This window comes from Paenibacillus sp. GYB006, assembly GCF_036577645.1.
Lineage (GTDB): Bacteria > Bacillota > Bacilli > Paenibacillales > Paenibacillaceae > Paenibacillus.
Genome location: NZ_JARBDA010000021.1, coordinates 1 through 50,760, shown reverse-complemented (window position 1 = coordinate 50,760; position 50,760 = coordinate 1). Strand labels below are relative to the sequence as shown.

The window sequence follows — 50,760 nt, the reverse complement described above, 5'->3', positions numbered from 1 at the left end:
ATGCATGGAGCTGACCAGTACTAATCGGTCGAGGGCTTATCCTAAAAGCTTTCTGAAGGAAAGCTACTTCGAAAGCATATGCTATAAATTGCAAAGATTGTTTCGTATCTAGTTTTCAGGGAGCAAAACCTTGAATACCGCATTTGCAAAAATGCTCGTTTGGTGGCGATAGCGGAGGGGTTCCACACGTACCCATCCCGAACACGACCGTTAAGTCCTCCAGCGCCGATGGTACTTGGACCGCAGGGTCCTGGGAGAGTAGGACGTTGCCAAGCAAATAGAAAACCGTTGTTGACAATACGTCAGCGACGGTTTTTTTGTGTTTCCATGAAGAAAATAGATGAAGATAAAGTTTATAATAACCAATGCGGAATGACTCGTTTATGTAAGCGATTAAAATAATCATTGACGAAAACCGTTTTCATAACTATCATGAACATGAAAACGATTATTGAGGAGTGGTCATCCAGGTGAAACAATACTTCGAGAAAGCTCAAAAGTTTGGTAAGTCTTTTATGCTCCCTATCGCAGTTCTACCTGCAGCTGGTTTGTTATTAGGTATTGGCGGTGCTTTATCTAATGCAAATACAGTAGCAACTTACCCATTCTTGCAAGTGGAATGGCTCCAGCAGATTTTTACCGTTATGAGCAGTGCAGGAAGCATTGTATTCGATAACCTCGCTCTTATATTTGCAATCGGGGTAGCCGTCGGTCTGGCCCGTGCTGACAAAGGGACTGCCGGACTTGCAGCGGGACTGGCATACTTGGTAATGAATGCTTCGATTAATGCTATGCTGATTAATACAGGTCAGTTAGCAGAAGATCAATTAGCCTCAGTCGGGCAAGGAATGGTCTTAGGAATACAAACGCTTCAGACGGGTGTATTAGGAGGGATCATAGTTGGACTGGTTACTTCCATGTTGCACAATAAGTACAACAAGATTGAACTTCCTGCTTTTCTTGGTTTCTTTGGGGGCTCTCGGTTCATTCCTATTGTTTCTTCTTTTGCTGCCATTTTCATCGGCATTATATTATTCCTGATATGGCCAACTGTTCAGCTGGGGATTTCTCAACTTGGCAGTCTGGTAGATAAAACAGGATATGTTGGTACCTTATTTTACGGATTTTTGTTAAGAATGCTTGGACCACTGGGTCTGCATCATATATTCTATCTTCCTTTCTGGCAGACAGGACTTGGCGGCACGGTAGATGTTGCAGGTACAGTCTACGAAGGTACACAAAATATATTTTTTGCTCAGCTGGGTGACCCAGCAACAGAGAAATTTTTCTCTGGTACATCAAGATTTATGTCCGGACGTTTTATTACGATGATGTTTGGATTACTTGGTGCTGCATTAGCTATTTATCATACGGCACGCCCGGAACGAAAAAAAGTAGTTGGCGGATTGATGTTATCGGCTGCTTTGACATCATTTCTTACAGGAATTACAGAACCTTTAGAGTTCTCGTTCCTTTTTGTAGCACCCGTACTTTATGTGGTTCACGCTATATTTGATGGATTTGCTTTTATGCTTTCACATATCTTTGAGATTACAATCGGACAAACGTTCTCTGGCGGCTTAATTGACTTCATTCTTTTTGGAGTACTGCAAGGTAATGCTAAGACAAACTGGATACTTGTTCCGATTATTGGGGTGGTCTGGTTCTTCCTTTACTACTTCACGTTCCGTGTTTTAATAGTTAAGTTGAAACTGAAGACAATGGGCCGGGAAGACGAGACAGACACTGATAAAGTAGAACCTTCTACAGACGCTAAGCCAAAAAAGGTAAATGCAAAAACCGGACATGAACGTTCTATCGCTATTCTTAATGGACTTGGCGGTAAGGATAATATTAAAGAAGTAGATTGCTGTGCAACAAGACTTCGCGTGTCCGTTCTGGATATGGATAAAGTAGATGAGAAAATGCTAAAAGAGACCGGAGCTACTGCGGTAGTTAAAGTAGGAAATGGTGTTCAAGTCATATACGGACCTCAGGTTACGATTATTAAGAATGAAATTGAAGAATATATGGAAACGGAGTGATGAAAAAATGGAACTAAATACGTTAGGAATTCAAGGTGGACTTATTGTATCATGTCAAGCACTCGAGCATGAGCCTTTACATAGCTCTTTTATCATGGGAAGATTGGCCATCGCGGCAAAACAAGGTGGTGCAATTGGAATACGCGCGAATACAGCTGCTGACGTCAAAGAGATTAAACAGCAGGTAGATTTGCCGGTCATCGGAATTGTAAAAAGAAATTATGGAACGAATCCAGTATTTATTACACCAACGATTCAGGAAGTAGATGAGCTTGCAGCTGTAGGCGCTGAAATCATTGCAGTTGATGCAACTGTAAGAGCCCGCCCAGATGGAAAAACATTAGAGGCATTTGTAAAAGAAATCCGCAGTAAATATCCAGATGTGTTACTTATGGCGGACATTTCTTCAACAGAAGAAGCTATAAATGCTGAAAAACTAGGCTTTGATCTTATCTCTACTACGCTAGTAGGTTACACAGAAGAAACATCCCACATGAAATTATATGATGAGGATTTTGCAGTACTAAAAGAAATTATCGCTAGTGTTCATACACCAGTTGTTGCAGAAGGAAATGTGATGACACCAGAGATGGCAGCCCGTTGTCTAGAAGTAGGAGTATACTGTGTCGTTGTAGGAGGCGCAATTACTCGACCTCAGCAAATTACTGAGCGATTCGCTGCTGCGATCTCTGGAATAAGCAAAGTAGCACCTGCTACGAAGTAACGAATTACGATATAAATGATCAGGCCAAAGCTAAAAAAGCTTTGGCCTGATTTTTATTCCCCATGATACAAAGCTTTAAGTGTATTCTGACGAGCTTCAAATAAAGATTCATCCTCAAGTAAGAGTAGGGAAATCACATCCAGGATATAGATGATGGCGAGCTGGCTATTAATAAAGTGGACATCTCCTGTACGATCGATATCAGGGGTGAAAAGGCATATATCAGATATCTCCGAAAGAGGAGTATGATCAAAATTAGTAATGCCAACCACTTTGGCTCCGCGTTTCTTAGCAGCATCCAGTGCATCACTGACTTCAATCGTTCTTCCAGAATTGGATATCCCGATCACTAGATCATCCTGTCCTAACAGAGAAGCACTCATAATCATCATATGTGAATCGGTTACAGCATCAATGATGATATTCATCCGAGTTAGACGGTATTTAAACTCCAGAGCAGATAATCCGGAGCTTCCTAGACCATAAACATAGATTCGGCGTGATTTCTTTATTAAAGTCACAACTTGTTCAATCTGTTCCGTATCCAGCATTTCAGCCGTAGCATTAATAATGTCATTATAGGCTTGTTGGGTTTTAGGAAAAAAACGAGTTTCCGGATGAGGTTGCTGAACCTCACGATTGAGAAGAATTTTGAAATCAACAAAAGTTGCACAACCTACTTTTCGACAGAATCGTGTGATGGTCGAGGTAGAGGTGTATGTATTTGCAGCCAAATCACGGATATTTATATTCATAATAGATGCCTGATTACGCATGACATAATCGGCAATTTCTTTTTCTTTTGCTGAAAAACGTTGATATTCAATTTGTAGCTTATCGATCATACTAGACGACATCGTATTCGACCTCATTCCGTTCATAATTTAGCTAGGAAAAAGATTATTATATAGTAGTCTACTGCCGAATGATGAAAAGTACAAATAGGAAAGATTCGCATCTTACCTAAGAAATTAATCCATATAAGAGCTTTCAAAAGTAAGAAGAGGAGACAATAGGACAAAACTAATGAAATTCGAGAATTTATATTTACCAGTATAGGCTTCATTTCGTGAGATTCTATAGCTAAGAAAGCAAGCAGTTAACCAGAAGTGTCCGTCAGGGACAAACAGTTGTTTTTCTACAGCGATACACTCTTTCACAGCAAGTTACTTTTCCTTGACAGTGCAAATGGGCCTTTGCTAAGATTGCAATAATATATTTTCAGAAAATGTTCATTAGATCCATAAATGCTTTCATTTAGAGATCTTCAGTCTATATATAATAAAAGGAGGAACATCGTAGTGTGGGGAGATAAGTTTAGTAAAGAAGGTTTAACATTTGATGATGTTTTGTTAGTACCGCGTAAGTCTGAGGTACTTCCCAAGGAAGTTGATGTTTCGGTTCGTTTAAGTGATAACGTGAAGCTTAATATTCCACTGATCAGTGCTGCGATGGATACTGTTACAGAAGCACCTTTGGCGATTGCAATTGCGAGAGAAGGCGGTATCGGTATCATTCATAAAAATATGCCGGTTGAACAGCAAGCCGAAGAAGTAGATCGTGTAAAACGTTCAGAGAGCGGCGTAATTACGAATCCTTTCTCATTGACTAAAGATCATTTAGTATCTGATGCAGAAAAAGTAATGGCGAAATATCGCATCTCCGGTGTGCCTATCGTTGATGAAGCACAGAAATTGGTCGGAATTCTAACCAACCGTGATTTACGTTTTATTAAAAACTATGACATTAAGATCTCCGAAGTAATGACAAGTGAGAATCTGGTGACAGCACCTGTAGGTACTACGCTTGTACAAGCTCAAGAGATTTTGCAAAAACATAAAATTGAGAAGCTTCCGCTTGTTGATGAGTCGAATACTTTAAAAGGTCTTATCACCATTAAAGATATTGAAAAAGCAATCCAATTCCCGAATGCTGCAAAAGACAGTCAAGGAAGATTGGTTGTTGGTGCCGCTGTTGGTGTATCCAGTGACTTGTACGAGCGTACAGAAGCATTGGTAAAAGCAGGTGTGGATCTGATCTCGATCGATTCCGCACACGGTCACAGTAAAAACATTCTTGACTCGGTTCGTAAACTTCGCGAACTATATCCAAGTCTTACAATCATTGCGGGTAATGTCGCTACGGGTGAAGCAACGCGTGATCTGATTGAAGCAGGGGCATCTGTTATTAAAGTAGGTATTGGTCCGGGATCCATCTGTACAACTCGTGTTGTTGCTGGTATTGGTGTACCTCAAGTAACCGCAGTTTATGATTGTGCAAATGTAGCTCGTGAATACAATATCCCTGTCATTGCTGATGGCGGTATCAAGTATTCCGGTGAAATTACAAAAGCACTCGCAGCAGGAGCTCATGCAGTTATGCTGGGAAGTCTGCTCGCTGGTACAGAGGAAAGTCCAGGCGAATTTGAAATTTACCAAGGTCGCCGCTTTAAAGGGTATCGCGGTATGGGATCCATCAGCGCAATGAAAATGGGCAGTAAAGACCGTTACTTCCAAGATGATGATAAGAAACTTGTTCCTGAAGGTATTGAAGGACGCGTTGCTTATAAAGGTCCACTTAGTGCGACTATTCATCAGCTGATCGGCGGACTTCGCTCTGGTATGGGATATTGCGGTACAGCAACGATCGATGAACTTCGTAACGATACTCAGTTCATTCGAATTACGAGTGCAGGGCTTCGCGAAAGCCATCCACATGATGTTCAAATTACAAAAGAAGCACCAAACTATACATTGTAGGACAATCATTTTTGGTCATATAGCAGGCAGGCAAGGTGAAATTCACTTTGCCTGTCTTTTTTTGCGGAATATCGTGTGTTAAAATGAAACAGGACTTGTATAAGTATACAAGCAAACATATGAACCTTATGAAAAACATGAACAAAATGATCTCTATTGGATGTAGTAGGGACATTACATATAAATCAGTTATTCTCTGATTCAATGGGTTCTTCTTTTGGTCCTTGTTAGCCATTTTCGATTATGCTCAACATTTACAAATTAACAGAATGCTATTATTGCCTATAGAGGCATTATGAAAGATTAGAGGAGGATTTATTCCATTGAAAAAGAAGTACAGTCATTCATTGATTCGCTCTGAACAAATCGAGAGATCAAAGTTTAAAAAACGCGTTGCTACATTAATGGTTATGAATATGCTTTGTATGTCGGTGATTCCTGCTGCAGTGTCTGCTGAACAAGTAACTCAGGTAGCAACGGCTGCTACTACAAATGCTACGACAAAAGCATCTGTTTCTAAAGTGCCTTCGCCTGATACTCTAGGACTTGGGGTAAAGTCGGCAGTACTAATGGAAGCATCAACGGGTCAAATTCTATTATCGGTCAACGCAGATCAAGCTTACGCTCCAGCTAGTATGACGAAAATGATGACAGAATATATCGTCTCTGAAAAAGTAAAACAAGGCGAACTATCATGGGATGAACAGGTAACGGTTGAGAAAAATGCTTCCTTAAGTGTGGGTTCCCGTATTTTCCTGGCTGAAGGAGACCAACATTCGGTTAAAGAACTGTATATTGCTATGGCTATTGGCTCTGCGAATGATGCAACAGTTGCTCTTGCAGAACATGTGGCGGGTTCTGAGGAAGAGTTCGTAAAACTGATGAACGCAGAAGCCAAGCGTATGGGAATGAATGACACACATTTTATTAACTCAACCGGTCTCAACCGTAATGATATGCCGGAAGAATTCCGTCCGGAAGATGAACGTGAGACAGTAATGACAGCGAAAGATGTCGCTATTTTGACTAGATACATTGTTCAGGATCATCCTGACTTTGCTGAATTTACATCTCTTCAATCCTATGATTTCCGCGGAAAAGATAAGATTATTAACTGGAACTGGATGCTTGAAGCAAACAAAAACATTACAAACTTTAAAAAGTATGCGTATGAGGGTCTTGATGGCATGAAGACGGGGCATACATCCGATGCCGGTTACTGTTTTGCTGGAACTGCAGAACGTGACGGAATGCGTCTAATCAGTGTAGTAATGGGTGCTGCAACAGAGCCAGGCCGATTCAACGAAACGAAAAAGGTGCTCGACTACGGTTATAATAATTTTGAAGTGAAGCAAGTGGTTGCAGGTAAGACAACGGTAACCGGTGCAGAAACAGCACCTGTATCTAAAGGTAAAGAATCAACGGTACCCGTTGTAACCGAAGAAGCGGTTAACTTTATCGTTCCAAAAGGCACAGAATCTTTTGAACCTGAATTCACAACTAATTTTGAAGGTGAAGCGCTTGAAGCACCAATAGAAGCAGGTACTAAAGCAGGCACGATCACATACACCTACAAGGTAGAAGGTATGGATGAAGTGCAGGAACAAACAGTGAACCTTGTTACTTCTGAGAAAGTTGAAAAGGCTGGATGGTTCCGACTTATGTTCCGAGGAATCGGTGATTTCTTTGGTGACATGTTTGATAGTATTAAAAACCTGTTCTAATTAAAAGCAGTATTTATTTTAGTTCTGTGGGACAACTTTCTAATAACCTGTATTTAGTAAAATAGTTGTATAATCAGGATTCATACGGTAAAATATCAAGTTAGAATTCAAATTGGAAACTTTTGATGGGTACAAGTCTTTTTCTATAGGATATTACCTTTTAAAAGGGCGTTGAATTGGAAAAACTGCAGATATAATACGGGGGGCTTAAACATGGAAACGGGCACATCACGCGTTAAAAGAGGAATGGCAGAAATGCAAAAAGGCGGCGTCATCATGGACGTTATGAATGCAGAACAGGCTAAAATTGCTGAAGCAGCAGGTGCCACAGCAGTTATGGCTCTTGAACGTGTACCATCTGATATTCGTGCAGCTGGCGGCGTAGCTCGTATGGCTGATCCAACGATTGTAGAAGAAGTGATGAAAGTCGTATCAATCCCAGTTATGGCGAAGGCTCGTATTGGTCATTTTGTTGAAGCGAAGGTGCTCGAATCTTTAGGTGTTGACTACCTTGATGAAAGTGAAGTATTAACTCCAGCAGATGAAGTTTTCCATATTGATAAACATGAATTTACTGTACCGTTTGTGTGCGGAGCTAAAGATTTAGGTGAAGCACTTCGCCGGATCGGTGAAGGTGCTTCGATGATTCGTACTAAAGGTGAACCAGGAACAGGTAACATTGTTGAAGCGGTTCGTCACATGCGTTTCATTAACAGCCAAATTCGTAAAGTTCAGAATCTGTCCAAGGACGAGCTGTATGCTGAAGCTAAAAATTTGGGTGTGGCTTATGATCTTTTGCTTGATGTACATGAGAACGGGAAACTTCCTGTTGTAAACTTTGCAGCAGGTGGTGTTGCTACTCCAGCTGATGCTGCTTTGATGATGCATCTTGGTGCAGATGGTGTATTTGTAGGTTCCGGTATCTTTAAATCAGACAACCCTGAGAAATTTGCTCGTGCTATCGTAGAAGCTACGACTCATTACACAGATTATAAGCTGATTGCGGAAGTCTCTAAGAACTTGGGTGCACCGATGAAAGGGATAGAAATCTCTTCATTGTCCCCTGCAGAGCGCATGTCGAATCGTGGTTGGTAAGAGAGAAGGATGTCTAGAGTGAAAATCGGAGTATTAGCACTACAAGGTGCTGTTGCTGAACATATTCGCACTACGGAGCTTGCCGGAGCAGAAGGCATAGCGGTGAAGAGAGTAGAGCAACTTCATGAGCTGGATGGTTTAATCATTCCAGGCGGGGAGAGCACTACAATTGGCAAGCTGATGCGTAAGTATGGTTTTATCGAGGCAATTAGGCAGTTCTCTGAAGAGGGGAAGCCGATCTTTGGTACTTGTGCCGGTCTTATCGTTATGGCAAAGCAAATATCTGGACAAGTTGATGCTCATCTTAGCTTAATGAACATAACCGTTTCTCGTAACGCATTTGGACGCCAGCGTGAGAGCTTTGAAACAGATTTAGAAGTAGTAGGCATTGATGAGCCTGTGCGTGCAGTGTTCATCCGTGCTCCGCTTATCGAGTCTGTTGGTGAGGGTGTCGAAGTTCTTTCCACCTATCATGATGAGATTGTAACCGCTCGTGAAGGTCATCTTTTAGTTTCTTCTTTTCATCCAGAGCTTACGGATGACTACCGGTTGCATCAATATTTTGTGAATATGGTGGAAAGCAGCTTGAAATCCTTGAGATAAGATAACAATATAACGATCTTGACTCTCGTGATATTTGAAGACTTTCCCTTATGCTGGCCTGTAAAGCTTGTATAAGGGTGGAGTCTTTTCTCTGGTCGCAGGTCAAGATTATTTTTTTTAGGAGGGAAATTTGCGTGTTAGATATTAAAATATTGCGTAATGATTTTGGCAGAGTAGAGGAGGCCCTCAAGCGTCGTGGTAAATCCGTTGATTTAATTGCTGATTTTCCAAAGCTTGATGTACGCCGCCGTGAACTTCTTCAAGAAGTAGAAACATTAAAGAATCGGAGAAATACGGTATCTGGTGAAGTTGCCAAACGCAAGAAAAATAAAGAAGATGCGGATGAACTAATCGCTGAAATGCGCCAAGTGTCAGATAATATCAAGCAAATGGATGAGGAAATCCGTGAACTTGAAGCGCAAATTAATGAACTGACGATGGCTATTCCTAATATTCCTCATGAGAGTGTACCCGTAGGGGCATCTGAGGATGATAATGTAGAGATCCGCCGCTGGGCTGAACCACGTGAATTTACGTTTAAACCGAAAGCACACTGGGATATAGCGCAGGATCTGGGTATTCTTGATTTTGAAGCAGCAGCTAAGGTTACAGGATCGAGATTTACATTCTATAAAGGGCTTGGAGCACGTCTTGAACGGGCGTTAATCAGCTTTATGATGGATTTGCATAGTGATCATCATGGGTATGAAGAAATTCTCCCTCCGATGATTGTTAACAAAGACAGCCTTTACGGAACAGGTCAGCTTCCCAAGTTTGAAGAAGATCTCTTCAAAATTAAAGACACAGAGTATTACCTGATTCCTACAGCAGAGGTTCCTGTGACGAACTATCACCGCGAAGAAATTATTGATGCTGAGCAGTTACCACAGAAATTTGTAGCATATAGCTCTTGTTTCCGTTCTGAAGCAGGGTCAGCAGGCCGTGATACCCGTGGTCTGATTCGTCAGCATCAATTTAATAAAGTGGAGATGCTGAAATTTGCGTTGCCGGAACACTCTTATGACGAACTTGAATCGATGACTAAAAATGCAGAACGCGTTCTAGAGCTTCTAGAGCTTCCATATCGAGTTATGGCACTCTGTACTGCAGACATGGGCTTTACATCAGCCAAGACGTATGACCTGGAAGTGTGGCTGCCTGAGAGCGGAATGTACCGTGAAATATCTTCATGCTCAAACTGTGAAGATTTCCAAGCAAGACGTGCCAATATTCGTTTCCGCCGTGAAGCGAAAGCCAAACCTGAATATTTGCATACACTCAATGGTTCAGGACTTGCTGTAGGAAGAACTTTTGCTGCTATTCTTGAGAATTACCAACAAGAAGATGGCAGTGTGAAGATTCCGAAAGTGCTCGTTCCTTACATGGGCGGCGTGGAAGTTATTTCACCAAAATAATTTTCGAATAAAAGTTGCATATATGGACAATCTATGATAAAATAATTTTTGTTGAGCGTTAAGTTGCTAAAACGTTAATAAAATTATTTTATCCTGGAGAGGTACCGAAGCGGTCATAACGGGGCGGTCTTGAAAACCGTTAGGGTGCAAGCCCACATGGGTTCGAATCCCATCCTCTCCGCCATAACACATAAATGACAAGCCATTTTCCTTATTTAAGGAGAATGGCTTTTTTTGGTTATCCAAAAAGATAGGTGTGAGAAGACAAGAATGAACAGTATTGAACAGTGCATAAAAAAGCGGTGAAAATCACACGTTAAAAGGTGTGGAGGTGTTACTAATGAGTGAAATTTTTAATATCGATCAAACCCAGCTTGTTCATGCTTGGAATGAGAGTTTGCCGAATGTGCTGAATAAAGGTGACCAAGCACAGGTAAAACCTGATGAAGCAGATCAACACACCCTTCGCATTCATATCGATACCGCAGGGCACCAGATGTACTCTTTTGATTTCAAATGCGCATATGTAGATAACCGTGAAGTCAAAGTCGATTTGATGGATGTAGAGAAAGACGGACGGCATGTTGATGAACGTACGGATACCATTCAGCAGCTTACGCATGATTATATGCGTCATATCCACGAGTGTGCACAAGCAGTGCAGTATTTAACAAACCCTTAAGGAGAGGATCTAATGAGTAAGCCAAAAGCGATTCCTGTACCGGAAGCACAGCCAGCTGGTGTGAGACATAAAAAGGATCATTCCTCTGGCCCAGAGCCCCTTTCGGGGTCCAAGAAGGTCAAGAACCGTAACCACGTAGATCATAATAATCCACAAGGCTGATTTTTTTATATCTTCATCATTACGAAGGGTTCTCCTCAAAAGAGGGGGACCCTTTTTCTGTATACAACTCATTTTTATAAATCTTATGAACCAAATATCTCCAAAAGTGTTTATCTTATCAGAGAAATGAGATATCATTCTAAAGGTGTTTATGAAAAGGATGAATGACGAGAGGGGAGCAATCATGAACAAGAGTTACACAAGAGTCTTGTTAACAATGATGCTGGCGGCAATCGTCGTACTAGCAGGTTGTGGAGCGAAGCAAGAACCTAAGGAAGCAGTGAGAGATGCTGCAGCTAAAGCAACGGAGATGACTTCGTTTGCACTTACAAGTAAAGTAGTGATTAATAACTTTTCCATGAGTCAGTCTGATGAACTTCCTGAAATGGAAATGGTCCTAGCCATGCTGAAAGATGCAGAGCTAAGTGTAGACGGGGTGTTCCAGAATGAACCAATGCAAAGCGAGTTCACTATTGGTATTCATCTGAAAGGTGATATGGAGTTTGCATACAACATTCCTGTTGTGATGACGGCAGATAAGATGTACATTAAAGTGCCGAATATCCCTATGCTTGGTATTCCAGAAACACTAGTAAATAAATACATTGAGATAGATATGAAGAAACTGGCTGAAGAAGAGGGAGTAGAGTGGAGTCCAGCAACTATGGATCTAACCAAATCTCAGCAGTTCTCTAATGAAGTGACAGACGCGGTATTATCCGAATATGATCAGGACACCTATTTTAAGAGTATTGAAAAAGAAGAGTTCTCTGTTCCTGAGGATGTCGATGCTAAACAGCTTGTTCAGTTCCAAGTCACAAATGAAAATGCCAAAGAAGCGATTACCATTCTATTGAACAAGGTTATGCCTAAAGTAATTGATATTATGAGTAAAGCGGAATATAAAGAAATGCTTCAAATCACGGACGAACAAATAGCTGAAATGAAAGAAGAACTAAACAGTACGGACGAGAGCCAAATAGCTGCCGATCTTGAAGAGTTAAAAAATCACTTAACCATTAATACGTTTACTATGAATACTGCCATCAATAAAGAGGGAATTCCAGCTTACCAAGAAGGAAAAGTTGATGTTATCATTAATGATCCCGACACAAGTGAGACGGTGAATTTAGACATGACCATCACACAACACTATAAAGACATTAATAAAACTCAAGAATTCCAAATTGGCATCCCTGCGGGGGATGATGTTGTAACGATAGAACAATTTCAGGAATTATTAAGCGAAGCGTACAGTTACTAAGTAAAAAGAAAAAGAAAGGTCAAGTGAAGGATCTAGATCCCTCGCTTGACCTTTTTTTGCGGAGAATAACAGCGCAGTTGTCCCGCTTTAAATGATCTATATCCCTTAGGATACGATTCGTTTGCAGTCACTTCATGATCCTTCTTTCGAGCTGTGTTTATGTCTTAGGCGTCTAAAGAAGGAAGTGAGTAAGGAGGCACAGGTTTCCTGCAGTACTCCGCTTGTAACTTCGGTTTGATGATTGAATCTAGATTCTTGCAACAAATTCATAAGCGTTCCAGCACAGCCTGCTTTCGGATCGGTTGTCCCAAATATGACGTGAGGGACTCTAGATTGGACTATAGCACCTGCGCACATGGGGCAAGGTTCGAGTGTAACATATAATTTGCAGCCAAGTAGGCGCCAAGCTTGCAAATGAGCACTTGCTTCTTTGATCGCTAAAATCTCAGCATGAGCAGTTGCATCATAATTAACTTCGCGGAGGTTGTGCCCTCTTCCGATAATTTGATTATCTTTGACGATGATCGCACCGATAGGTACTTCTCCAAGTGCTTCTGCCTTCAATGCTTCTTTAATTGCCTCATTCATCCAATACTCATCTGTATATAAGGAATCATCCTCAGTATGAATTTTTGGTTGGTCCTGTCCCATAAACGTAGTACATCCCTTCTAACGAGCATTTATCCAACGAACAAATATTCGGGTTGTTAACATGTTGTGTATAAGTTTGTGGATAACTGTCTAGTTTTGCACAGACTTGTACACATATTATCCAAAGGCTTGTGGATTTGTTAACAACTTTGTGTATGACTTCTTTATTTTATTCAATACTTGTCGATATATCAATTTCGCTTTACAATTATTCCTTTGTTTCCTAACTACGTATGCAGTCGTTCCTTTTCAAATAACTTGTAAGAAGGTATGATGTTCTTATACATAAATCCCTAGAAAGTCGTACATATAGTCACTTTTCGCCAGGATACGAGCCAAGAGGTGAGCTGGAGATTGTCCATTAAAATTAAATTGTCTTTGGTGATGTCGTTCTCGTTATTGATTTTACTTGGACTCAACATCGCGCTCAGTTATTACACGACCCAGGAAAATTTGCTGCAGGATAGTGAAAAACGAATTGTATCTGCGGCAAAGCAAATTGCACTGGCCATGGAGCAGAATCAAGACAATGCAGATGTCGTTAAGAAGCAGGTGGCTAAAAATTTGTGGCTCTCTGCAAAGTATGCAGCTAAAAGTTTGGACCCGGATATTAATAAGATAACGAATGAGCAGTTAGAAGAACTAAGTGAAGAGATAGGGGTATCTGCTATTTCCCTAATGATTCAGACGGAAGATGATATTATTGTAACGAAATCTTCAGATCCTAATGAACTTGGGTTATCTACAAGAAAAATGACATTTTGGTACAAAGCATTTAAGCAGCTTTTTGAAGAGTATCAAGTGACGATCCCCCAAGGGATAAAATATGATCATTATTGGTCAAATGGATTTGAATATGCTACATCAGACCCCGGGAATGTAAACATATGGGGTTATTATCATGATGGGCAAAGAAACTATATCATCAATCCATTCATGAATTCAGATGAGATTGAGGATTATGTTCTTTTTTTCAACCCGGAAGGGAATATTAAAAAGTTTCAAGATGTGAATCCATCGATTCTTTCCATTGCTGGGATTAATCCTGCTACGTTCGGACATCCGACTATGGAGGAAGATGGAACAGATGAAATCTACCCTAAATTTATTAATAAACCTATTTTCTTTGGGGAATATCGATATGGAGAAGTTGACAGGGATAAAAAAGCAATTAATAAAGCAATTGAAACTGGAAATAATGTGTCATATACCTCTGTAGTGGATGGAAAAAAAGTATTAAAAAATATGATTCCGATTACTAACTCTGTAGGACAGAAATATGTGATTAGTATTGTGACCGATTATCATGAGATTGAAAGTGTAATGACAGAACAGTTAACTAGTCATATCGCGGTATCCCTTGTACTGATGGAAATTGTTATTTTCGGGAGTTATTTGTTTGCTTCTGCTTATACGAAACCAATACAGACTATTCTATCTAAAGTAAATGAAGTAGGAGACGGTCATTTTAATTATGATCTGAAATTAAAGCGCAACGATGAACTAGGACAATTATCGAACGGGATCAATGCAATGATTCGGAATCTCGGACACTATACGAACAGACTGAAGCAAATGTATGAAGAAAATAGAGCGGTAAAAGAACATTTGGAGTCTGTTATCAATCAGACAGCCGATGCTATTCATATTACGGATGAAAAAGGAAATATTATTCAAGTCAATCGTGCTTTTGAACAAATGTATGGCTGGTTAGGTAGAGAAATCATCGGTCAGCCCCTTAGTAATATCCCTGAAGAATTAATCGAAGAAGAACAGGAGCAACGTAAGAAACTACATAGCGGGTTAACCATTCCTTCGAATGAATCGTATCGTTATGCGAAAGACGGCAGCCGAATTGAAGTTAGTGTCAGTACGGCGCCGATCAGAGATGATGAGGGGAAAATTACGGGCTATATTAGTATATCAAGAGATATAACGGGCCGTAAGCGAATGGAAGAGCTCTTGCGTCGCTCTGAGAAGCTTACAACCGTAGGCCAGCTTGCTGCTGGGGTTGCTCATGAAATTAGAAACCCGCTTACGACGTTGAGAGGTTTTATCCAACTTCAACAGCAGACTCAGAAAATGAATCCTCGTCATATTGATTTGATGTTGTCTGAACTGGATCGAATTAATTTAATTGTAGGAGAGTTTCTTATTTTAGCTAAGCCGCAGGCTACTAATTTTACTCCTAAGGATATCCGTTTTATTATGGGTGATGTGATCTCTCTTCTAGACAGCCAAGCACATATGCTTGGTATTGAAATCTTACTGGATGCAGATGTTCCTACCATTGTTCACTGTGGAGAGAATCAGCTGAAACAAGTATTTATTAACCTTCTTAAAAATGCGATGGAAGCGATGGCGGATGGAGGAAAAATAAAAATCCGAATTAGAGTGAATGCCGGACAGAATGCAGAGATTATCATTCAAGATGAGGGCGAGGGGGTTCCTGAGGAGTTACTACCTAAGCTGGGCGAACCTTTCTTCACAAGTAAAGAATCGGGAACGGGTCTTGGTCTAATGGTAAGTCAGCGTATCATTCAAGCGCATAAAGGAACAATGGAAATTGATAGTATTCAAGGCGAAGGAACCACAGTTACAATTCTGATGCCAGCTTTGAATCAATAAAATATATGAAAGTAAGGTGTGTGATCCGATTGCGGATAAATAAATTTATAAGTGAAACCGGATATTGCTCTCGCCGGGAAGCGGATAAGCTTGTAGACAGTGGGAGAGTAACGATTAATGGAGCGGTGGCAGTCTTAGGAAGCCAAGCAGAAGAGGGCGATGAGGTACTGGTTGACGGCAAGCCTTTGAAGGAAGAGAAGAATACAGTCTATATCGCCCTTAACAAGCCGGTTGGAATTACAAGTACTACCGAACAGCATATCGAAGGAAATATCGTCGATTTTGTGGGCCATAAGGAAAGAATATTCCCTATTGGCAGACTAGATAAGGACTCTGAAGGACTAATTCTGCTAACGAATGACGGAGATATAGTAAACAAGATATTACGATCCGAAGGCAGACATGAGAAAGAATACATTGTAACTGTAAATCGGCCGATAACCGAATCATTCATAAGAGGAATGTCTACTGGGGTTAAAATTCTCGGAGAGAAAACTCTTCCTTGTACGGTTACACGTATCTCAGAACGTACTTTCCGAATCATACTGACGGAAGGAAAGAATCGTCAGATTCGGCGGATGTGTAGTGCTTTTGGTTACGAAGTGCAGCATCTACAAAGAATTCGTATCATGAATATTCAGCTGGGTTCTCTAAAAAAAGGTTCTTGGCGCGATTTAACGCCAGACGAAAAGACAGAGCTTGGCCGTATGCTCAACTATCGTCTGCTTTAATCCTATAAATAAAGAAGCTGTGATATTTTCACAGCTTCTTTTTATTTCAAATCTTTATTTATTGTACATTTGTTGTTTTTGTTTCTCCGTTATATTTACGAATGATGGAGATTTCAACTCTTCTGTTTTTTGCGCGACCTTCCGCCGTAGCGTTCGACTCAACCGGATGATACTCGCCATATCCGCTTGGGGTGAATTTGGAAGGATCCAATTTAGAATTTTGAAGTATGATTTTCAAGAAGTTCAATGCACGGTCACTGCTCAAATCCCAGTTATCTGTGTACTTATAATTGTTAATAGGCATATTATCTGTATGGCCGGTAACAATGACATCATAAGAGGGAAATTGTTCAAGCATTCGGGAGATATTTTTGGCAAGCACTTTTGCCTCTGGTTTCACATCTGCAGCTCCTGATGCAAACAGAGCATTATCAGCGATGGTAATCATAAGCTGGGATTGATTGAGTTTCGTATCAAGCTGATTAGTAAGACCGTTTTTGTCAATATAATCATCGAGCTGCTTTTTTAATCTTTCTAGATCTTCTTGCTCCTTTTTAGCAAGTGCAGCATCTGTCGCCGTATTTGGATTACTGGAAGGGCTCTTGTTTTTACCAAGATCCGCACCAGAGCCAGCATCGTAAGAGGAGGAATGTTCTAGAACCCCTGTACCTCCGTTAAGGGCACTGCTAAGTGCCTGAGACATCTCTTCGAACTTCTTAGCATCTACGGAACTCATGGAGAACAAGGTGATGAATAAGGCCAATAAGAGTGTCATGAGATCTGAATAAGGCAAGAGCCAGCTTTCGTCTGCATGTTCTTCGTGTTCTTCGTGGCGTTTATTACTCTTTTTCACCTGTTCCTCCCTCCTTGTTAGCAAGTTCAGCGCGTTCACGCGGTGTCAGAAATACAGATAATTTTTGATTAATTGCAATGGTAGAAACACCTGATTGGATGGAAAGGAGACCCTCCACCATCATTAGTTTGACCTCTGATTCCAGTTTAGACATACGCTTCAGTTTGTTAGCAATGGGATGCCAAAGCACATAACCTGAGAAAATACCGAGCAAGGTAGCGATAAAAGCAGCTGCGATGGCATGAGACAACTTATCCATATCGCTCAGATCAGCCAGAGCTGCTATTAAACCAACTACTGCTCCGAGCACACCGAGAGTTGGAGCATACATGCCTGCTTGTGAGAAAATAAGAGCACCTACTTTATGCCGATCTTCGGTTGCATGAATATCTTCCATAAGTACGTCGCGTACAAATTCCTGATCATTACCATCAATAATCATTCGCATACCGCCGCGAAGGAAATCATCATCAATTTCTTCTACTTTCGACTCCAAAGCAAGTAGACCTTCACGTCTAGTTATGGAAGCCCACTCGACAAACATACTAATCAAAGAAACTTTGTCGATAAGTTTAGGTTTTGTGAAGACAATTTTGAACAGCTTCGGTATTTTTTTGACTTCAGACATGGGAAATGCCATGAATATCGTGGCAATGGTACCGCCAAAAATGATAAGGTAAGCCGCAGGGTTATTTACCAAGTTGATAATTGGTGCTCCCTTTAGGATCATACCAAATACAAGAGCGATGATTCCCAAGATTAATCCGATAATAGTTGAAATTTCCATGATACACCTCGTCCGTGAGATTTAATCTGAATCCTTTCATTGAGACATCCGGCTCATTTATTTTATTTATCGACATGTGATTCGTTTTTATGAAGGTTTATTTTCGGTATAATAGAACTACGATATGGAAATGGAGTGAACATTCAAATGGGTGTAAAACATGGACGCGAGTATAATGATATTTTGCAAGATTTAATACAGGCTCTTGGAAAAATACCGGATCGGTATATCTTTTTCGAGATGGAGGAAGAAGATTGGGCGAGACTGGGGGAAAAAGATCGTTTGGAAGTAGATGAAGCACTTGCAGAGGATCTATTCTACGCATTGGGATCTGAGAAAATGATTAGCGTTGGCAGCGGGGTTGTTATTCATGATCAGGAACTCCATCGCCTAAATATTCTTATCGGGGATGATGAACTCGACTTTGTATCCCTCATTTAAAGGAACAGGTTACAACTGGATTTAACATTCCTTCCGTGATAAGATGGAACACGAATAAAGCCGTTCGGGAAGCGAACGGCTTCCTATTTTCCAGTGATAGGCTTGTGCAGTAGGGCATACTATTTAAGCCACAAGCTAGAGTATCTACAAAGGCACCGGGCATGCTGATATGGATACGTTTTTTGATTAGGGGAGGTTAGATTGAACGATGGTCTTTACGCAAGAGGAAGTAGAAGCTCATCTCGATAAACTCGAAGGTTGGGAGTACGAGGAAGGTCGGTGGATTGTTCGCAAATTTATATTCACCAACTTTATGAAAGGCATAGCTTTTGTGGATGAAGTAGGTTTGATCTCCGAAGCGTTTAATCATCACCCTTTCATTACGATTGACCATAAAGTAGTCACATTAAGACTTACTTCCTGGGACGTTGGTGGCATCACTGCTATTGATATTAAAGAGGCTCAGCAATATAACGAAGCATACAACAGAATGATGCAAGTGTAATGAAAAGACGCCTTATCGTCTCTCTGAAGGGAGAAGATAAGGCGTGTTTTTGTTCGTTCACTTTTTCTCGGATAGCCAAAGAGCAAGGTTGGCAATTTCTTCATCTGAAAGTTGTCCTTCAAAAGCAGGCATTTTGCCTCCGCCTTTACCCTTACTAATCGTTTTATAAAGCTGCTCGGCATTGGATTCAGCACCCACTTTTTGCAAGGAAGGACCTACGCCTCCTTCAAGCTGGTTTCCATGACAAGAGATACAGCTTCCTTTAGCTTTTTCCTCAGCACTTGCAGCGTCCAGAGTTACCTGGGGCATAACGGGTCCGGCTTCTTCTGCCATCTCTTGTTCTCTTCCTTCTACCGTAAACATTAACACGAGGGCAAAAGCGCAAGCGAAGAAAAACAAACCGCTCATGATCCATTTCTTCATTTGTAGTGTCCTCCTACTATGTACATTCCTTATTTCATTATAATGGTTCCGGCTTCAGGTTCATAGTATTTTATGGTAAATATTTAAACAAAAGCGAGAATAAGTAAACAAAGCTAAATATGACATGTTTTTTTGTAAAGCATGCAATGGAACAATTGAGTTCCTTCCGGGGTCAGCCGCTCATACGTGTCATCAATAACAAACCCGGCTTTTTCATATGCTCGGATGGCTCTCGTATTCCAGGTGAGCACCTCCAAGTCAATGACATGGCTTGAATTCCTTTTTCGAGCCTCATGTACAACAGAAGACACAAAGGCTTGGCCGTAACCATTGCCACACAAAGAGGGCCGCATACCTAAACCAAGGCGAGTGACTCCTTCCATAGGAAAAAGTTGAGCAAAACCGCATAGCGCAGGCATCTCTTGATCCCTTACTACAGATACATATTGCTGTGCTCTTAGCACGGGGTCTCCAAACTCAATCTCTAAAGCTTTCATCTGATCCCAAGGCAGCCAGCCGTATATATTATAGGGAGGGTCGTACTTCCAGGTACTAATCTCCGCAGCTTGCTCTTCGGTCATCGGCATGACTCGGAAAATAGGGGTCGCCTGTGTCATAGGATCACTCCTTTATCTGAAATTTATCTTTCCTAACACTCTACAGGGTAAGAGAGAGGCAAGGCAAGCGATGGTGTGTAGTAGGGAAAACAAAAAACTCGAACCTCATTACTTTTTAAAAAAAAGTAGTCAAGGTCGAGTTCTTAGGGTAATGATATTGTAATACTACTCAATAGTAGCTGTTTCAAATTGTTCTGTACTCATAATTCGCTTTGCACCTACATAACGCTTTGCATAATAGTTTTCGTCAAGCTTACTGATGGTCACACCTTTAGAGGAAGAAGCATGTGCAAACTTACCGTCTCCAACAAAAATTCCTACATGGGATACCCCTTTACCGCTGGTGTTAAAGAATACAAGATCGCCCGTTCTAATATCAGAAAGAGAGACTTCTTTACCCATGTTGAATTGTGAACCGGATTGTCTTGGCAATTCGATCCCAAGCTTCTCGAATACATACATCGTGAAACCAGAACAATCAAAACCACTAAGTGTAGTTCCACCGTATTTATAATCTGTTCCCTGAACGCTTTCAATTACCTTGTCCATCTTGGAGTCAGCAAATGCACTCCCTGTTCCAATGGATAATGCGATTGCTAGGCTTAGCGCTGCAGCAGTTAATGTCTTTTTCAAAAAAATAAACTCCTTCCAATGCCTGCGAGGTTAGCTTAAGGATTCGGTAGAAGGTTCCCCTATGACCACTCTGTTGCGAGATCAATTCACCCGTAATATGGTTCCCCCGCTTCCCAGGTACCAGGAATTTGGCGTATCTGATGATATGTACCTGTGAAGACGTATGTATTTCCAATTCATAAAACAATCAAATGATTATGTAATAAAAGCTTGATCAATTTAGTTACAATAGATTACAAAGTTGTCACAACATGTTCTGGGCTTATTGTAACAGAATATGTGTAAATTTGGCAATCGTTTTCAGGGAAAAAATACAAAATAAGCCTGACTCATACGATAATGAGCTAGGCTTATCTTTTTGTAAGAAGTAATTCATGCTAACTTCAGGAGTTATCAGAGCTGGTTTTTGAATTCCAGAGACTGAAGTGAGCGCTGATTTTCCACACATTCATAATGGATCGAATGAGATGATAGGATTGCTGTAGAATCAGAGCTAGAAGTCCCGTCCAAATTAAGGAGACAGCTGTGAATGAACCAAATATGGCTAGCGTAATGAAGCCGAGCAAAAGGGAGACCAAGGTGACGGGAACGGCATACCGGATACAGATCCATATCGATACAGAGCCGCTGCGTTTTCCAATGAGTCCAATCTGACAGTAAAGCAGCAGCTGCTTTATCGCATAGCCGTAGATCATCCACAAGAGAAGGTAAGGAATGATTTTGGTAAGAACAGGCAGATTATAAATAGCTGTAATAAGATTAGGGAGAATAACAGGAACAATCCAGTAAGCAGGGATGAGTAATAGGATGATTTCTATAAAATAAAGAAGAGATGTTTTTTTCCAGTGTTTCTTAATGCCCTGAAAGAAAGCCAGACCTTTTGCTGTATTCCCTTGTTCATGCAGACTGTGAAGTAAACCTGCCCGAATGAGCGGGGTCATTAGCATTCGAATGAGGAACATAAGGAATAGCAGCCAGGCGTACTGATGAACTAGCGGGCTTACCGATAAACTAAGCTGACCTTCCATCCAAAACAGCACCTTACTGAGCTCATGAGGCGGAGGATCCGGATAGCGCATCAACAGAGGAACCACAGCAGAAGAAACAATCTTATAAAGAAACATTCCCCAGACCAGCTGGTATATAAAAAGAAACAATACGACAAAATAATGCTCTCTCATAGATTTGAATCCTTCTGATACATAAACTTTCATCGACTCCACCTCACCATGACAGACTTCCAAGCAGGGTTTCAATCAGTTTCGTAATACTGATATTAAACCGAGTCTGTATTTCTTCTTCTACTTCAGCGCTCATATAGTTATTAATATGCTTGTTCTCAATGGCGATCGAGTAGGAAGGGTCTACCATGACCCATTCTATAGGTTCCTTATACGTAAGATTGTAGATAATATTTGCATCCTTGCCGTCCCATTCCTTGCGAATCATATGACCGTCTTTAAAGGCAAACACTACTGGGATTTCGGCGTAGTCTCCTGCTTTCTTAGTCAATTTTACAGTTGAGATATAGTTCGATTCCGTTTCTGTGCTTTGATCCTTAACTTGAATCGAGTCTACGGCAAAGTCAGCCATCATGTTGCTGTATACATATTGATCAAAGAAAGTAGCCCATGATTTGCGGGTGACTTGTTCTACAACGGTCTGGAAATCTTTCGTCGTTGGATGTTTAAAACGGTACTTGGCAGCATAGGCAGACATTACTTTGTCCATTTTTTTGATGCCGATTTGCTGCTCAATGGCTCGCAAGATGAGTTTGCCGCGAGTGTATACATTTTCTGCATAATGCTGCTGCGAATCATATTTCCATGCTTCCTGCGTGAGGGAGGCAGGAGAGGTAATATAACCAGACTGCAAAGGGATGTTGGGTGAAAGACCGTATTCTTGTTCCATTAAGCGTTCCTCAGCATAGGAGGTGAAGGCCTCATCAAGCCATGCTTCTTCAAATTCATTACTTGCGATCATGCCATAGAAGTACTGATGTCCAATTTCATGAATGACGGTTCGCTCCAGCTCATAACCAGGCGATGTTTCATCTGCGCCAAAGGCGGTAATCAAGGTAGGATACTCCATTCCGCCGGCTCCATTTCCTGCTTTGGGAGGCACTACGATGGATAATGTGGAATACGGGTACTTACCGTACCATTTGCTAAAATTGGATAGTGCCGATTTAGCTGCATACAAGTAGCGATCTTTAAGATCAGCATGAGCAGGGTCTAGAAAAAGCTTAATTCGGACTCCAGGTACATTTGGTGCAGAGAATGGTTCTTCTACAACCACAAAGTCGGGGGAAGCGGCCCAAGCAAAGTCATGAACATCATCAGCATAGAATTGATAAATACGCTGATCGTTCTGTTTATAATAAGGTTTGGTTGGGAAACCGGTTGCTGCTACGGTATAATTAGCAGGTACCGCGATGCGTACACTATAAATCCCAAAGTCTGAGTAAAATTCGGAATTACCGTGATATTGATGTAAATTCCAGCCTTCAGTCTTTCGGTTGCGTGTTCCGACTGGTTCATAGACACTTAGTTTGGGAAACCATTGGCCTGCCATAACGAAGTTATCTGCTGTCCCCATCCGGGCAAAGATCCGGGGCATATCAACTTCAAAGGACATATGGAGGGTGATGGATTCTCCCCCTTTTACAGGCTTGGGCAAACGGACCTTGACCAGACTCTTATCATGTATATTTCCGTCATCGGGTTGTACATATTGAATGCGATGGAGGAGAGAAAGACCGTCTGGTGTTTTAATTTCCGTAAGTTTCATAGAGCCGTAACCATCTTTCGGCATCGCATCTCCTCTGAGTTTGCCTCCTGATTCTTTCATAAAGGTTGTCTCATCTGAGGCAAATGCATTGGGGTACAAATGAAAATAAAGCTCGCTCACCGTTTTTTTACCTGGATGAGTCCATGTCAAGGTAGAAGTACCTTTAAGGACATGGTCTTCTGTTAGTTGAACATCAATGTGATATTCAACTACTCGGTCACTAAGCACCTCGGCAAGCGGTGTCTGTACAATTCCCTCTGTGGGCGCAGGCACTGGGGCATTTATATTGCCCGGTATCGGCGCAAGGGCAGATTGCGTAGATGGAGCTTGGCTTAAACTGAGCAGCAGTGTGCCGCCGAGAACACAAATAGCAAGAACAGAGGATAGAATAATTTTCGCGCGAACTGGGGTCATACGTTAAATACCTCCCACTTGACAAGCATCTAAGGCATGTATATGTTTGCAAGCGGAGAAATATTAGTTAAAATATTGGTATCAACTTTTGGAGGCCATAAAAATGGAGCAAAACGGACAAATTGGCAAGAAGCAGATTGCCTTAAATATTGTGAATAGCAAGAGTAAGCATAAAGGTTTCGGTTCAGGTTCGATTGATTTGAATAATGTTTCTCCTGTTATCATTGATGGAGGCGTTGCCACCATTGATATTGGTGCGATGCATGCAAAGAGTAAGGTAGAACGCGGCATTAAATTTTCTACGGAAAAAGCAGATGTACCGAATGGCCGGCAAGTGTGGTTAGTATGGGTAGCGGTAGATCGCACTGCGGAAGGTCAGATGTATGCCGGAGCAACAGCATGTGAGATGTTGATCGATACGGAAGCAAAACGCGGCTGGAAGATTCTCGCTGACCATGTAAACAAAATGGATTATGCAATGAAGCGTCGTATCATGTTAGATGAGCTAGGAAATGAAGATAAGGCAGCATTAAAGCATCTGCTTATTTCTCATAATGAAAACTGGTGGAATGCAGCTCCAGATGAGCTCAAACAGGCATTAGAGACGAACTAAATGGTAACAAAAAAAGAGGGTTTCGGCGTTTAGCCGAAACCCTCTTTATATTGTAATAATGAACAGCCCGATTGATCTTTAATTCGTCCACCAACGTTTGAAGTGATTCCACCAAGAATCATCTCGGTCATTTTGAATTTCTTCTTCTCCGTTTGAACCCGGTTCTGCTTCGTGTTCATCGCAGTATTCCGTAGGCTCTGTACCGCGGACAAACACTTCAAGTCTACGGCTTTCGCAGTTTTCCCCGGCAAGTTTTCCGGTAGAAGGGTCGATATAGACGCTAACCACTTCTTCAGGAACCGGGAATATTTTCGGTGGAACATTTTCGAGTGCTTTTTCCATATACTCTGCAAAAATAGGAGCGGCTCTTCGGCTTTCAGAAGTAGTAATCTCCTGATTATTATCATATCCTACCCATACCGCTGTTGATAATTCCGGTGTATAGCCTACAAGCCAAGCATCTGAGCTTGTGGTGCCTGTTTTTCCGGCAACCGGTCTCTTGATCTTATCTGCTACCCGGTGAGCTGTTCCCCCTGTATCAAAGACACTTTCAAGCAGACTTGTTACTACATAAGCAGAAGCAGTGTCTACCACTTGTTCGGGTGTCTGTTCCGGCACTTTGTATACAATTCGGTCTGCTGCGTCCGTAATTTTCAGCACGGCTATAGGGGCATTTCGAAGTCCCTCATTAGCAAGAACTGAATAAGCGGAAGCCATCTCAAAAGGACTGACAGGCGATGTACCCAGCGCCAGCGATGGTACGGGATCAAGTGAACTCGTAATCCCCAGTTTTTTCGCCATTTCAATAATAGGGTCCGTTCCGATTTGCATAAGAGTACTCACCGCATAAATATTATCAGAGACGGCAATCGCTTTTCTCATATCAATGGGTCCAAGATATTTATCGCCAAAGTTTTTTGGCTCATACGTTTTACGATCATTATCGTACTTGAACACAGTCGGTTTACTATCGAATTGTGAGATAGCTGTCATCTGTTTTGATGAAATGGCTGCCAAGTACATAATCGGTTTAAAAGAAGATGCAGGCTGCCTATTATCCGCCAGTGCATGGTTGTACTGACTGGAGTTATAGTCTGTTCCTCCCACCATGGCCTTCACATATCCATTTCTCGGATCAATGGATACCAAACCTACTTCAAGATCACTTTCATTATCCATTCCGTTAGCGATCGCTTCTTCAGCAGCTTCTTGCATCTGCATATCTAGGGTGGTGTATATGTTAAGACCGCCATGTTCTAATTTGGCTGAATCAATCCCCAGATCCTTAACAACTACGTTTCGAATATAGTCTCGGAAATAGGAAGCTTTTTCATTTGTCTTCGGCTGACTTTTCGGCTTGATATCAAGCATTTCATTATAAGCCTCATCAGCTTCCTCTTGCGTAATGGATCCGGTAGTGACCATTGAATTCAGTACAACCTTTTGCCGATCTTTCGCCTTCTTCATATTGTTGTAGGGAGAATAATAGGTCGGTCCTTTTGGAATACCAGCAAGCATTGCACTTTCTGCTAAATTTAAATCGGCTGCAGACTTGCCAAAATACATTTGTGCTGCAGATTCAATACCATAGGCGCCATGGCCGTAGTAGATTTCATTAAGATACATTTGTAAAATTTCATCTTTGGTGTACTTCATTTCAAGTTGTGCCGTGTATATGGCCTCTTTAATTTTACGGGACCACGTTTTTTCATGAGAAAGGTACAAGTTCCTTGCCAGCTGCTGTGTGATCGTACTAGCCCCTTGGGACATGTTCATCTCTTTTATATTTACAAGAATGGCACGAGCCACTCCTTTTAAATCAAACCCAAAATGAGAATAGAACTTTCGATCTTCTACCGAGATGGTAGCCTGGGTAAGATCGGGTGAGACTTGGTCTAACTTGACGGGAATTGAATCTTTCCCCTCGGGAGAGAATGTAGCAATAACTTCACCATCTATATCAAAAAGCCTGGAGTTATGGTCATTATCTGCAAGAGGAAGACTAGTCGCATATAGATAGACAAGAAGTACAACAGCAAATATCAGACCCAGTACGGTTATTCCTGCTAACCACTTCAGAATCTTTTTGGTGCGAGAGTATTGCGGTTTTGACTGATCTGTAGATTCTGGCATCACATAGGTCTCCTTTCTAAAAAACTGCCTTATATTTCATTATGGGAATACAATTCATCCATTATTCACGATTTATACAGATTCTTTACACAGGTATTTAGGGTAAAGGTTAACATAAAGTCTAGTTCATGCTAACTCTGCTCTATGACTTTTCGATTCTTTACTTTACATAGGGGGTGTACTTGTGTACTTGATTCATGCGGCCATTCTGCTCCCCATTCTTGCTGGAGTTGGGATAGCCTTTATGAAACGTTTGTCTCGCAGCTTTCACTTGGGCTGGGCAGTTCTAACCATCCCGCTTGTCCTACTGATCTACTTTCTTAGCCTGATTCCACAAATAAGTAACCGGAATTTGATTAGTGAATCACTAGATTGGATGCCATCCCTTGGAATTAATTTCACCATTTTATTGGATGGGTTAAGCCTATTGTTAGCGCTGCTTATTACTGGTATTGGCTCTTTGGTTGTACTGTATTCCATTTATTATATGAAGCAAGACCAGGCTTTGCATCGTTTCTATCTGTATCTGCTCCTTTTTATGGGTGCCATGCTTGGTGTCGTTCTTTCAGACAATATGATGGTTTTGTATGGGTTCTGGGAACTAACGAGTATTGCTTCTTTTTTACTTATTGCTTTTCATCACAAGAAAGAAGCGTCAATCCGCGGCGCGAGTAAGTCATTCCTGATTACTGTTTTTGGTGGATTCGCCATGTTAACTGGATTTATCTTACTTTATCTGATCAGCGGATCCTACAGTATTCGGGAGACGATCGCATCTGTATCTAATATTGCAGAACATCATTTATTTGTTCCTGCTCTTATTTTAATTCTTATAGGAGCTTTCACCAAATCAGCGCAGTTTCCGTTCCATGTTTGGCTGCCTGATGCAATGGAGGCGCCAACACCCGTTAGTGCATACTTGCACTCGGCAACCATGGTCAAAGCAGGAATTTATATTGTTGCGAGGTTTACACCTGTTTTTGGCGGAGAAGCAACTTGGTTTTGGATCATATCTTTGGTGGGAACGATATCAATGGTTTATGGTGCGCTGATTGCCATAAAGAAAACAGATTTAAAGGCAATCTTGGCGTATTCCACTATATCGCAGCTGGGGCTAATTATGTCTTTGTTTGGACTAGGATCAGCCGCACTCTACTTTGGTTATGGCTCAGAGTCACTGCTTTATACTACAGCTACAATGGCAGGATTGCTGCATTTGTTCAATCATGCGCTGTTTAAAGGCTCCCTATTTATGATGGCAGGGATTGTAGATCATGAGACCGGTACACGTGATATCCGGAAACTTGGTGGGTTAATTACCGTTATGCCGCTTACATTTACCGTTGCGCTGATCGGTACCTTTTCTATGGCGGGTCTGCCGCCATTTAATGGATTTGTCAGTAAGGAGATGTTCTTCAAAGCTACACTCGAAGCAGCAGACTTTTCTATATTTAGCCTTGGCACATGGGGGATTATTTTTCCTGTACTTGCCTGGATCGGTAGTGTAATGACGTTTATTTATTCGCTCGTTATTGTGTTTCGTACCTTCCTTGGTAAGAACAAAACAGATATTCCACTCCAAAAGCTGCATGAAGCTCCAATTGGAATGTTGATTCCTCCCCTTATTCTTGTATCCATGGTATTAATCACCGGTATTTATCCCGATATCTTATCCTCGTCGATTATTGAACCGGCAATGGCTTCCGTATTATCTCCACTCCTCGCTGAAGGGGAACGGTTTGATGTCCATTTGTATCTCTGGCATGGTCTTACTCCAGAATTATGGATGACGGTAGGAGTCATTGTACTGGGTGTTATCTCTTATAAATTATTACCCCGCTGGAAAACGGTGTATGAAGAGTACATTCCTGTTTATACCATTAACAAGGGTTATAACTCTATATTTCGAGCTTTGCATCGATTTTCTAAACGCTGGACTCAAACCTATATGAATGGTTCGGTTCGGAACTATCTCATCTATATCTTTGTGTTTATGATCGTGTTGATTAGCTACGGTTTCTATCATGCAACGAATATTGAATGGAATTTCAGTGGGTATGATTCCTTTAAGTTATACGAAACGATTTTACTTGTTGGTCTCGTCGTTACAGCGATCTGTATACCATTTGCTAAACATCGCTTATCGGCTGTTATTTTAACAGGAGCGGTTGGTTATCTGGTTAGTTTGTTCTTTGTGTTATTCCGTGCACCAGACCTCGCCTTGACCCAGATGGTCGTGGAAACCGTATCCGTAGCACTTTTTCTGTTGTGCTTCTATCATCTTCCTGAACTTACGCCGAAATCTAGCAAGAAATATAAGTCTATAAATCTGATTATTTCTATTGGTGTAGGTATTATTGTCATGCTGATTGCTCTTGCTGCTAGCGGGACGACACAGCTTGAAACCATATCTGAATTCTATACGAAGGAAAGTTACAACCTAGCAGGCGGAAAAAATATTGTTAATGTACTGCTGGTTGATTTTAGAGGTTTTGATACATTACTTGAAATTATGGTCTTAGGCGTAGCAGCACTTGCTATTTATTCCATGATTAATCTTAATTTGAATGGCAAAGACTTGGGGTCTTCTCATTTTACACTCGCAAAGGAGAAGCAAGAATCAACGGAAAAAGAGAAAAGTAACTCGAATCCGGAGAGTTGGAACAGTGTATCACTTCGCAGTAACGATGTGTTCCTGCAGATGAGTACTAAAATTATCGTGTTTATCATCCTTATCTTTGCGCTCTATCTGTTCTTTGCGGGACATCATCAACCAGGAGGAGGCTTTATTAGTGGACTGGTTACCGCATCGGCTCTCGTTCTATTAGCGATTGCGTTTAATACAGATACGCTTCGCCGGATTCTACCCGTGGATTATCGTACAGTTATTGCCTGCGGGCTCTTAATCTCTTTGGCAACAGCGGCTGGTTCCTTTGTCTTTGACTTACCATTTATGAGTCAGGCATTTGGATATTTCGATATTCCTTTGCTGGGAGAAGTGGAATTAACGACAGCTACCCTATTTGAGACTGGAGTGTTTATGGCTGTCTTGGGTGTCACCATGACGATCATCTTACAGATCGGGGAGGACCGTTAGTTATGGAAATTATTATGAGTGTTACCGTAGGTATTCTGTTTGCTATAGGGGTGTATTTAATTCTCTCAAGGAGTTTGCTTCGTCTTGTACTAGGTCTTTCCTTGTTAACCCATGGTGTACATTTACTCCTGATGACCATGGCCCGTCTAAAAACGGGAGCACCTCCCCTTTTAGGAGAGAAGGCCGAGAATTACGTAGATCCGCTGCCACAGGCATTAATTCTAACCTCTATAGTTATTAACTTTGGACTTCTGGCATTCTTCTTCGTCCTTGCGTATCGATCCTATTTGAAGTTAAAAACGGACGATATGGAAGAAGTAAGGGGGCCGAAATATGAATAATGTGGTTGTTCTGCCCATCTTCTTGCCTGTACTAACCGGAATTTTGCTCATTTTCTTTATGAAATCAGTCCGGATGCAGCGCCTAATTAGTGGAATTGGTTCAATAGTTACGCTCTTGGTTACCGCTTTTTTATTCTATACGGTGTCCACATCAGGGCTTCAGTTTCTTAATATGGGGGGATGGGCAGCTCCATACGGCATTGTATTTGTTGCAGATACACTTGCTTCTTTATTAGTGTTGGTGTCTTCCGTTATTTCGGTTGCCTGTACTTTTTATGCTTTTCACAGCATTACAGAAGAGCGGGAGAAACATCACTTTTATGTATTTTTTCAATTTTTAATGGCGGGTGTAAATGGATCTTTTCTAACAGGTGATCTATTTAATTTGTTTGTTTGCTTCGAGCTGATGCTGATTTCCTCCTATGCGCTTTTGGTACTGGGAAATACAGAACGTCAGCTTAGAGAGTCACTGAAATATGTACTCATTAATATGGTTTCGTCATCTTTACTAGTAGTAGCTATTGGATACTTGTACTCTGTGACAGGAACCATTAATATGGCGCATCTGTCTGTACGGGTAGCTGAAGTTGGTCAAGATGGGATTTTAGGTGTCATTGCTTTATTGTTTTTGCTTATCTTCAGCATTAAAGCGGGGCTGTTTCTCTTTTTCTGGCTATCTGGATCGTACGCAGCGCCGCCGGCACTTGTCACTGCCTTATTCGCCGGTTTGCTGACCAAAGTAGGTCTATATGCCATCGTAAGAGTCTTCACGTTAATCTTCTATCATGATCTGCAATTTACAAATGCTATTATTGGCTGGATGGCAGGAGCGACAATGTTGCTCGGGGTTATTGGAGCGATCGCTTATAAGGACGTTAACAAAATACTTGTCTACAATGTCGTAGCGGGTGTTGGATTTGTTGCTTTTGGTATGGCAGCAGGCAATAAGCTGGCACTTGAAGGTCTGATGTTTTATCTCATACATGACATGATTATCAAATCATTGCTCTTCTTGCTCGGAGGAGCACTCATTGCTGCTGCGGGTACATCAAATTTGAACAATATGGGCGGGATGATTAAAAAATATCCTTTACTCGGCTGGATGTTCTTTGTTACCGCACTTGCTCTTGCCGGAGTACCGCCGCTTAGTGGATTTCCAGGTAAACTGATGTTGTTTGAAGGCGGACTTGATGCAGGTCTCTATGGGCTTACAGCCATTGCTGTCATTGCGAGTTTTATTATGCTGTACTCTGTGCTGCGGGTGTTCATCTATGCATTTTGGGGCAGTGATAAGACGATCCACGGAGGGACAACACAGATTTCTGTAAACCAGCTGCTTGTTCCGTCAGGGTTCCTGTTTATTCTGATCATTGGAATAGGAATATTTGCTGAAGTTCTTTATCCTGCACTCTCTACAGCAGCACACGTACTGATAGATCCTAACCTTTATATTGATAACGTTTTGAAGGAGTGGTGATCGATGGCACGACAAATCATACTTAATCTGATCATCGCCTTCTTATGGATGCTTTTGAATCAATCCTGGACTGGAGCCGGTTTCGTGACAGGATATGTACTAGGTCTTTTGATTATTGGAATCTTCCGGCGCTTTTTCCCCACTCCGTTCTACCTTGTTCGTATCTGGGCTGTCATCAAACTGCTGAAAATGCTTCTAGTACAACTGTTCCGTTCGTCATTTCAGGTGATTGGGGCCATACTTAAACCGAAGCTCGATATTACCCCAGGTACTTTTAAGTATCGGACGGAGCTGACTTCGGACTTTGAAATTATGCTTTTATTTCTATTTATCTCTTTAACACCGGGGACACTTGCGCTGGAAATTTCAAAAAACAAACGCACCTTATATATCCATGCCTTTAACATGTCTGACGAAGAGGAAATGGTTTCAAGCATTCGGGATTCCTTTGAAAAAGCCATAATGGAGGTGACGAGATAATGCTGCAAGTTATTCTAAATATTTCTTTACTTCTATTAGGTATCTCAATAATCGGCTGTCTATATCGGATACTAAAAGGTCCTTCTATGGCAGATCGAATTACTGCACTCGACACGATAGGAATTCAGCTCATAGGAAGTGTGGCGGTTCTCTCTATGCTGCTTCATACACAGGCTTATGTAGATATTATTTTGCTTATTGGCATTTTGGCTTTCATTAGTACAGTCGCCTTTGCAAGATTTATCGAAAGGGGGGTCGTACTCGAAAATGATGACGATCTTTAGTATACTCATCGGTCTCTTAGTTCTGTTTGGTTCCATCATCAGTGTACTGAGCGCCTTTGGACTTATTCGACTTCCAGATGTTTATCTCCGTGCTCATGCTGCGACAAAGAGTACAACACTTGGGATTTTGTCTATCCTTTTTGGTAGTTTCTTGTTTTTTATTGTATTTGACGGGTATATAAGTGCAAGGCTTCTTTTAGGTATTCTGTTTGTGTTTATGACAGCCCCTGTTGCCGGTCATCTTAATGCTCGGGCAGCCTATCGTACAGACGTCCCGCTCTGGAAAGGAACCGTTCACGATGCACTTGCCCCTGTTCTTCGAGGGAAGAAGCGTATTTTAGCAGAGGAAGAAGAAGTATCAGTGGATGAAAAAGACCAATAAAAAGACGCAGAGTGAAATCTCTTCACAATATCTTTACAGTTATTTCTGGTTTAACGTATAATGCAAAAGTGCGTTTATAGGCATTTACGTTTAGTACAATATTTAGAAGTGAAACGGAATTCATACTGGTGCGAGCCAGGAACGTCTTTTCCATATCGCTTCGTAAACGCTGTTTACGATGGAGAACTCCAGCTGAGCTGGCCTAAATCATAGGAAACCCTTGCTATATAGGGCTATTTTACGGCGATCATATGACGGCTGAACACTTATTCTATTCGAGAGAAGGTAGTTAACGATGGAATTGTGGTTTACGGAGAAACAAACTGAAAATTTTGGTATTACAATGAAGATTAAAGAGACTTATGTAAGTGAGAAGACAGATTTTCAGGATTTGGCTATGGTAAAAACCGAAGAGTTCGGCAACATGCTTTTGCTTGATGGTATGGTAATGACAACAGAAAAAGACGAATTCGTATATCATGAAATGGTTGCGCATCCGGTTCTATATACACATCCAAACCCAGAACAGGTTCTTGTTGTTGGCGGCGGAGACGGCGGAGTTATTCGCGAAGTACTAAAACACCCGCAGGTGAAAAAGGCAGTCCTGGTTGATATCGATGGAAAAGTTATTGAATATTCCAAAAAATATTTGCCAAGCATTGCGGGTGGGCTAGAAGATCCTCGTGTTGAAGTGCTTGTAAACGATGGTTTCATGCACATTCATGATCATAAGAATACTTATGATGTTATTATGGTAGACTCCACTGAACCAGTGGGTCCTGCAGCTAATCTCTTTACACGTGGATTCTATCAAGGAATTTATGAAGCTTTAAAAGAGGATGGAATTTTTGTTGCTCAAACGGACAATCCTTGGTTTAAGGCAGATTTAATTCAAAGTGTGAACAAAGACGTGAAGGAAGTATTCCCGATTGTTCGTGTATACGCTGCGAATATCCCAACCTATCCAAGTGGACTGTGGACTTTCACTATGGGAAGCAAGAAATATGATCCGCTTGAAGTGGATGAGAGTGCAATTCCTGAAATGGATACAAAATACTATACACCGCGTCTTCACAAAGCAGCATTCGTACTGCCTAAATTTGTAGAAGATTTGATTAAATAGAGGAGGTCTTTTACAGATGAAGCTTGATCAAGCCTATTCAGGCAACGTGTTTATATGCAGTTCTGAAGATTATGCGGGAGCTAAAGCTGTTATTTATGGCATGCCTATGGATTACACGGTAAGCTTCCGCCCAGGTTCTCGTTTTGGCCCAGCACATATTCGTCAGGCTTCGGTTGGACTTGAGGAGTATAGTCCTTATCTCGATAAAAGTATTGTAGATATGAATTATTATGATGCAGGAGATTTATTGCTTCCTTTTGGTAATGCAAGCCGCAGTCTCGATGTGATTCGTGAATATGTCGAAGGTTTGCTTGCGGATGATAAAATTCCAGTTGGTCTAGGCGGAGAGCATCTCGTGACTTGGCCGGTAATTGAAGCAACTTATAAAAAATATCCTGATCTTGCGATCATTCATATTGACGCTCATGCTGATCTTCGTGATCAATATGAAGGAGAGCCGCTATCTCACTCTACTCCAATTCGTAAAGCTGCTGAGCTTATGGGTGGAAAGAATATCTATCAATTTGGTATCCGTTCCGGTTCCAGAGAAGAGTTCCAGTATGCACGTGAGCATATTAACTTCCATCCGTTCGATGTGGCCGAGCCGTTGAAGAAAGAACTTCCTTCTATGGGCAATCGACCTGTCTACGTTACCATTGATATTGATGTGCTTGATCCCTCTGCAGCACCGGGGACGGGGACAGCGGAGGCAGGCGGAATTACTTCTAAAGAACTTTTGGAAGCAATCCATGCGATTGCTGGATCAAATGTAAATGTGGTAGGTTTTGACGTGGTAGAAGTAGCTCCAATCTATGATCCTACACAGCAGACTCCGATTGTGGCAGCGAAGCTCCTTCGTGAGATGTTGCTTGGATTTGTGAAGTAAACTTTTTGCTTCCAAATCTTTATTTATTACGCAGATAAAAAATCTCCGTAAAGATTACACCCTTTAAACCTCCTGATTTTTTATTAGTCAGGGATTTAAGGGGTGTTTTTATGCGTGCCGTGCACAAATTCCTTGTTTCTATCAAGAATCAGGTTCTTTTTGTAGCTGCAGGCAGGATTTAAATTTGAACAATATCGGTAAACTATATAGAATATATAAAAGATGAATGAAGAAAGTACGCCTATGAATAGATGGGAGAAGAAAAAGATGTCAGTATGGAGTCCTGTCAAACTCCAAATTCACAGTGTCGCTGATGGTGAGAAAGTAAATCAGCAGGTTGTGGGTGAAGCTTTACGGAAAGGCAATGCCTTATATATACGGTATGTGGAAGAAGAACAGCTGCCTGGAAGTGAACCTATTCGTAATACGGTGAAGATAACAGATCATAGTGTAAAGCTGATTCGGCACGGTGGTGTAGAATCAGAGCAAACATTTGAACAGGGAAAAAGGCTGCCCGGTTTTTATCGTTCACCTTATAGTTCCTTTGCTTTATCTACCGATACGAAAGAGCTGTCTCTATCCTTGTCGAATTTATCGGGGAAGATTTCGTTCAGCTATGATTTATATGTATTTGAGGAACAATCAGGACAATTGTCTATTAGTATAGAAATTCAGGAGGATCAATAAAATCATGACACGCAATCCACTCGATCTAATTAACGAGCAGGTAACAAAAGGAATTCAAGAAGCCATAATTTCTGCAGGGCTGGTTACATCAGAAGAAATGCCGAGTATTGTACTTGAAGTACCAAAAGATAAGAATCATGGAGACCTTGCAACAAATGCAGCAATGCAGCTTACTCGTATTGCTAAGAAAAACCCTCGCATGATCGCTGAACAAATCATTGAACATCTGAATCTTTCCGATGCAGGGATTGAATCAGCAGAAATCGCGGGACCCGGATTCATTAATTTTCGTTTAACGAAAAGTTACTTGTATCCTATCGTTGAACTTGTTCAAGAACAAGGCGACGACTATGGACGGGTTAATCTGGGAGAAGGACGTAAAGTTCAAGTTGAGTTTGTTAGTGCGAATCCAACAGGAAGTCTTCATTTAGGCCATGCTCGCGGAGCAGCAGTAGGCGACGCTCTTTGTAATGTGCTTGATTTTGCAGGTTATGAAGTTACTCGTGAATACTATATTAATGACGCCGGTAACCAAGTATTTAATCTGAGCAAGTCTATTGAAGCCCGGTATCTTCAAGAGCTGGGTCAAGAAGTTGAGATGCCAGAAGACGGATACCATGGAGCTGATATTCGCGGTTTTGCTAAAGAGTTAATTGCGGAGAAAGGTTCTTCTCTTCTTGAAATGAGTCCAAGCGATCGTGCAGCATTTTTCAGAGACTATGGTTTAGAGAAAGAACTTGACAAAATCAAACGTGATCTAGGCCGATTCCGGGTGTCCTTCGATAATTGGTTCAGCGAGACTTCACTTTATGATAATGGTGCAGTACTTAACGCACTGGATGAACTTCGCGAACGGAATGAGATTTTTGAAGAAGAAGGAGCAACTTGGCTCGAAACTACGAAATATGGCGATGATAAGAACCGGGTGCTTATTAAGAATGATGGTACCTATACTTATCTGACTCCAGACATTGCTTATCACCGTGATAAGTATGCTCGCGGATATGATACCATGATTAATATTTGGGGCGCTGATCATCATGGATATATTCCAAGAATGAAAGCGGCAATGGAAGCACTCGGTAATGATCCGGATAAGTTGATCGTATTGATTGCTCAAATGGTCAGCTTGTTCCAAGATGGCGAGAAAGTAAAAATGTCCAAGCGTACAGGTAAAGCGGTAACGATGGAAGATTTGATGGATGAAGTGGGCGTAGATGCAATTCGCTACTTCTTTACAATGCGCAGTATGGATTCTCATCTTGATTTTGATATGGATTTGGCAATTTCCACTTCGAATGAAAACCCAGTATTCTATGTTCAATATGCACATGCTCGTGTATGCAGCGTGTATCGTCAGGCAGAAGAGCAAGGAATAACGGTTTATCCAGTGCGTGATGTTGATCTATCCAAGCTGACTTCAGAACATGAATACAACTTGCTTCGCAAGCTTGGTGAGTTCCCTGAAGAAATTGCAACCGCAGCAAAAGGACATGCACCACACCGTATCGTTCGTTATGTATATGAACTGGCCTCTATGTTCCACAGTTATTACAAAGCTGAACGAGTAATTACGGATGATGCAGAACAAACACAAGCTCGTCTTGCTCTGCTCGGTGCAGTACGTATCGTAATTAAGAATGCTTTGAAGCTAGTAGGCGTAAGCGCTCCGGAAAAAATGTAAGAACGTTTAGGTATCTGCTGAAAATAGATAAAACCCTCCTTTGAACGGGAGGGTTTTTTGTGGTTTCAAGTTTCCATGAAATTACCATAGCCCGGTGCTATTAAGCTGTTTATGAAATTCATAATTTCATTCCTTCCCGAAGAAGGCGCAGTGCATGCAGTTCTCCGCCTTGTTCAGCCCCTCTTGTGGCCTTACGGGAACGCAAAGGGGTTGCCGTTTTCCTGATTAGATTTTTGATCTCATCAGGAGATAAGCCGGGTCTCTCCGCCATAAGTAAGGCGATTGCCCCGCTCACATGCGAAGTTGCCATCGATGTTCCGCTCATTTCATGATATCTTCCCTGTACCCAGCAGGAGTTTATATTTTTCCCAGGTGCATAGATATCTACATGTGGACCTCGGTTGCTGAATTCAGCTATATGCCGATTCTCATCTGATGCCCCTACCGAAATGGTTTGAGCATATCTTGCTGGATAATCAATGCTTCTTCGTTTGCCATCATTTCCTGAAGATGCAACGATAACAATACCTTGTTTGGTGGCTCTGTTAACGACATCCAGGAGTGCCTTGCTCTTCGTTCTCATACCAAAGCTCATATTAATGATATCTACTCGGTTCCGGACGCACCAATCAATCCCGAGAATGATATCTGATACATAGGCAGAGCCTTGATTGTCAAAAGCCTTAACCGGATAAATAACAGATCTCGGCGCCACACCTATAATTCCTTCCATGCTGTTCGCTGCTGCGATCGTTCCTGCAATATGAGTGCCATGTCCGTTATCATCAAGCGGGAGCATATTCCTATTCAGCAAGTTGATTCCTCTAGCTAATGAATGTCTAAGATCAGGATGCTGATAATCAGCTCCAGTATCAATGACGGCAATTTTAATTTTATGTCCCGTTGAAGTAGACCATGCCTTAGGTGCTCGGATCTGTTTTACTCCCCAAGGGACACCCAGACTGTTTTCTGGTTTTGGGATTCGAGCAGAAGCGGAGTGGACCTTGATTTTGGTGTCCTGTTCAATAGTAACTTCGCTGTGAGAGTGAATTAGCCTTGAGGAGGAGGGGAGAGGAACAATGAGCGCTCTTATTAAATGCGAGGCACGTATATACTGGAGCTTGCTGAGGGAAGGTTTCATTTTACGTAACTGATCTAGGCAGTCCCAGTATTGGTGTGGTTTCATAAAACGGATAATTTGATGTCTTCCGGCTGGGCGGGAGGTGTGCTCAATTTCATTATGGATCATTTTTAAAAATGTGGAATAGTCCATTTTGGGAAATCCCCCTCTGGATGCCATGCTTGAGGTATACTATGAGGAAGACATCCGAACTGCATGGGAAACCCGCCTGTTTTTTTTAATAAATAGGCCCTTTGGTTCGTGTCAAAATGGAAGTATACTCATACTATACATGGAGAGCTTCATAGCTCTTGCGGGGACCCGTAGAAGAGTATTTCTTCAGGGCGGATACAGTCAGAAGGCGGGGGAGGGACCTCCGTCTTTTTTATCTTAGGATTCGCTTTCAAAGAAGCGAAATTGTTTTTGCAAGATATCTCCTTACATAAAACTTGCATTTTAGTGCTAAATAGGTTTTACTTATGTTTGTTAATGGATATGTTAGATATAGATCCAAGTTATTGAAACGAAAAAAGTCAGTGAATTATGTGTGAGAGGAAGTGTCCGCAAGTGAGTACCTCACTCAAATTAAAATTAGATCCAGAGCAAATTCGTGAGATGCCGTTAGTTGACTTGGCATTTATGGTACTGAAAGCAGTCAATACACCGATGTACTACCGTGATCTTATGCAAGAGGTAGCTAAACAACGTGGTTTGAATGCTGCAGAATCAAATGATGTCATCGCTCAGCTATATACCGAAATCAATATTGATGGTCGTTTTGCCTATGTAGGCACTAATCTTTGGGGTTTGAAGCGTTGGTACCCAATAGATAAGTCTGAGGACGGTGTAACAGGTACGAAACGTCCAAGAATCATCAATGACGACGATGATGATGATGAGGAATATGTTGAGGAAGAAGATACACTAGACACATTTGCAAGTGAAAAAGAAGATTTCGACAGTCCAGATGAAGACGAAGACGAAGATGAAGATCTCTTTGATGACGACTCTGATGAGGAAGAAGAAATTATCGGTGATGAAGAGCTTGATGAAGAGGACGACCTGGAAGAAGACGACGATGATTCTTCAGAAGATGAAGACGAGTTAAATTAGTCCAAAACCTAGTCTTATAAAGTCTGTGAACATCCTTGACAAAAGATCATGCAAACGAGTAAACTATTGCATGGGCTTATGATTGAACGACAATAATTACACTTGTTTTTATATAAAAAAGTGCCCCGTTTTTTTCGGGTGTGCTTTTTTGTTTTTTATAGGGGAAGTTGATAGGTAAGAAAATGGACCGCCTTGAACGTGGAGGCGGGATGTTTTTTTGCAAGCAATTTTTGCATTTTCCCTTTTTTACGATGATAACCTGAAAAATGGGTTAGGATAACATCATAATGTCGCCTGATTTTAACGGACTTTTAATAGGAGGGTATTAGTAGTGACAACAAAGTATATTTTCGTGACGGGCGGGGTTGTTTCTTCCCTGGGCAAAGGGATTACGGCTGCATCTCTTGGGAGATTGCTCAAGAACAGAGGACTTAAAGTAACCATTCAAAAATTTGATCCATACATCAACGTGGACCCAGGAACAATGAGTCCTTATCAGCATGGTGAAGTGTTTGTTACAGATGATGGTGCGGAGACAGACCTTGACCTTGGACACTATGAGCGTTTTATCGATATTAATCTGTCCAAGAACAGCAATGTGACGACAGGTAAGGTATACTCATCTGTTATTAGTAAAGAACGCCGCGGAGAATATCTGGGTGGTACGGTACAAGTTATTCCTCATATTACGAACGAAATTAAGGAACGTGTTTTACGTGCAGGTCGTGAAGCGGGATCGGATGTTGTTATTACTGAAATCGGCGGAACTGTAGGCGATATCGAGAGTCTGCCGTATCTCGAAGCCATTCGTCAACTCAAAGGTGATGTAGGCCGCGACAATGTAATGTATATTCATGTTACGTTAATTCCTTTTATTAAAGCTGCTGGCGAAATCAAAACAAAACCGACACAGCACAGTGTAAAAGAACTGCGCAGTATCGGTATACAGCCTAATGTTATCGTCTGCCGTACGGAGCAAGAGCTGTCTGCAGATGTTAAGGCTAAGCTAGCTCTTTTCTGTGATATTGATCCTCACGCTGTGGTGGAATGCCGCGATGCAAGTACTCTATATGACGTTCCTTTGATTTTGCGTGAAGAGGGTCTTGATGAGATCGTAGTAAACCATCTGAAGCTGACTACTCCTTTGCCAGATATGAGCGAGTGGGAAAATCTCGTTAGCCAAATTAAAAAACTGGAAAGAACTGTGGAGATTGCGATTGTTGGTAAGTATGTTGCCCTTCATGATGCCTATCTCAGTGTTGTTGAATCTCTTTCCCACGCAGGATTTGCTGCGAATTCAGATGTTAAACTTCGCTGGGTTAATGCAGAAGAAATTACAGATGAGAACGTAGATGAGCTTCTGCACGGCATCGGCGGTATCTTGGTACCAGGCGGCTTTGGTGATCGCGGTATCGAAGGTAAAGTATCTGCCATCCGTTATGCTCGTGAGAATAAAATTCCATTCTTCGGCATTTGTCTTGGAATGCAAGTATCTGTAATTGAATATGCACGTTCCGTAGTGGGACTTACAGATGCAAACAGCTCTGAAATTAACCCTTCTACAGAGTTCCCTGTAATCGATCTTCTTCCTGAGCAGAAGGATATTGAAGATATGGGTGGTACGATGCGACTTGGACTATACCCTTGTAAGTTGCAAGATGGTTCTCTTGCAGCAGCATGTTACCAAGATGAACTGGTATACGAAAGACATCGTCACCGGTACGAGTTTAACAATCAATATCGTGAAATGATTGAAAATGCGGGTCTTGTTATTTCTGGTACTTCACCAGATGGCCGTCTCGTAGAAATTGTGGAACTGCCAGAACATCCTTGGTTCTTGTCTGTTCAATTCCATCCGGAATTCATTTCACGTCCAAATCGTCCGCACCCTCTTTTCCGTGAATTTGTAAAAGCATCTCTTACTCATTCGGAGAACTTGTAGAGATCGGAACAAAGTCCCAGAACGGGCTTTGATTAATATAGATAAAAAAGACCCCAGCCTGGGGTCTTTTTTGTTTGAGCAAGAGAAGCAGGATTTACCGGAGAAAGGTAGAATCTTTAAATAAATAACCTAATGGTCATTTAGGTAAGAATGATGAGCGGGTAGAATCGATAGATAAGATCGCAGGAGGTTTAGATGAATAATAAAAAGGTGCTCATTGTCGATGATCAAAATGGAATTCGAATTTTGCTCATGGAGGTATTTAACAGTGAAGGGTATACAACTTATCAAGCAGCTAATGGTAAAGTCGCCCTTGAGATCGTTGAGAAGCATACGCCTGATCTTGTCCTGTTAGATATGAAAATCCCTGGAATGGATGGTCTGGAGATTCTTAAACATATTAAGGAAATGAATCCATCCATAAAAGTGATTATGATGACGGCATATGGAGAACTAGATATGATTAAAGAAGCTACAGAGCTGGGTGCACTTATGCATTTTACGAAGCCTTTTGATATTGATGAGATGCGTGTTGCGGTAAATATGCAGCTCAGCGGGGTAAACGCATAGTAAGGAAGGTGTATGAAGTTCTGTCTTCCTGGGCAGGATTTTTTGTAGTGGGTTTTTCCGTGTGGAAAAGAGCACAGCTATTTTTATTGCCTATGTTTAGTATTTGACATGGGATGTGGTATAATAAGTCTCGTATGTGAAGTCGGCTTTAAACCATAGACAAACAATCATTTTAGGAGGATTTAAACCATGCCATTAGTATCTATGACAGACATGTTGAACAAAGCACTTGAAGGTAAATATGCAGTTGGACAATTTAACATCAACAACCTTGAGTGGACTCAAGCAATCTTGGGTGCAGCTGAACAAGAAAAATCTCCAGTAATTCTGGGTGTTTCTGAAGGTGCAGCTCGTCACATGGGCGGTTTCTATACCGTTGTAAAAATGGTGGAAGGTCTTATGCACGATATGAAAATTTCCGTGCCTGTAGCTATTCACCTGGACCATGGTTCCAGCTTTGATAAATGTAAAGAAGCGATTGACGCTGGTTTCACTTCCGTTATGATCGATGGATCTCACCATCCAATCGACGAGAACGTTCAAATCACAAAACAAGTGGTTGAATATGCTCACTCCAAAGGTGTTTCTGTTGAAGCAGAAGTTGGTATCGTTGGTGGACAAGAGGATGATGTTGTTGGTGAAGTAATGTACGCGAAACTTGACGATTGCCTGCGCATCGTTAACGAAACAGGTATCGATACACTAGCTCCAGCTCTTGGTTCTGTACACGGTCCTTACAAAGGCGAACCAAACCTTGGATTTAAAGAAATGGAAGAAATTTGCAATGCAGTTCACACTCCACTTGTTCTTCATGGTGGTACAGGTATTCCTGAGCATGACATCAAAAAAGCGATCTCTTTGGGAACATCCAAAATCAATGTAAACACGGAGAACCAAATCGCATTTGCTAAAGTTGTTCGCGAAGTTCTTGCTGCTAAACCAGATGCTTACGATCCTCGTACGTTCATTCAACCAGGACGTGAAGCAATCAAAGAAACGGTTATTGGAAAAATGCGCGAGTTTGGATCCAACAACAAAGCATAAGATTGCTCTTTAAATTAATAATATAGCTATTAATGGAAACACACCGCTTAGTCGGTGTGTTTCCATTTTTAATACAATTTTTAATTCGTGATAAGGATATGTTATACTAACTTTGCCAATTAGAACTATTTTTTCGGCTAGAAGTGATTTCTAGGGGGACCCTTTACCTTATGGAAAAATTAATGATTAGTGGTGGACGTCCACTACAAGGTACCGTTACGATCAGCGGTGCTAAAAACAGTGCGATTGCACTGATTCCGGCAGCGATTTTAGCCGAATCAGAAGTTATACTTGATAATTTACCTTTACTCAGTGATGTTGCCGTTTATTCCGAAATTCTTGAAGAACTTGGTGCAAATGTTTCATGGGAAGGCAACCAGATGAGAATTGATCCTACACACATTATCTCGCTGCCGATGCCTAATGGTCCCGTTAAGAAACTTCGTGCTTCCTACTATATGATGGGAGCGATGCTTGGTCGTTTTAAGGAAGCGGTTATTGGACTTCCTGGAGGATGTAACTTTGAGCCTCGGCCAATTGACCAACATATCAAAGGATTTGAAGCTCTGGGCGCTACGGTTACTAATGAGCATGGAGCCATCCATCTTCATGCCAAGGAATTAAAAGGCGCTAAGATCTATTTGGACGTTGTTAGTGTAGGAGCAACTATTAATATTATGCTTGCGGCCACTCGTGCCAAAGGCTCTACAATTATCGAAAATGCGGCTAAAGAGCCTGAGATTATAGATGTAGCAACACTTTTAAATTCTATGGGTGCTTCGATTAAGGGAGCGGGTACAGAGACGATTCGGATTGAAGGCAAGTCGGAACTTCGAGGCTGCCGTCACTCTATTATCCCTGACCGTATCCAAGCAGGAACCTATATGATCGCGGCAGCAGCGACACGTGGAAATGTTCTTATTGACAATGTCATTCCTAAACATCTGGAAGCATTAACAGCGAAGCTGATTGAGATGGGTGTTGGGATTGAGGAACTTGACGAGAGCATTCGAGTTATTGGAAAAGAGAAGTATGAGAGCATTGACGTTAAGGCGCTTGTTTATCCGGGCTTCGCAACGGACTTGCAATCACCAATGACGAGTTTACTGACGCAGGCAGATGGAGTCAGTGTGCTGAGCGACTTTGTTTATAGCAACCGTTTTAAACATGTTCCTGAACTAGCCCGAATGGGTGCAAAGATACGAGTCGAGGGACGCTCTGCAATAATAGAAGGACATCCACTTAATGCAGCGAAAGTAAAAGCAACAGATTTACGTGCCGGTGCTGCGTTAGTTATTGCTGGACTGACTGTAAGTGAAGGAATAACAGAAGTTACCGGAGTAGAGTTTATCGATCGGGGTTATGATCATCTGGTTACCAACTTGAGAGAGCTTGGTGCTGACGTTTGGCGACAGAATGACTAAGAAGTGATCCTTATTTTCATAAGGGGTATAAAACTTATGTAAGAAGTATATCTTCGGTTGAATATCCCTTGTGAAAATGGGTAAACCTAATTTAATAGATTTGTTTATTACAATGTATGAAAGCGCGGAACATATCATTTGCAATATACAGGGTATTTTCCGTACAATGGAGAGTAAGAGCATCTGAATGCAATTCATGAGCTTATAATAAAAGGCTGCACCGTCAGCTGTTCTCCTTACAACGGACTTAATAATTGAATAGGTGGTTATTTTATGGATCTACAAATTTCTGATCTGGAGGTAATGAAGCTAACCGATTTGTACAAGTTAGCAAAAAAGTACCAGATCCCTTATTATGGGCAGCTCAAGAAGAAGGAACTCGTTTTCGCTATTCTTCGTGCACAAGCAGAACAAAGCGGACTTATGTTTATGGAGGGTGTTCTAGAAATTTTGCCTGAAGGTTATGGTTTTCTTCGCCCGATAAACTATTTGCCAAGTAAAGAAGATATTTATATTTCTGCTTCACAAATTCGTAAATTTGATTTAAGGACAGGAGATCTTGTATCAGGTAAATGTCGAACTCCTAAAGAGAATGAGCGATATTTTGGGCTATTGCAAGTCAATGCTGTTAATGGTCAAAGTCCTGATCTTGCCGCAGAAAGACTCCATTTTCCAGCCTTAACTCCTCTATATCCACAGAAAAAGCTAACGCTTGAAACATCCCCGACGAATTTATCTACCCGAATTATGGATGTGCTTGCTCCCGTAGGATTGGGACAGCGCGGTCTTATCGTTGCTCCACCCAAAGCGGGAAAAACGCTTCTTCTGAAAGAGATTGCAAACAGTATTTCAACCAACAATCCGGAAATCGAATTATTTGTACTACTGATTGATGAACGTCCTGAAGAAGTAACGGATATGCAGCGTTCTGTAAAAGGGGAAGTGGTAGCATCCACTTTTGATGAACTGCCGGAAAATCATATTAAAGTAGCTGAACTTGTACTTGAGCGTGCTTTACGTTTAGTAGAAGCTAAAAAAGATGTCGTAATTCTTTTAGATAGCATCACCCGTCTTGCGCGTGCATACAACCTGGTCATTCCTCCTTCTGGACGAACACTCAGCGGCGGTATTGATCCGGCAGCATTCCATCGTCCTAAACGGTTCTTCGGTTCGGCTCGTAACGTAGAAGAGGGTGGAAGTTTAACTATTTTGGCTACAGCTCTGATTGATACGGGCTCCCGGATGGATGATATTATTTATGAAGAGTTTAAGGGTACGGGCAATATGGAACTTCACTTGGACCGCAAACTTGCGGAGCGTCGTATTTTCCCAGCCATCGATATTCGTCGTTCTGGTACACGCCGGGAAGAAGTTCTCCTTAGCAAAGAAGAACTCGATGCGATCTGGGCTGTACGTAAAAATATGAATGAAAGTCATGACTTTGTGGAAGGTTTCCTTAAAAAGCTGCGTAATACCAAGACGAATACAGAATTCCTGGCTTCGCTTGATACAGCGGGTCAAAATACGAATACAGGAAGCGGTGCACCACGCCGATCGAACCGGACAACAACAGCTTCAGCGACAACGTAAATCTGGGCTAAGGGATTGCATTTGTAAAATGTACATGCTATAATTTACTTTGTGTTCTTAATAACTCTGGATCCGCATGAGGTTCAGGGCAAGAAGAGGTGAAAGTCATGAATGAAGCGATTCAACCAAAATATCACATAACTACAGCTACTTGCGCTTGTGGTAACACATTTGAAACGGGTTCTGTTAAAGAATCACTGCGTGTAGAGGTTTGCTCCGCATGTCACCCGTTCTTCACTGGTAAACAGAAATTCCTGGATGCTGGTGGTCGTGTTGATAGATTTAAGAAAAAATACGGTATCTAATTTTGATATGAGGCTTGCGTTTCTACGCTTGCCTCATTTTTGTTTTTTTGGAGATAAGTAAATAATGGGATGGGTCATAATCGGTTGCAATTTTGCTTGTCATGCGATATAATTGTTTTCACCGTGCTAGATGGGGAGGTAGCGGTGCCCTGTAACTCGCAATCCGCTGTAGCGAGGTTGAATTCCTGTTAGAGGTTTTGTCGATGTGAGGTTTGGTCTCTGCATGCAATGTTGACGGCTGGGTCCTCCGCAATGAGTACTTGTGAACTTGGTCAGGTCCGGAAGGAAGCAGCCATAAGCAAGACCACTCTTGTGCCGGAGGGGTGCCTAACCCGAGTTGTTATGCAGGGGTGCCGCTTGGATCGCAATTATCGATAACAGGTGCACGGTTCTATTTTTTAAATCAACTAAAGAATATGTTATATAGAAAACGGACATCTTTGCATATATTTGCAAGGATTTTTTTGTTTTTATAGGGCAAAATGAAAGGCTATTTTATACGTAGCTGCTTTTAAAGTTTTGATTGAGCAGGGAATATAGTATAATGAAGCCACGACAAAAGGTCACGAGACATGTGGAAAGAGGGTAAAGCACAGTGGAACATATTGCGTTGTACCGTGCTTGGCGGCCTCAGTCGTTTCAAGATATGGTTGGACAACAGCATATTATTCAGACCTTACAGAATGCCATTCGTGAACAGCGGATTTCGCATGCGTATTTATTCAGTGGTCCACGAGGAACAGGGAAGACAAGTGCGGCCAAAATTTTGGCCAAAGCTGTTAACTGTGAACGTGGCCCAAGCACTGAGCCGTGCAATGAATGTGAAGCGTGCCTTCGAATTACATCTGGAGCAGTGATGGATGTTCAAGAGATTGACGCGGCCTCTAACCGAGGGGTTGAAGAAATTCGTGATCTTCGCGAAAAAGTAAAGTATGCTCCAACGGAGGTTCGTCATAAAGTGTACATCATCGATGAGGTACACATGCTGACGACAGAAGCATTTAATGCACTTCTTAAAACGCTTGAAGAACCGCCGCCGCACGTGATGTTTATTTTAGCAACAACAGAGCCTCACAGACTTCCTGCAACGATTATCTCTCGCTGTCAGCGGTTTGATTTTCGCCGAGTTTCGCTGGAGGAACAGACAGAGCGTCTTGCTTTAATCTGTAAAGAAGAGGAGATTACTGCTGAGGAAGAGGCGCTTCAGTATATTGCCCGTCTTTCGGACGGAGGTATGCGGGATGCGCTGAGTATTCTTGATCAGGTATCTTCCTTTACAGGAGGACAAGTGACTTACAGTCAAACGCTGGATATGACCGGCGGCTTGCCAGCAGAACAGTTTGGTAAACTTGCTCAGTTTCTTCTAAAGGGAGAAGTGGGTGAGGTGCTGCAGACGGTAGAGCAGTTCATGCAAGAAGGAAAAAGTGCAGACAAGAGTATGGAGAACCTTCTTTATTATTTCCGAGATCTTCTCCTGATCAAAATGGTTCCTAATGCGGAACATATGACGGATCGTGTACTTGACCCATCCTCTTTTAAAGAAATGGCAGAGGCATTTTCGAGAGAACAACTTTTTTATATTATTGATACACTGAATCGTTATCAAAGTGAAATGAAATATGCGGCACAGCCGCAGACGTTGTTTGAAGTAGCACTTCTAAAATTGTGCAGTCTTCCTAAGGGTGCAGGTGAGTCTGCTTCTGAGGCAGGAGGGGGCGCTGCGGTAAGTTCTTCTGAGTTAACTGCAATGAAACGACAAATTGCAGAACTTGAGCGGAAACTTGAGAAAGCATTGAAGAATGGCGGTGTAGCGACTGCGAATCAAAATTCAGCAGCTCCGGCGCGATCGAATCGTCCTACACCTTCAAGATCCTCAGGGGTAGCCAAAATACCGCCTCATATGGATCAATATATTGCTGAGAAGGACAGTGCAGAATTCACTGATATCAGCAAAAAATGGAGTCAAATCCTCCAGCGTGTGAAAGAGGAAAAAGTGACGGTCCACGCCTGGTTTGTGGATGGAGAACCTGTGTCTGTTCTAAATGATGCAGTTTTAGTTGCTTTTAAGAACAACATTCACCGTGAAACGACAGAGAAACCAGCAAACAAACAAGTGATTGAGAGTGTTCTTGAGCAGGTGGTTGGAAGACCGCTTCGGCTTGTTACTATGCTGCAAAAAGATTGGCTCGCCGCGATTGAAGGTTCCTCTGATCCGAAAAAGGAAGAAGAGTTCACGCTTGAAATGGAACAGGTAGATGGAAAAAAGGAGCCTTGGATTGACGAGGCACTTGAGCTTTTTGGTGAGAAATTGGTTATCATTAAAGAATGAAACTCTAAATCAAATATAACCCAATTAGGAGATGATGAACGATGAATAACATGAACCAGATGATGAAGCAAGTGAAGAAGATGCAGGAACAAATGCTGAAAGCTCAAGAAGAGCTTGGAACAAAAACAGTAGTGGGTACCTCTGGCGGCGGTGTAGTAACTGCAGAAGTTAATGGTCATAAAAAACTGACTTCCATCACAATTAAACCAGAAGCTGTAGATCCAGAAGACGTAGAAATGCTGCAAGACCTGGTTATGGCTGCAGTAAATGATGCAATGACTAAAGCTGATGAGTTGGCTAACCAAGATATGGGTAAATTCACAAACGGCATGAAAATCCCTGGTTTGTTCTAAATTGAATTGATCTAGAAGGAGAATGTAATTTTGTATTATCCTGAACCGATCGCGAAACTTATAGATGCGTTTACTCGTCTACCTGGCATTGGCCCCAAAACGGCGGCACGCCTGGCTTTTCATGTACTGAAGATGAATGAAGACGATGTGATCGATTTTGCTAAGGCGCTGGTTAGTGTGAAGAGAAATCTTCATTACTGTTCGGTATGCTGTAACATTACAGATACAGATCCTTGCCGAATATGCCAAGATAAATCCCGCGACCCTTCTGTCATTTGTGTAGTTCAGGACTCGAAAGACCTGGTGGCTATGGAACGGACAAAAGAATTCGATGGTTACTATCATGTACTTCAAGGAGCGATATCTCCTATGGAGGGAATCGGTCCCGACGATATCAAACTTAAAGAACTGCTTATGAGACTGAGTGATGAGCGGGTCAAAGAATTGATACTTGCAACCAATCCTAATATTGAGGGAGAGGCTACAGCGATGTATATCTCAAGGCTGGTTAAGCCTTTTGAAATTGTGGTGAGCCGGATTGCTCACGGACTTCCTGTGGGCGGCGATTTGGAGTATGCAGATGAAGTGACTTTGTCGAAGGCGCTTGAAGGACGGCGCCAGTTGCATTAGTGTACCGTGAACTTAATATGATGAATTATAAAAAAGCTCCCCATTGGGGAGCTTTTTTGGTTCTAAGGTGATCTCTCCTGCGATATGAATGGAATAACGTTAGCTTTTTACATGATTGCTTTGTTGAGAAGGACGAGCATTCATGGATCAGTCACTGTGTATCTGTTTCATTTCAATCATTCTTGCTTCAAGAATGATATAAGGACAAGAGCGGGAGGGGTCATTATGGTTAGTTGGATAAAGTCTATGAGATTTAAAAGCGGGAACTTGTTAAATGAAAGGGTAGAGATACAAAAGGAGATTTTCGAAGACATTAAAAAATCGCATGAAGAGTGGAAAGCGGCGCATTGTATGTTTGAAGAAGCGGTAGAGCAAGATCAAATTGATTATGCCATTTTTATTCTTGAGGCTGCAGAGCGTAGATATCAAATGCATCTTAGAAGAGCTAAGAACTATGGAGTTGTAGGGTCGACTCAAGATTGTGTGAATGATACTCCTTATAATAACCTTGCTAAAAGAGTGGAGGGTTCACATTGAGGGATGTAATTCTTTGGGGAGTTTTATCGGTTTCCTTACTGCTGATACTGATTATTGTATTTAGAAAGAAAATTGGGCTGGGCTGGATCTCCTCATTTGGCCTTCATTTAGTTCTTGCCTCTCTTGGGATTTATGTAATTAACTATTCTGGTTTAACCGGAGATATGTATATACCCATAAACCCTACAACCATAGGGACGGTGACCGTATTAGGACTGCCTGGAGTGGGACTTTTATTAGGTTTAAAATATTCTTTATTTAGTAGTTGACTTTAGTACTAACTATATGATAAATTATATCTCGGCCCTAAAAAAGAGAATTTAATTAGAACTGAAGCTGAGAGATCAGTGAAAAAGAAAATTAAAAAAACTCTTGACATGAAGGTAGCCGACATGATATATTATAAAGGTCGCTGAAACAAAGCGATTCACGAAAAAACTTGATCTTTGAAAACTGAACAACGAGGAGTTTTACGCAAGTAAAACTCGTGAGTGAATTAATACAAATTTCATTTGTTGGTCATAACAAATGAAATAGAGAACGTTAAGTTCTCGTCAGCATTTTCTAAATGAGCTTATCGCTCTTTTCAATAACTTTATTGGAGAGTTTGATCCTGGCTCAGGACGAACGCTGGCGGCGTGCCTAATACATGCAAGTCGAGCGGAGTCGA

At 41.6% G+C, this 50,760-nt stretch carries 48 protein-coding genes, 1 tRNA gene, 2 rRNA genes, 1 other RNA gene and 1 riboswitch; of the genes, 41 read left to right on the top strand and 11 right to left on the bottom strand.

The genetic code is table 11. From position 1 onward, the window contains the following. Window positions 1-158 precede the first annotated feature (158 nt). The 3 genes from rrf to PV403_RS22885 all read left to right on the top strand — a co-directional run bounded on the left by rrf (window position 159) and on the right by PV403_RS22885 (window position 2,769). Window positions 159-275, top strand: a 5S ribosomal RNA gene (gene rrf / locus PV403_RS22895). A 195-nt stretch (window positions 276-470) separates the two neighbouring features. Next, entirely contained in the window at window positions 471-2,045 is a 1,575-nt protein-coding gene (gene ptsG, locus PV403_RS22890) for a glucose-specific PTS transporter subunit IIBC (protein WP_332086084.1), read from the top strand. A gap of 7 nt (window positions 2,046-2,052) precedes the next feature. Further along, window positions 2,053-2,769, top strand: coding sequence for an N-acetylmannosamine-6-phosphate 2-epimerase (locus tag PV403_RS22885; RefSeq protein ID WP_191805147.1), 717 nt, complete (start codon window positions 2,053-2,055; stop codon window positions 2,767-2,769). Between the two features lie 53 nt (window positions 2,770-2,822). Here the strand turns inward: PV403_RS22885 and PV403_RS22880 are convergent, their stop codons facing one another. Next, window positions 2,823-3,626 (bottom strand): MurR/RpiR family transcriptional regulator, encoded by an 804-nt coding sequence (locus PV403_RS22880; protein WP_332086083.1) that lies wholly within the window; start codon window positions 3,624-3,626, stop codon window positions 2,823-2,825. A 444-nt stretch (window positions 3,627-4,070) separates the two neighbouring features. Here PV403_RS22880 and guaB point away from each other — a divergent pair, with 444 nt between their 5' ends. The 9 genes from guaB (at window position 4,071) to PV403_RS22835 (ending at window position 12,473) form a co-directional block, all read left to right on the top strand. Beyond that, entirely contained in the window at window positions 4,071-5,528 is a 1,458-nt protein-coding gene (gene guaB / locus PV403_RS22875) for an IMP dehydrogenase (protein ID WP_213535750.1), read from the top strand. Window positions 5,529-5,932: 404 nt separating this feature from the next. Continuing rightward, a complete protein-coding gene (locus tag PV403_RS22870) occupies window positions 5,933-7,252 on the top strand; it encodes a D-alanyl-D-alanine carboxypeptidase family protein (RefSeq protein ID WP_213535831.1) in 1,320 nt (439 codons plus the stop codon). Between the two features lie 213 nt (window positions 7,253-7,465). Beyond that, complete coding sequence (gene pdxS / locus PV403_RS22865; protein WP_160037021.1) at window positions 7,466-8,347, top strand: pyridoxal 5'-phosphate synthase lyase subunit PdxS; 882 nt, start codon at window positions 7,466-7,468, stop codon at window positions 8,345-8,347. 18 nt (window positions 8,348-8,365) lie between these two features. After that, entirely contained in the window at window positions 8,366-8,950 is a 585-nt protein-coding gene (gene pdxT, locus PV403_RS22860) for a pyridoxal 5'-phosphate synthase glutaminase subunit PdxT (protein WP_283771327.1), read from the top strand. Between the two features lie 134 nt (window positions 8,951-9,084). Next, window positions 9,085-10,365: a serine--tRNA ligase gene (serS, locus tag PV403_RS22855; RefSeq protein WP_213535753.1), complete on the top strand. Its 1,281-nt coding sequence runs from the start codon at window positions 9,085-9,087 to the stop codon at window positions 10,363-10,365. A gap of 95 nt (window positions 10,366-10,460) precedes the next feature. Beyond that, window positions 10,461-10,549 (top strand) — tRNA-Ser (locus PV403_RS22850). 156 nt (window positions 10,550-10,705) lie between these two features. Beyond that, a complete protein-coding gene (locus tag PV403_RS22845; protein ID WP_213535755.1) occupies window positions 10,706-11,047 on the top strand; it encodes a hypothetical protein in 342 nt (113 codons plus the stop codon). A 12-nt stretch (window positions 11,048-11,059) separates the two neighbouring features. After that, window positions 11,060-11,209: a small acid-soluble spore protein P gene (locus PV403_RS22840; protein ID WP_213535757.1), complete on the top strand. Its 150-nt coding sequence runs from the start codon at window positions 11,060-11,062 to the stop codon at window positions 11,207-11,209. Between the two features lie 184 nt (window positions 11,210-11,393). Then, complete coding sequence (locus tag PV403_RS22835; protein ID WP_213535759.1) at window positions 11,394-12,473, top strand: hypothetical protein; 1,080 nt, start codon at window positions 11,394-11,396, stop codon at window positions 12,471-12,473. A 132-nt stretch (window positions 12,474-12,605) separates the two neighbouring features. Here PV403_RS22835 and tadA read toward each other — a convergent pair whose 3' ends face one another. Next, window positions 12,606-13,124 (bottom strand): tRNA adenosine(34) deaminase TadA, encoded by a 519-nt coding sequence (gene tadA / locus PV403_RS22830; protein WP_213535761.1) that lies wholly within the window; start codon window positions 13,122-13,124, stop codon window positions 12,606-12,608. A 354-nt stretch (window positions 13,125-13,478) separates the two neighbouring features. Here tadA and PV403_RS22825 point away from each other — a divergent pair, with 354 nt between their 5' ends. After that, a complete protein-coding gene (locus PV403_RS22825; protein ID WP_332086082.1) occupies window positions 13,479-15,752 on the top strand; it encodes an ATP-binding protein in 2,274 nt (757 codons plus the stop codon). A 29-nt stretch (window positions 15,753-15,781) separates the two neighbouring features. After that, window positions 15,782-16,483 (top strand): 23S rRNA pseudouridine(2604) synthase RluF, encoded by a 702-nt coding sequence (gene rluF, locus PV403_RS22820; RefSeq protein WP_332086081.1) that lies wholly within the window; start codon window positions 15,782-15,784, stop codon window positions 16,481-16,483. Between the two features lie 58 nt (window positions 16,484-16,541). On the opposite strand, the gene PV403_RS22815 is transcribed toward rluF, so the two are convergent. Continuing rightward, window positions 16,542-17,336, bottom strand: coding sequence for a flagellar motor protein MotB (locus PV403_RS22815; RefSeq protein ID WP_332086080.1), 795 nt, complete (start codon window positions 17,334-17,336; stop codon window positions 16,542-16,544). After that, entirely contained in the window at window positions 17,323-18,123 is an 801-nt protein-coding gene (gene motA / locus PV403_RS22810; RefSeq protein WP_332086079.1) for a flagellar motor stator protein MotA, read from the bottom strand. The genes PV403_RS22815 and motA overlap by 14 nt, the downstream gene beginning before the upstream one ends. A 147-nt stretch (window positions 18,124-18,270) precedes the next feature. On the opposite strand from motA, the gene PV403_RS22805 reads away from it, so the two are divergent. Beyond that, the gene (locus tag PV403_RS22805; protein ID WP_213535771.1) at window positions 18,271-18,564 is read left to right on the top strand and encodes a hypothetical protein; all 294 of its coding nucleotides are present in this window, start codon (window positions 18,271-18,273) and stop codon (window positions 18,562-18,564) included. A 208-nt stretch (window positions 18,565-18,772) separates the two neighbouring features. After that, on the top strand, window positions 18,773-19,069 hold the full coding sequence (locus tag PV403_RS22800) for a 4a-hydroxytetrahydrobiopterin dehydratase (RefSeq protein WP_213535773.1): 297 nt from the start codon (window positions 18,773-18,775) through the stop codon (window positions 19,067-19,069). A 57-nt stretch (window positions 19,070-19,126) separates the two neighbouring features. Here PV403_RS22800 and PV403_RS22795 read toward each other — a convergent pair whose 3' ends face one another. The 5 genes from PV403_RS22795 to PV403_RS22775 form a co-directional block, all read right to left on the bottom strand. Next, on the bottom strand, window positions 19,127-19,492 hold the full coding sequence (locus tag PV403_RS22795) for a c-type cytochrome (protein ID WP_213535775.1): 366 nt from the start codon (window positions 19,490-19,492) through the stop codon (window positions 19,127-19,129). A gap of 113 nt (window positions 19,493-19,605) precedes the next feature. Beyond that, the gene (locus PV403_RS22790) at window positions 19,606-20,109 is read right to left on the bottom strand and encodes a GNAT family N-acetyltransferase (RefSeq protein WP_332086078.1); all 504 of its coding nucleotides are present in this window, start codon (window positions 20,107-20,109) and stop codon (window positions 19,606-19,608) included. Between the two features lie 165 nt (window positions 20,110-20,274). Continuing rightward, a complete protein-coding gene (locus tag PV403_RS22785; RefSeq protein WP_332086077.1) occupies window positions 20,275-20,742 on the bottom strand; it encodes a C40 family peptidase in 468 nt (155 codons plus the stop codon). Window positions 20,743-20,746: 4 nt separating this feature from the next. Further along, a riboswitch (cyclic di-AMP (ydaO/yuaA leader) is annotated at window positions 20,747-20,886 on the bottom strand. A gap of 239 nt (window positions 20,887-21,125) precedes the next feature. Continuing rightward, window positions 21,126-21,956, bottom strand: a complete 831-nt coding sequence (locus tag PV403_RS22780) for a hypothetical protein (RefSeq protein ID WP_332086076.1) — start codon at window positions 21,954-21,956, stop codon at window positions 21,126-21,128. 10 nt (window positions 21,957-21,966) lie between these two features. Continuing rightward, entirely contained in the window at window positions 21,967-23,946 is a 1,980-nt protein-coding gene (locus PV403_RS22775) for a M1 family metallopeptidase (RefSeq protein WP_332086075.1), read from the bottom strand. A 103-nt stretch (window positions 23,947-24,049) separates the two neighbouring features. Here PV403_RS22775 and PV403_RS22770 point away from each other — a divergent pair, with 103 nt between their 5' ends. Further along, a complete protein-coding gene (locus PV403_RS22770; RefSeq protein ID WP_213535785.1) occupies window positions 24,050-24,559 on the top strand; it encodes a YwhD family protein in 510 nt (169 codons plus the stop codon). Window positions 24,560-24,637: 78 nt separating this feature from the next. Here PV403_RS22770 and PV403_RS22765 read toward each other — a convergent pair whose 3' ends face one another. Further along, window positions 24,638-26,692 (bottom strand): transglycosylase domain-containing protein, encoded by a 2,055-nt coding sequence (locus PV403_RS22765; RefSeq protein WP_213535787.1) that lies wholly within the window; start codon window positions 26,690-26,692, stop codon window positions 24,638-24,640. Between the two features lie 184 nt (window positions 26,693-26,876). Here PV403_RS22765 and PV403_RS22760 point away from each other — a divergent pair, with 184 nt between their 5' ends. From PV403_RS22760 to argS, 10 genes are all read left to right on the top strand, one after another. Then, window positions 26,877-29,789, top strand: coding sequence for a Na+/H+ antiporter subunit A (locus tag PV403_RS22760; protein WP_332086074.1), 2,913 nt, complete (start codon window positions 26,877-26,879; stop codon window positions 29,787-29,789). 2 nt (window positions 29,790-29,791) lie between these two features. Continuing rightward, the gene (locus PV403_RS22755; protein ID WP_160034311.1) at window positions 29,792-30,130 is read left to right on the top strand and encodes a Na(+)/H(+) antiporter subunit C; all 339 of its coding nucleotides are present in this window, start codon (window positions 29,792-29,794) and stop codon (window positions 30,128-30,130) included. Further along, window positions 30,123-31,607 (top strand): Na+/H+ antiporter subunit D, encoded by a 1,485-nt coding sequence (locus PV403_RS22750; protein WP_332086073.1) that lies wholly within the window; start codon window positions 30,123-30,125, stop codon window positions 31,605-31,607. Before PV403_RS22755 ends, PV403_RS22750 begins: the two co-directional genes overlap by 8 nt. A 3-nt stretch (window positions 31,608-31,610) precedes the next feature. Beyond that, window positions 31,611-32,087, top strand: a complete 477-nt coding sequence (locus tag PV403_RS22745) for a Na+/H+ antiporter subunit E (protein ID WP_332086072.1) — start codon at window positions 31,611-31,613, stop codon at window positions 32,085-32,087. After that, window positions 32,087-32,371: a Na(+)/H(+) antiporter subunit F1 gene (locus tag PV403_RS22740; RefSeq protein ID WP_160034317.1), complete on the top strand. Its 285-nt coding sequence runs from the start codon at window positions 32,087-32,089 to the stop codon at window positions 32,369-32,371. Before PV403_RS22745 ends, PV403_RS22740 begins: the two co-directional genes overlap by 1 nt. Beyond that, window positions 32,355-32,753, top strand: coding sequence for a monovalent cation/H(+) antiporter subunit G (mnhG, locus tag PV403_RS22735; RefSeq protein WP_213535795.1), 399 nt, complete (start codon window positions 32,355-32,357; stop codon window positions 32,751-32,753). The genes PV403_RS22740 and mnhG overlap by 17 nt, the downstream gene beginning before the upstream one ends. Before the next feature lie 295 nt (window positions 32,754-33,048). Beyond that, a complete protein-coding gene (gene speE / locus PV403_RS22730; RefSeq protein ID WP_213535804.1) occupies window positions 33,049-33,876 on the top strand; it encodes a polyamine aminopropyltransferase in 828 nt (275 codons plus the stop codon). Window positions 33,877-33,892: 16 nt separating this feature from the next. Further along, window positions 33,893-34,762 (top strand): agmatinase, encoded by an 870-nt coding sequence (gene speB, locus PV403_RS22725; RefSeq protein WP_213535806.1) that lies wholly within the window; start codon window positions 33,893-33,895, stop codon window positions 34,760-34,762. A 267-nt stretch (window positions 34,763-35,029) separates the two neighbouring features. Continuing rightward, window positions 35,030-35,449, top strand: a complete 420-nt coding sequence (locus tag PV403_RS22720; protein ID WP_213535808.1) for a DUF1934 domain-containing protein — start codon at window positions 35,030-35,032, stop codon at window positions 35,447-35,449. A gap of 4 nt (window positions 35,450-35,453) precedes the next feature. Continuing rightward, window positions 35,454-37,133, top strand: a complete 1,680-nt coding sequence (gene argS / locus PV403_RS22715) for an arginine--tRNA ligase (RefSeq protein WP_213535810.1) — start codon at window positions 35,454-35,456, stop codon at window positions 37,131-37,133. Window positions 37,134-37,251: 118 nt separating this feature from the next. Here the strand turns inward: argS and PV403_RS22710 are convergent, their stop codons facing one another. Continuing rightward, the gene (locus PV403_RS22710; protein WP_213535812.1) at window positions 37,252-38,406 is read right to left on the bottom strand and encodes a S8 family peptidase; all 1,155 of its coding nucleotides are present in this window, start codon (window positions 38,404-38,406) and stop codon (window positions 37,252-37,254) included. A 414-nt stretch (window positions 38,407-38,820) separates the two neighbouring features. Between PV403_RS22710 and rpoE the strand changes: the two genes are divergently transcribed. The 14 genes from rpoE to PV403_RS22640 form a co-directional block, all read left to right on the top strand. Further along, a complete protein-coding gene (gene rpoE / locus PV403_RS22705) occupies window positions 38,821-39,366 on the top strand; it encodes a DNA-directed RNA polymerase subunit delta (protein ID WP_213535814.1) in 546 nt (181 codons plus the stop codon). Window positions 39,367-39,697: 331 nt separating this feature from the next. Then, complete coding sequence (locus PV403_RS22700) at window positions 39,698-41,308, top strand: CTP synthase (protein WP_213535816.1); 1,611 nt, start codon at window positions 39,698-39,700, stop codon at window positions 41,306-41,308. 195 nt (window positions 41,309-41,503) lie between these two features. Then, entirely contained in the window at window positions 41,504-41,878 is a 375-nt protein-coding gene (locus PV403_RS22695) for a response regulator (RefSeq protein ID WP_332086071.1), read from the top strand. A gap of 189 nt (window positions 41,879-42,067) precedes the next feature. Continuing rightward, window positions 42,068-42,922, top strand: a complete 855-nt coding sequence (fba, locus tag PV403_RS22690; RefSeq protein ID WP_213535818.1) for a class II fructose-1,6-bisphosphate aldolase — start codon at window positions 42,068-42,070, stop codon at window positions 42,920-42,922. Window positions 42,923-43,092: 170 nt separating this feature from the next. Next, window positions 43,093-44,346: a UDP-N-acetylglucosamine 1-carboxyvinyltransferase gene (locus PV403_RS22685; RefSeq protein ID WP_191804901.1), complete on the top strand. Its 1,254-nt coding sequence runs from the start codon at window positions 43,093-43,095 to the stop codon at window positions 44,344-44,346. 273 nt (window positions 44,347-44,619) lie between these two features. Then, a complete protein-coding gene (gene rho / locus PV403_RS22680; protein ID WP_332086070.1) occupies window positions 44,620-45,936 on the top strand; it encodes a transcription termination factor Rho in 1,317 nt (438 codons plus the stop codon). A gap of 107 nt (window positions 45,937-46,043) precedes the next feature. Further along, window positions 46,044-46,241: a 50S ribosomal protein L31 gene (gene rpmE, locus PV403_RS22675; RefSeq protein ID WP_160034343.1), complete on the top strand. Its 198-nt coding sequence runs from the start codon at window positions 46,044-46,046 to the stop codon at window positions 46,239-46,241. A 121-nt stretch (window positions 46,242-46,362) separates the two neighbouring features. Continuing rightward, an RNA gene (ffs, locus tag PV403_RS22670) (signal recognition particle sRNA large type) lies at window positions 46,363-46,630 on the top strand. A 206-nt stretch (window positions 46,631-46,836) separates the two neighbouring features. Continuing rightward, the gene (gene dnaX / locus PV403_RS22665; RefSeq protein WP_332086069.1) at window positions 46,837-48,570 is read left to right on the top strand and encodes a DNA polymerase III subunit gamma/tau; all 1,734 of its coding nucleotides are present in this window, start codon (window positions 46,837-46,839) and stop codon (window positions 48,568-48,570) included. A 41-nt stretch (window positions 48,571-48,611) separates the two neighbouring features. After that, window positions 48,612-48,923: a YbaB/EbfC family nucleoid-associated protein gene (locus PV403_RS22660; protein ID WP_160034347.1), complete on the top strand. Its 312-nt coding sequence runs from the start codon at window positions 48,612-48,614 to the stop codon at window positions 48,921-48,923. A gap of 30 nt (window positions 48,924-48,953) precedes the next feature. Further along, entirely contained in the window at window positions 48,954-49,553 is a 600-nt protein-coding gene (recR, locus tag PV403_RS22655; RefSeq protein WP_213535826.1) for a recombination mediator RecR, read from the top strand. A 225-nt stretch (window positions 49,554-49,778) separates the two neighbouring features. Continuing rightward, window positions 49,779-50,090 (top strand): DUF2508 family protein, encoded by a 312-nt coding sequence (locus PV403_RS22650; RefSeq protein ID WP_213535828.1) that lies wholly within the window; start codon window positions 49,779-49,781, stop codon window positions 50,088-50,090. Beyond that, the gene (locus PV403_RS22645) at window positions 50,087-50,359 is read left to right on the top strand and encodes a pro-sigmaK processing inhibitor BofA family protein (RefSeq protein WP_213535829.1); all 273 of its coding nucleotides are present in this window, start codon (window positions 50,087-50,089) and stop codon (window positions 50,357-50,359) included. The genes PV403_RS22650 and PV403_RS22645 overlap by 4 nt, the downstream gene beginning before the upstream one ends. A gap of 326 nt (window positions 50,360-50,685) precedes the next feature. Next, window positions 50,686-50,760 (top strand): 16S ribosomal RNA (locus PV403_RS22640); the annotation flags it as partial.

Excerpts from the sequence above, each read along its gene's own strand:
- PV403_RS22885 (WP_191805147.1), top strand. The coding sequence starts at position 2,053 with ATGGAACTAAATACGTTAGGAATTCAAGGTGGACTTATTGTATCATGT.
- PV403_RS22880 (WP_332086083.1), bottom strand. The coding sequence starts at position 3,626 with ATGTCGTCTAGTATGATCGATAAGCTACAAATTGAATATCAACGTTTT.
- PV403_RS22870 (WP_213535831.1), top strand. The coding sequence starts at position 5,933 with ATGGTTATGAATATGCTTTGTATGTCGGTGATTCCTGCTGCAGTGTCT.
- pdxS (WP_160037021.1), top strand. The coding sequence starts at position 7,466 with ATGGAAACGGGCACATCACGCGTTAAAAGAGGAATGGCAGAAATGCAA.
- PV403_RS22845 (WP_213535755.1), top strand. The coding sequence starts at position 10,706 with ATGAGTGAAATTTTTAATATCGATCAAACCCAGCTTGTTCATGCTTGG.
- PV403_RS22840 (WP_213535757.1), top strand. The coding sequence starts at position 11,060 with ATGAGTAAGCCAAAAGCGATTCCTGTACCGGAAGCACAGCCAGCTGGT.
- PV403_RS22835 (WP_213535759.1), top strand. The coding sequence starts at position 11,394 with ATGAACAAGAGTTACACAAGAGTCTTGTTAACAATGATGCTGGCGGCA.
- tadA (WP_213535761.1), bottom strand. The coding sequence starts at position 13,124 with ATGGGACAGGACCAACCAAAAATTCATACTGAGGATGATTCCTTATAT.
- motA (WP_332086079.1), bottom strand. The coding sequence starts at position 18,123 with ATGGAAATTTCAACTATTATCGGATTAATCTTGGGAATCATCGCTCTT.
- PV403_RS22805 (WP_213535771.1), top strand. The coding sequence starts at position 18,271 with ATGGGTGTAAAACATGGACGCGAGTATAATGATATTTTGCAAGATTTA.
- PV403_RS22800 (WP_213535773.1), top strand. The coding sequence starts at position 18,773 with ATGGTCTTTACGCAAGAGGAAGTAGAAGCTCATCTCGATAAACTCGAA.
- PV403_RS22795 (WP_213535775.1), bottom strand. The coding sequence starts at position 19,492 with ATGAAGAAATGGATCATGAGCGGTTTGTTTTTCTTCGCTTGCGCTTTT.
- PV403_RS22790 (WP_332086078.1), bottom strand. The coding sequence starts at position 20,109 with ATGACACAGGCGACCCCTATTTTCCGAGTCATGCCGATGACCGAAGAG.
- PV403_RS22780 (WP_332086076.1), bottom strand. The coding sequence starts at position 21,956 with ATGAAAGTTTATGTATCAGAAGGATTCAAATCTATGAGAGAGCATTAT.
- PV403_RS22775 (WP_332086075.1), bottom strand. The coding sequence starts at position 23,946 with ATGACCCCAGTTCGCGCGAAAATTATTCTATCCTCTGTTCTTGCTATT.
- PV403_RS22770 (WP_213535785.1), top strand. The coding sequence starts at position 24,050 with ATGGAGCAAAACGGACAAATTGGCAAGAAGCAGATTGCCTTAAATATT.
- PV403_RS22765 (WP_213535787.1), bottom strand. The coding sequence starts at position 26,692 with ATGCCAGAATCTACAGATCAGTCAAAACCGCAATACTCTCGCACCAAA.
- PV403_RS22755 (WP_160034311.1), top strand. The coding sequence starts at position 29,792 with ATGGAAATTATTATGAGTGTTACCGTAGGTATTCTGTTTGCTATAGGG.
- PV403_RS22750 (WP_332086073.1), top strand. The coding sequence starts at position 30,123 with ATGAATAATGTGGTTGTTCTGCCCATCTTCTTGCCTGTACTAACCGGA.
- PV403_RS22745 (WP_332086072.1), top strand. The coding sequence starts at position 31,611 with ATGGCACGACAAATCATACTTAATCTGATCATCGCCTTCTTATGGATG.
- PV403_RS22740 (WP_160034317.1), top strand. The coding sequence starts at position 32,087 with ATGCTGCAAGTTATTCTAAATATTTCTTTACTTCTATTAGGTATCTCA.
- mnhG (WP_213535795.1), top strand. The coding sequence starts at position 32,355 with ATGATGACGATCTTTAGTATACTCATCGGTCTCTTAGTTCTGTTTGGT.
- speE (WP_213535804.1), top strand. The coding sequence starts at position 33,049 with ATGGAATTGTGGTTTACGGAGAAACAAACTGAAAATTTTGGTATTACA.
- speB (WP_213535806.1), top strand. The coding sequence starts at position 33,893 with ATGAAGCTTGATCAAGCCTATTCAGGCAACGTGTTTATATGCAGTTCT.
- PV403_RS22720 (WP_213535808.1), top strand. The coding sequence starts at position 35,030 with ATGTCAGTATGGAGTCCTGTCAAACTCCAAATTCACAGTGTCGCTGAT.
- argS (WP_213535810.1), top strand. The coding sequence starts at position 35,454 with ATGACACGCAATCCACTCGATCTAATTAACGAGCAGGTAACAAAAGGA.
- PV403_RS22710 (WP_213535812.1), bottom strand. The coding sequence starts at position 38,406 with ATGGACTATTCCACATTTTTAAAAATGATCCATAATGAAATTGAGCAC.
- PV403_RS22695 (WP_332086071.1), top strand. The coding sequence starts at position 41,504 with ATGAATAATAAAAAGGTGCTCATTGTCGATGATCAAAATGGAATTCGA.
- fba (WP_213535818.1), top strand. The coding sequence starts at position 42,068 with ATGCCATTAGTATCTATGACAGACATGTTGAACAAAGCACTTGAAGGT.
- PV403_RS22685 (WP_191804901.1), top strand. The coding sequence starts at position 43,093 with ATGGAAAAATTAATGATTAGTGGTGGACGTCCACTACAAGGTACCGTT.
- rho (WP_332086070.1), top strand. The coding sequence starts at position 44,620 with ATGGATCTACAAATTTCTGATCTGGAGGTAATGAAGCTAACCGATTTG.
- rpmE (WP_160034343.1), top strand. The coding sequence starts at position 46,044 with ATGAATGAAGCGATTCAACCAAAATATCACATAACTACAGCTACTTGC.
- PV403_RS22660 (WP_160034347.1), top strand. The coding sequence starts at position 48,612 with ATGAATAACATGAACCAGATGATGAAGCAAGTGAAGAAGATGCAGGAA.
- PV403_RS22650 (WP_213535828.1), top strand. The coding sequence starts at position 49,779 with ATGGTTAGTTGGATAAAGTCTATGAGATTTAAAAGCGGGAACTTGTTA.